This is a genomic window from Sphingomonas sp. DC4900, from assembly GCF_049896485.1.
Classification (GTDB): domain Bacteria; phylum Pseudomonadota; class Alphaproteobacteria; order Sphingomonadales; family Sphingomonadaceae; genus Sphingomonas; species Sphingomonas aquatilis.
Genome location: NZ_JAFCUK010000002.1, coordinates 1 through 55,871 on the forward strand (window position 1 = coordinate 1; position 55,871 = coordinate 55,871).

55 protein-coding genes, 2 tRNA genes and 1 other RNA gene (1 of these 58 running past the window's edge) are annotated in these 55,871 nt (G+C 66.9%); 29 read left to right on the top strand and 29 right to left on the bottom strand.

Annotated elements, in window-relative coordinates; genetic code table 11:
* Window positions 1–113: 113 nt before the first annotated feature.
* Entirely contained in the window at window positions 114–473 is a 360-nt protein-coding gene (locus tag ACP690_RS02495; RefSeq protein ID WP_426260029.1) for an SOS response-associated peptidase family protein, read from the top strand.
* An 830-nt stretch (window positions 474–1,303) separates the two neighbouring features.
* On the opposite strand, the gene ACP690_RS02500 is transcribed toward ACP690_RS02495, so the two are convergent.
* The 6 genes from ACP690_RS02500 to ACP690_RS02525 form a co-directional block, all read right to left on the bottom strand.
* Window positions 1,304–1,753 carry a hypothetical protein gene (locus ACP690_RS02500; RefSeq protein WP_426260030.1) on the bottom strand — a complete coding sequence of 150 codons (450 nt, stop codon included), beginning with the start codon at window positions 1,751–1,753 and terminating at the stop codon, window positions 1,304–1,306.
* A 125-nt stretch (window positions 1,754–1,878) separates the two neighbouring features.
* On the bottom strand, window positions 1,879–2,925 hold the full coding sequence (locus tag ACP690_RS02505; RefSeq protein WP_426260031.1) for a tyrosine-type recombinase/integrase: 1,047 nt from the start codon (window positions 2,923–2,925) through the stop codon (window positions 1,879–1,881).
* 205 nt (window positions 2,926–3,130) lie between these two features.
* Entirely contained in the window at window positions 3,131–3,505 is a 375-nt protein-coding gene (locus ACP690_RS02510) for a hypothetical protein (protein ID WP_426260032.1), read from the bottom strand.
* Window positions 3,506–3,628: 123 nt separating this feature from the next.
* The gene (locus ACP690_RS02515) at window positions 3,629–4,201 is read right to left on the bottom strand and encodes a DUF4230 domain-containing protein (RefSeq protein ID WP_426260033.1); all 573 of its coding nucleotides are present in this window, start codon (window positions 4,199–4,201) and stop codon (window positions 3,629–3,631) included.
* A 50-nt stretch (window positions 4,202–4,251) separates the two neighbouring features.
* Complete coding sequence (locus ACP690_RS02520) at window positions 4,252–4,671, bottom strand: hypothetical protein (protein WP_426260034.1); 420 nt, start codon at window positions 4,669–4,671, stop codon at window positions 4,252–4,254.
* Between the two features lie 32 nt (window positions 4,672–4,703).
* On the bottom strand, window positions 4,704–5,072 hold the full coding sequence (locus ACP690_RS02525) for a hypothetical protein (RefSeq protein ID WP_426260035.1): 369 nt from the start codon (window positions 5,070–5,072) through the stop codon (window positions 4,704–4,706).
* 585 nt (window positions 5,073–5,657) lie between these two features.
* Between ACP690_RS02525 and ACP690_RS02530 the strand changes: the two genes are divergently transcribed.
* From ACP690_RS02530 to ACP690_RS02540, 3 genes are read left to right on the top strand one after another with little or no spacing between them, the layout of a single operon-like run.
* Window positions 5,658–6,923 carry an AAA family ATPase gene (locus ACP690_RS02530; protein ID WP_426260036.1) on the top strand — a complete coding sequence of 422 codons (1,266 nt, stop codon included), beginning with the start codon at window positions 5,658–5,660 and terminating at the stop codon, window positions 6,921–6,923.
* A complete protein-coding gene (locus ACP690_RS02535; RefSeq protein WP_426260037.1) occupies window positions 6,923–7,912 on the top strand; it encodes a hypothetical protein in 990 nt (329 codons plus the stop codon). Before ACP690_RS02530 ends, ACP690_RS02535 begins: the two co-directional genes overlap by 1 nt.
* Window positions 7,905–9,572 (top strand): DUF262 domain-containing protein, encoded by a 1,668-nt coding sequence (locus tag ACP690_RS02540; protein ID WP_426260038.1) that lies wholly within the window; start codon window positions 7,905–7,907, stop codon window positions 9,570–9,572. The genes ACP690_RS02535 and ACP690_RS02540 overlap by 8 nt, the downstream gene beginning before the upstream one ends.
* A gap of 394 nt (window positions 9,573–9,966) precedes the next feature.
* On the opposite strand, the gene ACP690_RS02545 is transcribed toward ACP690_RS02540, so the two are convergent.
* A tRNA-Thr gene (locus ACP690_RS02545) sits at window positions 9,967–10,042 on the bottom strand.
* 191 nt (window positions 10,043–10,233) lie between these two features.
* Here ACP690_RS02545 and ACP690_RS02550 point away from each other — a divergent pair.
* Together ACP690_RS02550 and ACP690_RS02555 are read left to right on the top strand one after the other, a co-directional pair.
* Window positions 10,234–11,562 carry a PAS domain-containing protein gene (locus tag ACP690_RS02550; protein ID WP_426260039.1) on the top strand — a complete coding sequence of 443 codons (1,329 nt, stop codon included), beginning with the start codon at window positions 10,234–10,236 and terminating at the stop codon, window positions 11,560–11,562.
* 125 nt (window positions 11,563–11,687) lie between these two features.
* Window positions 11,688–16,292 (top strand): NAD-glutamate dehydrogenase, encoded by a 4,605-nt coding sequence (locus tag ACP690_RS02555; protein WP_426260040.1) that lies wholly within the window; start codon window positions 11,688–11,690, stop codon window positions 16,290–16,292.
* A 356-nt stretch (window positions 16,293–16,648) separates the two neighbouring features.
* Here the strand turns inward: ACP690_RS02555 and ACP690_RS02560 are convergent, their stop codons facing one another.
* From ACP690_RS02560 to ACP690_RS02595, 8 genes are all read right to left on the bottom strand, one after another.
* A complete protein-coding gene (locus ACP690_RS02560) occupies window positions 16,649–17,704 on the bottom strand; it encodes a PepSY-associated TM helix domain-containing protein (protein ID WP_426260041.1) in 1,056 nt (351 codons plus the stop codon).
* Between the two features lie 47 nt (window positions 17,705–17,751).
* Window positions 17,752–18,003 (bottom strand): ribbon-helix-helix domain-containing protein, encoded by a 252-nt coding sequence (locus tag ACP690_RS02565; protein WP_426260042.1) that lies wholly within the window; start codon window positions 18,001–18,003, stop codon window positions 17,752–17,754.
* The gene (locus ACP690_RS02570; protein WP_426260043.1) at window positions 17,996–18,679 is read right to left on the bottom strand and encodes a Fe2+-dependent dioxygenase; all 684 of its coding nucleotides are present in this window, start codon (window positions 18,677–18,679) and stop codon (window positions 17,996–17,998) included. Before ACP690_RS02570 ends, ACP690_RS02565 begins: the two co-directional genes overlap by 8 nt.
* Before the next feature lie 64 nt (window positions 18,680–18,743).
* Window positions 18,744–21,179 carry a TonB-dependent receptor gene (locus ACP690_RS02575; protein ID WP_426260044.1) on the bottom strand — a complete coding sequence of 812 codons (2,436 nt, stop codon included), beginning with the start codon at window positions 21,177–21,179 and terminating at the stop codon, window positions 18,744–18,746.
* 111 nt (window positions 21,180–21,290) lie between these two features.
* Complete coding sequence (locus ACP690_RS02580; protein ID WP_017977841.1) at window positions 21,291–22,610, bottom strand: pilus assembly protein TadG-related protein; 1,320 nt, start codon at window positions 22,608–22,610, stop codon at window positions 21,291–21,293.
* A 4-nt stretch (window positions 22,611–22,614) separates the two neighbouring features.
* Window positions 22,615–23,160, bottom strand: a complete 546-nt coding sequence (locus ACP690_RS02585) for a TadE/TadG family type IV pilus assembly protein (protein WP_426260045.1) — start codon at window positions 23,158–23,160, stop codon at window positions 22,615–22,617.
* 11 nt (window positions 23,161–23,171) lie between these two features.
* Complete coding sequence (locus tag ACP690_RS02590) at window positions 23,172–23,786, bottom strand: TadE/TadG family type IV pilus assembly protein (RefSeq protein ID WP_147036595.1); 615 nt, start codon at window positions 23,784–23,786, stop codon at window positions 23,172–23,174.
* Between the two features lie 95 nt (window positions 23,787–23,881).
* Window positions 23,882–24,421, bottom strand: a complete 540-nt coding sequence (locus tag ACP690_RS02595) for a J domain-containing protein (RefSeq protein WP_426260048.1) — start codon at window positions 24,419–24,421, stop codon at window positions 23,882–23,884.
* Between the two features lie 113 nt (window positions 24,422–24,534).
* Between ACP690_RS02595 and ACP690_RS02600 the strand changes: the two genes are divergently transcribed.
* The 6 genes from ACP690_RS02600 (at window position 24,535) to ACP690_RS02625 (ending at window position 27,800) form a co-directional block, all read left to right on the top strand.
* Window positions 24,535–24,825, top strand: a complete 291-nt coding sequence (locus ACP690_RS02600) for a BolA family protein (RefSeq protein ID WP_426260049.1) — start codon at window positions 24,535–24,537, stop codon at window positions 24,823–24,825.
* Window positions 24,826–24,838: 13 nt separating this feature from the next.
* Entirely contained in the window at window positions 24,839–25,564 is a 726-nt protein-coding gene (locus ACP690_RS02605) for a glutathione S-transferase family protein (RefSeq protein WP_017977836.1), read from the top strand.
* A 155-nt stretch (window positions 25,565–25,719) separates the two neighbouring features.
* Window positions 25,720–26,178: an NUDIX hydrolase gene (locus ACP690_RS02610; protein WP_116462496.1), complete on the top strand. Its 459-nt coding sequence runs from the start codon at window positions 25,720–25,722 to the stop codon at window positions 26,176–26,178.
* Window positions 26,171–27,070 carry a pirin family protein gene (locus ACP690_RS02615; protein ID WP_063687919.1) on the top strand — a complete coding sequence of 300 codons (900 nt, stop codon included), beginning with the start codon at window positions 26,171–26,173 and terminating at the stop codon, window positions 27,068–27,070. Before ACP690_RS02610 ends, ACP690_RS02615 begins: the two co-directional genes overlap by 8 nt.
* Before the next feature lie 50 nt (window positions 27,071–27,120).
* Window positions 27,121–27,615, top strand: a complete 495-nt coding sequence (locus ACP690_RS02620) for a nucleoside deaminase (protein ID WP_017977833.1) — start codon at window positions 27,121–27,123, stop codon at window positions 27,613–27,615.
* Window positions 27,612–27,800 carry a ComEA family DNA-binding protein gene (locus ACP690_RS02625; RefSeq protein ID WP_017977832.1) on the top strand — a complete coding sequence of 63 codons (189 nt, stop codon included), beginning with the start codon at window positions 27,612–27,614 and terminating at the stop codon, window positions 27,798–27,800. The genes ACP690_RS02620 and ACP690_RS02625 overlap by 4 nt, the downstream gene beginning before the upstream one ends.
* Window positions 27,801–28,166: 366 nt before the next feature.
* On the opposite strand, the gene ACP690_RS02630 is transcribed toward ACP690_RS02625, so the two are convergent.
* The 10 genes from ACP690_RS02630 to ACP690_RS02675 all read right to left on the bottom strand — a co-directional run bounded on the left by ACP690_RS02630 (window position 28,167) and on the right by ACP690_RS02675 (window position 34,518).
* Window positions 28,167–28,472, bottom strand: a complete 306-nt coding sequence (locus ACP690_RS02630; RefSeq protein ID WP_426260050.1) for a hypothetical protein — start codon at window positions 28,470–28,472, stop codon at window positions 28,167–28,169.
* A gap of 17 nt (window positions 28,473–28,489) precedes the next feature.
* Window positions 28,490–29,923, bottom strand: coding sequence for an HWE histidine kinase domain-containing protein (locus ACP690_RS02635; protein WP_426260051.1), 1,434 nt, complete (start codon window positions 29,921–29,923; stop codon window positions 28,490–28,492).
* Between the two features lie 193 nt (window positions 29,924–30,116).
* The gene (locus ACP690_RS02640) at window positions 30,117–30,281 is read right to left on the bottom strand and encodes a hypothetical protein (RefSeq protein ID WP_167509757.1); all 165 of its coding nucleotides are present in this window, start codon (window positions 30,279–30,281) and stop codon (window positions 30,117–30,119) included.
* Between the two features lie 335 nt (window positions 30,282–30,616).
* Window positions 30,617–30,760 (bottom strand): entericidin A/B family lipoprotein, encoded by a 144-nt coding sequence (locus tag ACP690_RS02645; protein WP_018250489.1) that lies wholly within the window; start codon window positions 30,758–30,760, stop codon window positions 30,617–30,619.
* A gap of 70 nt (window positions 30,761–30,830) precedes the next feature.
* A complete protein-coding gene (locus ACP690_RS02650; protein ID WP_017977827.1) occupies window positions 30,831–31,712 on the bottom strand; it encodes a hypothetical protein in 882 nt (293 codons plus the stop codon).
* A 33-nt stretch (window positions 31,713–31,745) separates the two neighbouring features.
* Window positions 31,746–31,913 (bottom strand): hypothetical protein, encoded by a 168-nt coding sequence (locus tag ACP690_RS02655; protein ID WP_167509756.1) that lies wholly within the window; start codon window positions 31,911–31,913, stop codon window positions 31,746–31,748.
* A complete protein-coding gene (locus ACP690_RS02660; protein WP_426260052.1) occupies window positions 31,910–33,421 on the bottom strand; it encodes a PAS domain S-box protein in 1,512 nt (503 codons plus the stop codon). The genes ACP690_RS02655 and ACP690_RS02660 overlap by 4 nt, the downstream gene beginning before the upstream one ends.
* 10 nt (window positions 33,422–33,431) lie before the next feature.
* Complete coding sequence (locus ACP690_RS02665; protein ID WP_017977824.1) at window positions 33,432–33,863, bottom strand: CsbD family protein; 432 nt, start codon at window positions 33,861–33,863, stop codon at window positions 33,432–33,434.
* 34 nt (window positions 33,864–33,897) lie between these two features.
* Window positions 33,898–34,227 (bottom strand): hypothetical protein, encoded by a 330-nt coding sequence (locus ACP690_RS02670; protein WP_426260053.1) that lies wholly within the window; start codon window positions 34,225–34,227, stop codon window positions 33,898–33,900.
* Between the two features lie 96 nt (window positions 34,228–34,323).
* Window positions 34,324–34,518 carry a hypothetical protein gene (locus ACP690_RS02675; protein WP_192929965.1) on the bottom strand — a complete coding sequence of 65 codons (195 nt, stop codon included), beginning with the start codon at window positions 34,516–34,518 and terminating at the stop codon, window positions 34,324–34,326.
* Between the two features lie 161 nt (window positions 34,519–34,679).
* On the opposite strand from ACP690_RS02675, the gene ACP690_RS02680 reads away from it, so the two are divergent.
* Both ACP690_RS02680 and ACP690_RS02685 read left to right on the top strand, forming a co-directional pair.
* The gene (locus tag ACP690_RS02680; protein WP_426260054.1) at window positions 34,680–35,564 is read left to right on the top strand and encodes an alpha/beta fold hydrolase; all 885 of its coding nucleotides are present in this window, start codon (window positions 34,680–34,682) and stop codon (window positions 35,562–35,564) included.
* Window positions 35,565–35,838: 274 nt separating this feature from the next.
* Window positions 35,839–36,321 carry an RcnB family protein gene (locus ACP690_RS02685; protein ID WP_426260055.1) on the top strand — a complete coding sequence of 161 codons (483 nt, stop codon included), beginning with the start codon at window positions 35,839–35,841 and terminating at the stop codon, window positions 36,319–36,321.
* 121 nt (window positions 36,322–36,442) lie between these two features.
* Here the strand turns inward: ACP690_RS02685 and ACP690_RS02690 are convergent, their stop codons facing one another.
* A complete protein-coding gene (locus ACP690_RS02690) occupies window positions 36,443–37,555 on the bottom strand; it encodes a DUF2332 domain-containing protein (RefSeq protein WP_426260056.1) in 1,113 nt (370 codons plus the stop codon).
* Between the two features lie 61 nt (window positions 37,556–37,616).
* On the opposite strand from ACP690_RS02690, the gene hisG reads away from it, so the two are divergent.
* The 14 genes from hisG (at window position 37,617) to ACP690_RS02760 (ending at window position 53,390) form a co-directional block, all read left to right on the top strand.
* Window positions 37,617–38,276 (top strand): ATP phosphoribosyltransferase, encoded by a 660-nt coding sequence (gene hisG / locus ACP690_RS02695; RefSeq protein WP_426260057.1) that lies wholly within the window; start codon window positions 37,617–37,619, stop codon window positions 38,274–38,276.
* Complete coding sequence (hisD, locus tag ACP690_RS02700) at window positions 38,273–39,568, top strand: histidinol dehydrogenase (protein WP_426260058.1); 1,296 nt, start codon at window positions 38,273–38,275, stop codon at window positions 39,566–39,568. Before hisG ends, hisD begins: the two co-directional genes overlap by 4 nt.
* Window positions 39,569–39,972: 404 nt before the next feature.
* Window positions 39,973–40,527, top strand: a complete 555-nt coding sequence (locus tag ACP690_RS02705; RefSeq protein ID WP_017977815.1) for a fasciclin domain-containing protein — start codon at window positions 39,973–39,975, stop codon at window positions 40,525–40,527.
* Window positions 40,528–40,622: 95 nt separating this feature from the next.
* The gene (nusB, locus tag ACP690_RS02710) at window positions 40,623–41,075 is read left to right on the top strand and encodes a transcription antitermination factor NusB (RefSeq protein ID WP_043060415.1); all 453 of its coding nucleotides are present in this window, start codon (window positions 40,623–40,625) and stop codon (window positions 41,073–41,075) included.
* A 178-nt stretch (window positions 41,076–41,253) separates the two neighbouring features.
* Window positions 41,254–42,153 (top strand): thiamine-phosphate kinase, encoded by a 900-nt coding sequence (gene thiL / locus ACP690_RS02715; RefSeq protein WP_426260059.1) that lies wholly within the window; start codon window positions 41,254–41,256, stop codon window positions 42,151–42,153.
* Window positions 42,154–42,763: 610 nt separating this feature from the next.
* Window positions 42,764–44,932: a sodium-translocating pyrophosphatase gene (locus ACP690_RS02720; RefSeq protein ID WP_426260060.1), complete on the top strand. Its 2,169-nt coding sequence runs from the start codon at window positions 42,764–42,766 to the stop codon at window positions 44,930–44,932.
* A gap of 242 nt (window positions 44,933–45,174) precedes the next feature.
* Window positions 45,175–47,121 carry an alpha/beta hydrolase family protein gene (locus ACP690_RS02725; RefSeq protein WP_426260061.1) on the top strand — a complete coding sequence of 649 codons (1,947 nt, stop codon included), beginning with the start codon at window positions 45,175–45,177 and terminating at the stop codon, window positions 47,119–47,121.
* Window positions 47,122–47,270: 149 nt separating this feature from the next.
* A complete protein-coding gene (locus ACP690_RS02730) occupies window positions 47,271–48,701 on the top strand; it encodes a sensor domain-containing diguanylate cyclase (protein ID WP_426260062.1) in 1,431 nt (476 codons plus the stop codon).
* A gap of 513 nt (window positions 48,702–49,214) precedes the next feature.
* Window positions 49,215–50,969 carry a methyl-accepting chemotaxis protein gene (locus tag ACP690_RS02735; RefSeq protein ID WP_426260063.1) on the top strand — a complete coding sequence of 585 codons (1,755 nt, stop codon included), beginning with the start codon at window positions 49,215–49,217 and terminating at the stop codon, window positions 50,967–50,969.
* A gap of 352 nt (window positions 50,970–51,321) precedes the next feature.
* Window positions 51,322–51,567, top strand: coding sequence for a translation initiation factor IF-1 (gene infA / locus ACP690_RS02740; RefSeq protein WP_017977808.1), 246 nt, complete (start codon window positions 51,322–51,324; stop codon window positions 51,565–51,567).
* 32 nt (window positions 51,568–51,599) lie between these two features.
* Complete coding sequence (locus ACP690_RS02745) at window positions 51,600–52,169, top strand: Maf family protein (protein WP_294211098.1); 570 nt, start codon at window positions 51,600–51,602, stop codon at window positions 52,167–52,169.
* Window positions 52,162–53,103 (top strand): ribonuclease, encoded by a 942-nt coding sequence (locus ACP690_RS02750; RefSeq protein WP_426260064.1) that lies wholly within the window; start codon window positions 52,162–52,164, stop codon window positions 53,101–53,103. Before ACP690_RS02745 ends, ACP690_RS02750 begins: the two co-directional genes overlap by 8 nt.
* Window positions 53,100–53,273 (top strand): DNA gyrase inhibitor YacG, encoded by a 174-nt coding sequence (locus ACP690_RS02755; RefSeq protein WP_426260065.1) that lies wholly within the window; start codon window positions 53,100–53,102, stop codon window positions 53,271–53,273. The genes ACP690_RS02750 and ACP690_RS02755 overlap by 4 nt, the downstream gene beginning before the upstream one ends.
* A 41-nt stretch (window positions 53,274–53,314) precedes the next feature.
* Window positions 53,315–53,390: transfer RNA gene (locus tag ACP690_RS02760), tRNA-Phe, on the top strand.
* A 16-nt stretch (window positions 53,391–53,406) separates the two neighbouring features.
* Here the strand turns inward: ACP690_RS02760 and ACP690_RS02765 are convergent.
* Together ACP690_RS02765 and ssrA are read right to left on the bottom strand one after the other, a co-directional pair.
* Window positions 53,407–54,279, bottom strand: a complete 873-nt coding sequence (locus ACP690_RS02765) for a pirin family protein (RefSeq protein ID WP_426260066.1) — start codon at window positions 54,277–54,279, stop codon at window positions 53,407–53,409.
* Window positions 54,280–54,413: 134 nt separating this feature from the next.
* Window positions 54,414–54,792, bottom strand: a transfer-messenger RNA (tmRNA) gene (ssrA, locus tag ACP690_RS02770).
* Window positions 54,793–54,834: 42 nt separating this feature from the next.
* On the opposite strand from ssrA, the gene ACP690_RS02775 reads away from it, so the two are divergent.
* Window positions 54,835–55,266 carry an RrF2 family transcriptional regulator gene (locus tag ACP690_RS02775; protein ID WP_426260067.1) on the top strand — a complete coding sequence of 144 codons (432 nt, stop codon included), beginning with the start codon at window positions 54,835–54,837 and terminating at the stop codon, window positions 55,264–55,266.
* 289 nt (window positions 55,267–55,555) lie between these two features.
* Here ACP690_RS02775 and mscL read toward each other — a convergent pair whose 3' ends face one another.
* Window positions 55,556–55,871 carry the 3' portion of a large conductance mechanosensitive channel protein MscL gene (gene mscL / locus ACP690_RS02780; RefSeq protein ID WP_017977802.1) on the bottom strand. The gene runs 125 nt beyond the window's last position, so 316 of the gene's 441 nt are visible here — the last part of the coding sequence; the start codon falls outside the window, past its right edge; its stop codon occupies window positions 55,556–55,558.

The window sequence follows — 55,871 nt, forward strand, 5'->3', positions numbered from 1 at the left end:
ACGCCCGCCCTACGCCGCAACCAGCACGAACAGTGCGCCCGTCATACCCGTTACGCTGCTCGACGAAGGGGGTCCCTTTTGCACGCCGATAGGGGGTCCTTTTTGGACGCCGATTGACACTGAAGAACCCTGCGCGCCGTTGCCTTATGCCGGTCACGAGCTTCCAGGAGTGGAGCGTCGATCCTGACCCGGTGACTGGCAAGAAGAGACCGCATTGGTTCTCGCTGCCGTCGCGACCCATCTTTGCGTTCGCGGGCGTGTGGCGGCCGACTGAGACGGGACCAGCCTATGCGTTTCTGACGACGGGCTACGACGGCGATCCAGCGACGCATCTGGTCGGAGCGGTCCATCCAAAGGCGATGCCGGTGATCTTACACGACGAGGACCACGATCGCTGGTTGCAAGCTCCAGTCGAGGGGGCACTGACGCTTGCCTCGCCCTATCCCTCCCAGCTGCTCGCCGTGAACGCCTGATCGCGTCGCGGCGGTATCAAATAAAGCCTACAAAACGAAGCAGCGACCAAAGGCTGGAGAGGGCACCCGCCAGCACCAAAGCGCCGGGGAGTGCAACCTCGATGTCAAACAGGGGCGGACGGCGAAACCTCATCCGATCGGCTTGGCGCCCGGCGTCCCGCATTTCGCGAACTTTCCGTTGGCGACCTTACAGCGCGTCACTTTCACGGGTGCCTTCGCGGGGCACTTGATGAACTTGCCGGTCTTCGGGTCTTTGCACGGCGCGGCGGCAACAGGACTGGCTGCGAGAAGGCTAACGGCGGCGGCGGCGAGAAGTAGCTGACGTATCAAACATCCTCCTGCCCATGATGGGCTGTCGGAGGCTATGTCGCTGCCGGCGTCGGTTCAACCCCCAACGCGCGGGAGTCACCGGCCCCTCACCGCGAGCCTATCAAAACAGCGTTTCGCCGAAGGCAGGAGCGCCACGACGGGCGTTCGGATGCCGGAGTGCCGGGCGGCGGCGGCGGGCCTGTACGGGCCTAAGGCGGGGAAGTGCCCGAAAATCACAAAAGCGGGAGCCGCCTTCGCTTGGTCGAACCCGTTGAATTAGCGTAGGCCGCCCCCCCCCGCTGTTTATCCCCTAGGTGATAGAGCCTTGAGCATTGTCCCCCCTCCCTCCTTTCCCTGAAGGTTATATCCTTAGGAAAGGAAGGAGGTGAAATTTAAAGGTCAATTACTTAGGCATGGGATCAGCCGAAAAGACGGTATCCACCGTCAGTGCCCTTCCTCCAATAAGCCTTCGAACGTTCGCACAGTGCATGTCGGTGCGGCACACCTCCCGCGTATTGAAATCAGCGTTTCCTGTAACTTTCCTCACGCGCTTCCTTTATCTTTTTCTTAGACTGATTCCACAATGGAGCGTGAAGCTTAAGCATGGCCTTCTTCAAGGCCACTAATATTTCAATGTTCTCGGCAGATCGCGGCATTTTTATGACGTGAGCTTGCAAGTCATTACGATGCTCTTTTAGCATCGCACGCCCCTTCCCTTTATCTCCAGAAGCGTTCTTCACATAAGCTCTCGCAAGTCCGCCACTTAGACCGTCTCCGCGCATATTCGCCGCCTTGCCGATATACATGTATTGCTCGCCGTCCTTAGCTGCGAACAGCCCGATCTCGTGACGAAGCTTTGGCGAAGGCGTCGAAAATCCGTCAGGTACGACTTCCCATCGCTTCTCCCATTCCGCCAAAGACAGGCCGCCGATTAGTGTCGGTTCTGAATTCTGACTGTCGTTACCTGTCATGTGGTCATCCCTCGTGGCTCGGTCGTCAGGCGGCAGCTTCAGGAAATCAAAAAAATATTCTAGGCAAAATTTGCCCCCCCCTCGCCCGCCGGCCGCAAGGCCAGCAGGGAGGGCGGGATCAAAAGTTAGGCGTGTGCCGACGATTGCTTGGCCGCCCCCGCCTCGACCGCGGCGAGCAGCGTCGAGTTGGAAAGATGGCTGTTGCGTTGTGTGCTTTGAATAGAGCTGTGACCTAGGACTTTGCCCACAGCAAATATGTCAACACCACTATTAATCATAAAACTAGCTGCACTGTGTCTAAGATCATGAATCCTAAGGTCTGACAATCCTGCTGCTTCTCGTGCAGCCTGCCAACCGTGCTTTACTGTTGTGAGATGTTTCGAGGAGTTGCGGGAATTTGGAAACAGGAATTCGCCTTTCCGCGGAAGCGCTCCGATGACCTCCAGCGCCGCACCTGCCAAAGGGACATACCTGGATCGTCCTGTCTTCGACGTCGGCAGACATAAAGATCGCCGATCAAGATCGACGTTCTCCCACCGGGCAGACAGCAGCTCGGACACACGCATGCCCGTAAGCAGCAGCAACCGCACGATCGCGGCCAGCTGCTTATTCCGCGACGACGACGCCGCTTCGATCAGCCGCGCCGCTTCGTCCGCGGTGACATACCGCTCGCGAGCGTTGTTAAGCGGCTTCCTTGGTACGTCGCGACAGGGATTGCGGTCGCAGCCAGGAATACCCCACCGCCGTCCAAGTTCGAACGACCGGCTCATGATCGCCCGGATTTTCTCGATGGTCCCGGCGGAAAGGCCTTCGGACCGCTTGGCCGCCAGCCACTGGGCGACCGCCCGGCCGTCGATATCGGTCAGTCGCGTCTTGCCCCAGCGCGTGACGATATGGTTGCGCATGTAGGCTTCGGTCGTGCTGTAGCTGCGTTGGTGCAGCTCGGCTTCCGCCATGTGCTGCGCGGCAAGCTCGGCATAAAGCGGCACGGCCCGACGCTCCGCCTTCGCCGCCGCGGGGTCGCCACCCATGACAACCTCCGACCTGAGACGCTCGGCCTTACGCTTAATCTGCGCGAACGAGGCATCACCGAACGCGGCAAGCTTGATCTGTCTCTGCCTGCCGTTTGATCGTAACGCAAATAGAATGTCTTGCCGCCGGTCGAACGGCATTCAAGTACCAAACCCGTTACCGTCGTATCATAATAGTCGGTCTTGCGTTTGCCCTCTGCGCACCCGGCGGTGAGGCAGAAGGCGTGGCTCAGCTCTGCCTTAGGCATAGCTATCTCCCTTCAAAGGCTATGTGTTCGTCATGAGGGGGCGGCCCCCCCCCCCCGCGGGGCGCCGCGGATTGGTCAAGGTCTGTGCAGGGTTAGGCTCAGGCGAGGGCGCGCCTCATCAGCAGCGACAGCATCGGATCGACGTCGATGCGGTCGGGGACGAACAGGACGATGCCGAACCCATCATCGGAAAGGATCATGACCGCCTCGTTCCATCCGCCGGGGTGCTGCTCGACGTATTCAAACGACGGTGAGAAATCAGCCTCGCCCAGACGGCTGCCATCGACGAGGTTGCTGGCGATCGCGATGCCCGCCTCGGCCTCCACCGCAGCAAGATTGTCGCCGGGGCACACGACGATGATGTGTGCCAACTCGGCGAAATCGTAATCGGTGTCTTCAGCGAGCTGATCGCGCCGCTGCGTCAGCAATAGGCGAAGGGCGGGGTCGAGCACGTTGCCCAGCGCCCGCTCCATGTCTGCGGAACTACGTATTGAAATCATGTCGGGTCTCCAGAGACGACAAAGGCGCCCGCGGATCGTCTCCGGGGCGCCTCTGGCGGGTTGATGATGGTTGTGCCGGCCTGTGCCGGCGGTGAGTCAGCGGAAGGTGGCGACCACCTTCACGTCGGGCCGCCCTGCTAAACGGAGCGGTATTTCGCAGTACGCTTGGATGTTCTCTTGGGCCCGGCGCCGGGCCTCGTTGAGCAGGCCGGGCTGCTGCGCCTGCGCCACCATCGCGCGGCGGGCGCTTTTATAGTTGAGCCTGCGCAACGCCTCGACCGTGCCTTCTCCATAGGTCAGGACGCCACCGTTGACCGTGCTGGCGTTTTCCGGCTGGAACACGATGTCGCCCACCGTGATCGCCGGCAACCGAACGGAGACGATCTTCGCCGTGTCGCTGTAGCTGACGTCGACGAGGCTGAGGCTGGATAGGTCGAGGTAGTAGTTGACCACCGCCGGCACGTTCAGCTCCTGGGTGCCGCTGAGCAGCCAGAAGCGCGTGCGCTCAGCCGAGACGCGGGCGTTGCCCTTGTAGCTGAACACGAGGAGTCTGTTTTGATCGCGCAGGCTCTCGACGGTGGTGGCGAGCACCTTCGTCGTCTCGACGGTGAAGAAGCCGGTGTGCTTCGCCTCCGTGTCGACCGGGCGGCGGTCGGTGAGCGCGTACACTCCGCCCGCCACGGCGAGGTGCGACACGATCAGGACGGGCGCGGACGCCCTCACACCCCAACCGGCACGCAGTCGAGGAAGGTCGTCGTGAACCTCTCGGTCTTGGGATCGACGGTGCAGGTCATTACGACCTCCTTCCCTTTTTCCAGCTTGGCCACGAAATCGTCCTGTTTCTTGCCGACGTTCAGTTCGCCGAGCGTCGGTGGCGTATCGCCGGGACTGACCAAGACGGACGTTGAGCCGTCGGCGTTACGGCCCGCGGAAAAGAATGCTCCGCCAACCGTGACGCGCTTTCCGCCCCACTCCCGACGCGCCTGGATGCCGTTGCCGCTGTAGGCGGCGTTGATGGTGGCAAGCAGTTCCTTCGGCGATGGGGCAGGGGCGGCGGCATTCCCTTGTTCGCCTTCGCTTGAGTTCGATCCGCAGGCCGCCAGAAATGCGGCGAGGACCAAGCCCAACAGTGCGTACATTTTCATATCTGTTCTCCGAAAGGGTGTGGGGGTCAGCCTTTGAACCGGGCCTCTACGAAGGCGCGGCAGGCCGTGCGGGCGGTGACGATGTTGCGGCCGGTCGAGACGCGGACGGTTTGCTCGTTGATCGGCTCGATCTCCCGACCCCGACGTTTGGCCTCGTCGTAGGCGCGGGCGGTGCCGAGTTGACGGCAAGCGGTGATGAGTGCCGACGTCTCGGGGACGAACTGGTAGCGGCTGTAACGGGCCTCAACGGTGAAACCGCCGGGCACGTCTTTGACCGTGAAGTTTGCGTTCTTGTCCTCGACCTCGGTCAGCGGCCGGGAAACGTCCGCAGGGTGGGTGCAGGCGGAAAGCGCCAGCGTTGCGCTCAGGACGAGCGCAAGCGTCTTCGTAATCATGGTGTTCTCCCGTTGATGATGGCTGGATGTGCTGCGGACGCGCATCGTCGCGCCGAGCGAGCATGTCGCGTCGACGTGCTGTGTGTCTTCCGCATGTGCGTCGTCGCCCCTCGTTATGGAGCGACCTTCGGCTCAGACCCTCGCGCCGCTCCTATGTACCTCTCGGAGCGACGGCCGAAGCCGGATGTTGGAAACCTGCCAAACAGTCAGGCGCATGCGCCTTTATCGGCCGAAACCGACTGGACATGCGCGCATGCCACCCGGCCCCGAATTTCTTCGCGACCGAGTCTATTTGGTGAGGTTTCCACGCCCCGCCCCCTGGCTTTCACGGGAGGCGCGGCGATCATGGAAGGCTGGCGGGCGGATCGCAAGAGCCGTTTGCGGGCGCGAGGGTCGGGTGCTTAGCGAACCTTCATATATGATACCCCATCTCCCGCGCGCTGCATTTGACAGCAGTGGCGGCCATGCCCAATGTCCGCCATCGACCGGCAAGCTTGACGGATCATACGTACCCGCAGCAACACACGCGGCATAGCTTCACCCGAGCATAAGGCGCTGGGGCGACAAGGATTAGGAAGCCCGAGAGTGCCAGATCAAGGAGCCCTTCTCGCACTCGAGTTTGCCAAGTATCGAGTTTTCGATCAACGACAGCGGATCGACCTGAAGCCACTGACGCTCCTTTTTGGTCACAACAGCGCCGGAAAAAGCGCTGCGCTTCGCTTGCTTCCGATTCTCGCGGCGTCAGCCCAGCGGAAACGACCTGCGATTGGATCGGCCGTACTCGACTATACATCTCCCGCGCTCCGGGACGCCTTATTCCAAGATCTCATTTACAACGGGCAGGTAGCGAGCGCGCTTCAATTCGGGCTTGAGTGGGCCGATATGCGGTATGAGCTTAACTTGCGCGACTTGGGTGCCGGCGGAGAACTGATTGGTGGCTTTGAAGCAATCGTTGGGGGCAATAAGTTTACGGGCGGTCCATCGGAGAACGATGCGCATCAGTTCTTTGAAGTTGAGTCTTCGCTAGGACGTTCGCATTGGAGTTTCGCCGGTCTGAGACCGACCGGTGCTGACGCGGAAGATGACTTGACTGCGGTTACCGCCTTGGGAGCACGTCTCGATCAGTTTGCGTCTTCCGTGCACTGGCTTGGGGCCGTCCGAGCGGCAGTTCCGCGGCTCTTTGAGTTGCGCCCAGGATCGGATGGCAAGATTAAGTCAGACGGTACCGGAGTCGCGGAAGCGATCCGTATCAGTGCGGCCGCTGACGACGGGGCCGCAGAAGCGGTCTCAAGTTGGCTTGAAAAGACCTGCCAATGCAAATTGAGCTATGCGGCCAGCGAAGAAACGCTCGCGTTCAATCGCCGATTCTTCCCATTTAACGTGATAAACGGAAGTGGGCGTCACATCGCTGTGCGCGACGTCGGCGAGGGCGTGGCTCAAGCCCTCCCGGTGGTGATGCTTTGCCATCAGGCAAGATTGGAGCAGCTTGGCGCCAACCCGATCCTAGCCTTCGAGCAGCCGGAACTTCATCTTCATCCGGCAGCATCTGTGCATCTCGCGGATGAGATTATTTCCTGTATTGCGGCCGGATCGGCTGCCAGTCATATCATCGAGACACATGCGGAGAGCATGCTGCTTTCCGTCCAGATTGCTATCGTTCAGCAGCGCATCCGCCCCGAGGATGTGGTGGTCTATTGGGTCTCCGCTGACGAGACGGGCACATCGTTGCGGCCGATCACCTTCGATGCAGAAGGGTTTGCGGCAGGCGGGTGGCCGCAAGGCGTCTTCCGCGAGACGCTAGAACAAGCTCGCCGCCTCTCCGAGCTTCGCATAGGGCCTGAGCAATCCTGATGCGGATACTTGTCAGTGACGCATTGTTCGCCGAGGCGGCGCAATGGCCCGACTTGGAGGGGCTGCTAGACCGCGCCCGCTTGAACCGTTGCTACCTTGACGCTCGCAATCCCAACTCAGCGACGACTAATCCGTGGCTGGACCAAGTCGACCAGCGCCGCCGCCAGGAATGGCTGAACGCATCGAGTTGGGCGACGAGGGATGGGGCGATATACCGACTTCGCACCTTCATCGCTGACGTGGAGTCAAACCCCGACGCGAAGCCCCTACCCAAAATCACCTTGCGGGAAGGAATTGAGCTAGCTGATCGTCCGGTTACGCTTTGGGTGGAGAATGGGAGGAACGATCGAAAGTTCTTCCTCGCACTGATGCCGGCTGAGCAGCGCGCCATGTTCCAAGAACTGGAACGGCGTCATATCTTCAAAGTCGACAGTCGTGGCGGCCTGGGCGAACTGCGCGTATCGTTGGCTGAACTTCACGAGCGCGGCTCGTTGGACTCTCGATCGAACCGCGCACTTTTCGACAGCGATGCTGAGGTCCCCGGCCACCGCAGTCGTGATGCACTGTCGATGATTGCATTTTGCGAGTCTGCGGGGCTTGCGTATCATTGCCTCGTCCGACGAGCGATCGAGAACTACATTCCGCGAAAAGCTCTGTGGAACTGGACAACCCTTCACGGGCCAAAAAGGCGAGTCGAGCGGAGCTCGAAAGTGGATGCTTACGATCGCATGAATTCCGATCAGCGGCGCCACTTCCGGATGAAGGATGGGTGGGATGCCAACCCCAGCCACCAAGTCGCTGCGCTCTTCCAGGACGTCTCGGATGTGGACCGGCAAACCTTGCGCGGCGGTATCGATGGCGACATCGCCTCGGTCTATGATAGCTTCATGGGCGCAATTTATGACTGGGCAAGCAAGGAGGGCATCGACCCGGAGGTCCAGGCCACGATTAACGAAATAGCAGACTGGATTCGGGTTCCCTATGCGTGACACTTTCTCGGCGGATCCTACCGTTGTTTTCTTAACATCGGTACTTGAAGACATAGCACAGGGCCGAATTCGTATCCCGCGGTTCCAGCGCCCGCTTGTCTGGCGGTGGCCTCAACGCAAAGAGTTTTTTGAAAGCATCTTCGCCGGCCTGCCAATAGGGGCGCTCATGATTTGGGCAACATCCAACAAACAGATCGGCTGCTATGAGAGCCTCGGGCCACATCCGCTCCCGACATCGCCGGTTACGGGTGATGGACGTTATTTGATGGACGGCGTGCAGCGGATTTCGACTTTGTACGGAGCGCTGCGTGCGAAGCAGAGCTGGACCGACTTCGATGAGGAGCGCGACGTGGAGTTGCGCGACTTCGTCGTCTATGCGGACCTTGACGCGGACGATGAGACCGAGCGTTTCAAGCGCTCGGTCGACATTGAACCGGATCAAATCCTGAATGATCCGAGCCGCTATCTGCCGCTGAATATTATTCTGCAAAGTCGCGAACTTTTGCGGTTCCAGCGCGAACTCGCCGACGGTGATGATCGCCGCGTCGACCGCGCCGACGAGGTGGCCTCGGCATTTCGACAATACAAGCTGCCGATTATCACGTTGAATAGCGCCAGCCTTGAAGTCGTGACTAAGAGCTTTGAACGCATCAACAGCCGCGGCGCTGATATGAGCGAATTGCACATGCTGAACGCTTTGACTTATTCGTCGAGCTTCGATCTACTGCGGCGAGATCAGGAACTACGCAAGGAGGTGCTGGCGCCGTATGGCTGGCACAAAATCGACTCTGACATCGTGCTGCGCTGTCTCAAGCTCAACCTTGGCGCCGATATCTACAAAACCAATCCCGACGAGGTAAGCCGGAGCCTGAGCAATGATCCCGGCATTCTTGACCGCACGTTTGATGGCCTCGGACAAACTGCAAGATTTTTCCGCGAAGCATTCGCAATTACGAGCCCGGCGCTTGTACCGTATCGAGTTCAAGTCGTGGCGATCGCAGCTGCGCTTCTCGGCAAACGGCAAGAAGATTTTGCCAATAAATTAAAAGATTGGGTGTGGCTTTCTACTTATTCTGAGTTGTTCGGTGGCACCGGTCGACAATCCGAGAACGCAATCGCTGATCTCCGCGAATTCGTGAAGACCGGTTCGTTCGAATGGTCGCTGCGCGAACCACCTGCGGTCCGTAACATTGCCGAGGTGAAAAGCGACTTGCGCGCCGCACGTGTGAAGGCGCTGATGCTGGCGTTAGCTGTACGAGCGAACACGATCGAAGCTAGCGGAGGCGACACCTTGCTCGGTGATTTCGGCAGCGAGGCGTTCCAGTTTCTCTCGCTGCCTCTGGTCGAGCGTGGGGACCAAGGCGCTCGATTCCTACTAGAACCAGGGTCGGCGACCGAGTTCAAGCAGCGTCTCATGACGCGCGATCTCGATGAAGATAGTCGCCGCCGCCACCTCATCTCTGATGAAGCCTGGCAGCTAATTGATCCCGTCAATATGCGCCTGTTCACTAGACACCGCGCAAACGATCTCTTTGCGTTCGAGCATAGCCAGATTGTCAATCCGGTCGCGCGTCGGCTGGGGATTTCGGCACCGCGGGTTTTGCGCGCAAACGAGACGGACATCGCCGCCCAGCGCGAGGGCGACGTCGGCGACATCTAGTGGCGCTAGGGGGCTCGGTTCAGCAAAAAACAGTTGACTTGGAAGAGGCTTCGATTTGCCCCTCGATCATCGACAAGAGCGCGGAAGGCGGAGAATGAGACTTCGTGCGGCGCGCGACCGAGCGGTTGCGCCGCCCGGTGAGTTCGTTTCTGTCGTGCCCGCCCAAGACGCTTAGATTAGTCGGTCATGCGCCCCCAAGCTACAAGGGCAACGCACGGCAACTCCTGCGCCAAAAAGGTAACTCTCAAACCATCAATGCGAGGGTCGGTGCGTCAGCACCGCCGACGCCACTGCCTAGGCAACGCGCCCCAGCCAGAACCCACGGGCTTGTTCGAGCCAACGCCCCTCCCGCAGGAGCGCCGCCGCTTCGCTCGTGAAAGTGCTATAAAGAAGATGGTGCCGCTTACAGGACTCGAACCTGTGACCCCCGCATTACGAATGCGATGCTCTACCAGCTGAGCTAAAGCGGCCCGGGGTGGACCGGCCCGCTGAGGGGCCGTTCGGGGGTGCGCCTAACAGGTCGGATCGCGGCTGACAAGCGGCCTTTGTGTCGGAACATGCCAATTGTTCGCCTCGCGGCTTTACGCTCCGTTTACCACGGACGGTGCAGAAGCAGCCTAGGACCAGGACCGTCATGTCCTGATGCGAGAAGGGTTTGGGCATGGATACGGCGCGCGGCTTCGATGACGGGCGAGTCGGGGATGGCGAGGGCCTGCGCGCCGATGGCGGCGGCCATGACGTGCTCGACGCGGCGCTGGCGAGCCCGCCGGACGATGGTGGCGACATCGACGGGGGCGGCGTGGACGATGCCGCTTTCTCGCTCGGCGGCGACGAGCGGCGCATGCACGTACGCGCCTATAACCACTGGGTGTCGCTGCTGAAGGGTCGCCCCTGCCCCGGCATCGACGACCTCGATCCCGCCAATATCGCTGACTTCGGCCCGCACAGCGTGCTGATCGATTTCACCCGCGGCATCGACGACCCAACCATCGCCTATCTGGGGCGCACGCTGCGCGAGGAATGCGGGCTGGACGCGCATGTCGTGCGCGTCGCGGACGTGCCGGGCCGGTCGCTGCTGTCGCGCCTGACCGACCATTATCTGCAAATCATCGCGAATCGCGCGCCGATCGGGTTCGAGGCGGAGTTCGTCGGCATCCGCGGGCGCACGACCCTGTATCGCGGCATCCTGATGCCCTTCACCTCCGACGACAGCACGATCGACTTCATCTACGGCGTCATCAACTGGAAGGAGCTGGCCGACGCCGATACGCAGGCGACGCTCGCCGCCGAGCTGGACGCCGCGGTGCGCAGCGCCCCGCGCGCGCTCGCCGCGACGCCGGTGTGGGCGGACGGGCCGAGCGGCGGGTTCGAGACCGCAGAGGAACCGATCGCCGAGTCCGCGACCGACGCATCGCTGCGCGACCGGCTGGCGATGGCGCGCGAAAGCGCGGCAGCGGTGCGCGCCGCCGATGCGCGCGGGCGCGCCGCGCTGTATCGCGCGCTGGGCCGCGCCCATGACTTTGCGCTGGCGTGCGAGCGGGATGCCGAGGGCTATGCTGCGCTCTTGTCGCAGGCCGGGCTGACGGTGCAGCCGCGCGCGCCGCTGACCGCGATCGTCAAGCTCGTGTTCGGATCGGATTACGACAAGACGCGCCTTGCCGAATATGCCGCCGTGCTGGCCTACGCCCACCGCACCGAGGTGCCCGCAGGCGGCCTCACCACCGTGCTGGAAACCGCGCAGGGCGGCATCAAGGCGGTGGTCGCTGCCGAGCGCGCCACGCGTCGCCCCGACGAGCGCGTCGACCTGTTCGATCGCGCCGCCGCCGAACTGCGCGCGCTGCCCGTGCTTGGCCGCGTCGCCTTGCCCGCGGTGGCGGACGAATTCGTCGTGCTGCTGGCGCGCGCCGGCGAGGATGGCCTGGTCGACGTCATCAAATGCGTCGACGACAAGGCGCTGCTGGAAAGCGTGCTGCGCAAGGCGGCGGCCTGAGCACGGGCGCCGTTCGGCGACGACCGGAAGGCGCCCGACCAGCGCAACACTTTATTGCGCTAACACGTAATTTTCGCACTGCAGCAAAGCTTGAAGCCCGGAAGAGACGGGCGTAGGCGGCTGCCATGGCCGACCAGAACCAGAGCATGGCCGAGGCGCTTGCCGCCCGGCTGACCAAGGGCGCGCTACCGGGGGAGCTGACCGGCTTCGGCGATGCCGAGCGGGCCGCCGCCGCGGCGTTCGTCGCGGAGACCGCCGCGCGCCGTGAGCCCGGCAAGCCCGCGATCCGGCTGGAGCCGATCGCGTCGGACGACGTGCGCCGCCGCATGCGCCTCGCCATCGTCAACGACGACATGCCCTTCCTGGTCGATTCGATCGCCGCCGCGATCGGCGCGCAGGATCTCGACATCGACCGCCTGATCCACCCCGTCGTCCGGGTGACACGCGATGCATCGGGGGCGCTGACCGACATCGGCGGCGCCGGCACGCCCGAATCGATGATCTATATCGAACTGGAACGCGCCGATGCGCGCGACCGGCGCGGCCTGGTCGAGGATCTGACCGCCGTGCTCGCCGACGTGCGCGCTGCCGTCACCGACTGGCCGGCGCTGCAACGCGCGATGGCGCGCGACGAAGCCGCGCTGCCGCAGGGCGAGGGCGCCGCGCTGCTGCAATGGTTCCTCGACGGCCAGTTCACGTTGCTCGGCCACCAGATCTGGCGGCGCGACGGCAGCGCGGGCGAAGCGCTCGGCATCGTCCGCCATCCGCACGAAACGCCGGTGCTCGCCGAGGCGAACCGCGCGCTCGCGATCCGCTGGTTCGAAGAGGGCAATGACGCGCCGCTGCTGCTGAAATCCAGCCTGATCTCGACCGTCCACCGCGCCGTGCCGCTCGACCTGGTGCTGGTGCCGGTGATGGAGGCGGGCGAGGTCGTCGGCCTGTCGATCCACGCCGGCCTGTGGACCAGCGCCGCGCTCAGCGCCAAGCCGCGCGACATCCCCGTGCTGCGGGCGCGCCTGTCGGCGCTGGAGGCGAAGTTCGGCTTCGATCCCAAGGGCCATACCGGCAAGGCGCTGACGCATGCGCTGACCGCCCTTCCCCACGACCTCGTCGTCGCCTTCGCCCCCGATGCGCTGGAAGAGGTGGTGCTGACCGCGATGAGCCTCGCCGACCGGCCCCGCCCCGCGCTGGTGCTGGTGAAGTCGGCGCTCGGGCGGCATCTGTTCGCCTTCGCCTGGCTGCCGCGCGACGACCTCACCACCGCGCGCCGCGTCGCGATCGGCCAGATGCTGGCCGACGCGTCGAACGGCAATGTCCTCAACTGGTCGATCAGCCTCGACGACGGCGTCGTCGCGCTGCTGCGCTACACGATCGACCTGCGCGGGTCGGGCCGTATGCCCGAGACCGAACCGCTCGCCGAGCGCTTGCGCAAGATGGTGCGTGGCTGGATGTCGGATGTCGAGGCGGCACTGGCCGAACAGGTGCCCGCACAGCGCGCCGCGCGGCTGGCGTTGCGCTGGGCCAACACCTTCCCCGCCAATTACCGCAACGTCAGCAGCCCGGCCGAAGCGGCGCAGGACATCCTGCGGGTTGCGGGGCTGGAAAGCGCCGACGACCGCTCCGTGCGCATCTTCCCGGTCGTCGCGGGCGAGGATCGCCAGCTCAAGATCTACAAGCTGCACGGCGCGCTCGCGCTGTCGGACGCGGTGCCGGTGTTGGAGAATTTCGGCTTCCGCGTGATCGGCGAACTGCCGACGCGGTTGCAGGACGAAGCGGACACCTTCGTCCACGACTTCGTCGTCGAAACCGATGCGAATGACGACGCGAACGATGCTGCGGTGCTGGAAGGCGCGATCGCCGCCGTGCTGGAAGGCGCGGCGGAAAACGATGCCTTCAACCGCCTGATCATCGACGTCGGCCTGTCGCCGCAGTCGGTCGTGCTGCTGCGCGCCTGGTTCCGCTATCTGCGCCAGGCGGGCCTGCCCTATGGCCTGACCACCGTCGTCGACGCGCTGCGCCGTGCGCCCAAGCTGACCAAGGCGCTGATCGCGCGCTTCGCGGCCGCGCATGATCCCAAGGGCAGCGGCGACCTGGCCGCCAGCGACGAAGCGATCGCGCGCGGCCTCGACGCGGTATCGGCGATCGACGACGACCGTATCCTGCGCGCCTATCGCGACCTGATCGGCGCCTGCCTGCGCACCAACGCCTTCGCCCCCGCGGCGAACGAGGCGCTGGCGTTCAAGTTCGACAGCCACCTGATCCCCGGCCTGCCCGCCCCCGTGCCGTGGCGCGAGATCTGGGTCTATTCGCCCCGCGTCGAGGGCATCCACCTGCGCGCCGGCCCGGTCGCACGCGGGGGCTTACGCTGGTCGGATCGGCGTGACGACTTCCGCACCGAAATCCTCGGGCTGATGAAGGCGCAGCGCGTCAAGAATGCCGTGATCGTGCCGACCGGCGCCAAGGGCGGCTTCTACCCCAAGCAGCTCCCCTCCCCCGCGGTCGATCGCGACGCGTGGCTGGCGGAAGGCACCGAAAGCTACCGGATCTTCATCCGCTCGCTGCTGTCGATCACCGACAATATCGTCGACGGCCGCGTCGTGCATCCGGCGGACGTTGCGGTGCTGGACGGCGAGGACCCCTATTTCGTCGTTGCCGCCGACAAGGGCACCGCGACGTTCAGCGACGTCGCCAATGCGCTGGCGCTGGAGCGCGACTTCTGGCTGGGCGACGCCTTCGCGTCGGGCGGCAGCGTTGGCTACGACCACAAGGCGATGGGCATCACCGCCAAGGGCGCGTGGGTGTCGGTGCAGCGCCACTTCGCCGAGCGCGGCGTCGACGTGCAGACCCAGCCGATCACCGTCGTCGGCTGCGGCGACATGTCGGGCGACGTCTTCGGCAACGGCATGCTGCTCAGCAAGGCGCTGAAGATCGTCGCGGCGTTCGATCACCGCCACATCTTCATCGACCCCAATCCCGATCCCGCCGCGAGCTGGGACGAGCGCGCGCGCATGTTCGCTCTGCCCCGCTCCAGCTGGGCGGATTACGACGCCGGCCTCATCAGCGAAGGCGGCGGCGTGTGGGCGCGCAGCGAGAAGGTCATTCCGCTGTCGCCGCAGGCACAGGCCGCGCTCGGCATCACCGCGACTCAGCTCGACCCCGCGTCGCTCATCTCCGCGATCCTGAAGGCGCCTGCGGACCTGCTGTGGTTCGGCGGCATCGGCACGTACGTGAAGGCGGCGCGCGAGAATAACGCCGCGGTCGGCGATCCCGCCAACGACCGTCTGCGCGTCGATGCCGAGCAATTGCGCGTCACCGCGATCGGCGAGGGCGCAAACCTGGGCGTCACCCAGGCGGCGCGCATTGCCTTCTCGGAACGCGGCGGCCGGATCAACACTGACTTCATCGACAATTCGGCGGGCGTCGATTGTTCGGACAATGAGGTGAACATCAAGATCGCGCTCAATCGCGAGATGAACGAAGGCCGCCTCGGCTACGAGGAGCGCAACGCGCTGCTCGCCAGCATGACCGACGACGTCGCGCATCTGGTGCTGGAGGACAACCGCCTCCAGACGCTCGCGCTGTCGATCGCCGAGGCCGACGGCGCGAGCGCCATCCCCAGCTACGTCCGCGTCATCGAAATCTTCGAAGGCGCCGGGCGGCTCGACCGCGCGGTCGAGGGGCTGGCCGGCAACGACGACCTGCTGCGCCGCGGGCAGGAGGGCCATGGCCTCACCCGCCCCGAACTCGCCGTGCTGCTCGCCACCGCCAAGCTGTCGTTGCAGGACGGGATCGAGCAGGCACCGCTGGCGCTCGCCCCCGAACTGGCGCCCGACCTGCACGCCGCCTTCCCGCCAGCGATGCAGCGCGACTTTGCGCAGGCGATCGACGAGCATCGCCTGCGTGGCGAGATCGTCGCGACCAAGCTCGCCAACCGCATCGTCAATCGCCTGGGCGTGCTGCGCCCGTTCGAGCTGGCCGAAGAGGAAGGCGCCGCGGTCGCCGACATCGCCGCGATGTTCGTGGTGGCGGAGCGCGTCTTCGGCCTCGACAGCCTGTGGGCGGAGATCGAGCGCGCCGACATCACCGAAGGCGCGCGCATCGCTTTGTTCAACGAGGTGGCGGTGGCGACGCGTTCGCACATCGCCGACCTGCTGCGCGCCAATGCCCCGGGTACGCTGCCCGGTGCGGTAATCGAGCGGCTGGGCCAGGGCATCGCCGCGCTGGAACGTCAGACACAGTCGCTGCTGCTTGAGGAAGCGAGCGCGCAGAGCGCGCGCATCGCGGCCGAGCTGGAAGCCGCAGGGGCACCCGCCGAGCTGGCACGCCGCGTCGTCCGCCTGTTCGACATGGACGGCGTCGTCGGCCTCGCCGCGCTGGGCCAGCGGCTCGGGATCGACGAGATTGAGCTGACGCGGGCCTATACCCACCTCGGCCAGGACCTGGGCCTCGACTGGGCGCAGGCGGCGGCGGCGCGCATCGTCTCTGGCGATCCGTGGGAGCGCCTGCTGCTCGCCGGCCTGGCGCGCGATTTCCAGCAGCAGCGGCTGGAGTTCCTCGGCCGCACCGGCGACGGCGATCCGCGTAGCGCGGTGCAGGCGTGGCTGGCCGCGAACGGCGCGCGCGTTGCGCAGTTCAAGGCACTGGTCGACCGCGCCCGCCATGCCGCGCAGCCCAATGCGGCCATGCTCGCGCAGATCGCCGGCCAGGCACGCGTGCTGCTGGGGCGGTAAAAAAATCCTCCCCCGCCAGGGGGAGGGGGACCGCGCCGCATCGCGGCGTGGTGGAGGGGGAGGTAAGCGGTACGCGCTGTTACGTCGGACGCCGCTTACCTCCCCCTCCGTCACCGCTGCGCGGCGCCACCTCCCCCTTGCGGGGGAGGACCAGGCATCAGTCTAGCCGTCCGACAGGCGCCTCCAGCACGCGCCATATTCCACAACGCCAGCCCCACCCACTCCGTCACCCCGGACTTGGTCCGGGGTCCACCGGGCCGCAAGGGAGCGGCAAGAGCCTCCAGCCATCCCCCCAGCCGCAGAGTGGACCCCGGACCAAGTCCGGGGTGACGGGGTACTGAGTGGCAGGTCGCCCCCTACCCCCGCGCCGCCACCTTCGCGCGCCAGCCCCGCGCGCGCCACCACATGATCACGCCGGTCACCGCAAGTCCCACCGGCAGCAACCCGCCGAGGAAAATCACCATTTGCCAGACGATCCCCATATCGTCGCCATCGTGAATCCGCCGCATCCAGCGTGCCGCGCCACCCGGCTTGCGCGCCGCCGCAGCCACCGCCACGCCGCCGTCGTCCGCCACCTTGATCCGGCGCCCGTCTGCCAGGCTGACCGTCCAGTCCGCCGACCGCTCGGTCGGCCAACCGACGCTGCGCAGCGGCCCCTTCGCGACCCCCGCGGCGCGCGCGACGACGGTGTCCACCGACTGCGCCGGCTCGGCCACCGGCGGCGCGAAGGCGGGGCGCCCGCCCCCCTCCCGTCCGCCGAACACGCCGGGAAAGCTGATCCACACGCCCGTCAGCGACAGGACGAACAGCGGCAGCGCGATCCAAAAGCCCATCTGGTAATGCAGGTTGCTGTCGGTATTGCGATGCCGGCGCCAGCGAAACCCCTTCGTCCAGCGCCCGACGCTCGGCCACCACAGCCACAGCCCGGTCATGCTCGACAACAGCATCGCGACACCGATCCAGCCTACGATCGTCCGCCCGATCCCCGGCACCTGCAAACTACCGTGCAGCACATGCAGGAAGCGCATCACGCCACCGCTGCGCGGCGCCACCGCCAGCACGCGCGCAGTGGGCGGGTCGAGATAGACCGTCGTGCGCGCTGGCGGTCCGCGTCGCGGCGCCTGCGCACCTACGGCGCTGACCGTGACGGGGCCGTCCCCCTCCGGCAGGCTGAGGTCGCTGACCCGCTCGCCCGGCGCCAGCACGCGCTGCGCCGCCGCCACATAGGTTTCGGGGGCCAGCAACGCGGTGCCGCTGGTGGAATAGCGTTCGGCATGGATCAGCCGGTCGAGCGGCTCGCGCCAGACGAGCGCCGCACCCGACAGCGACAGGGGAATGATGAGGATGGCGAGCGTCAGCCCGATCCATTTATGGACCTGAAACCAGGTCTTTCGCCATTTGACCGCGTTCATCGCTGCATATCCCCGACTATGCCCCGGCGGTCGCATGGCGGCGGGCGTCAGGTCAACGTCCGCGCGAACAGCCAGCTTCGTAACGCACTGGCAAGGTTGGGCGGATCGTCCGCGGCGATACGCAGCACGTCGATCTCGGCGACCAGCGCGGACAGCGGCAGGCCGCAGTCCTGCGCCGCCTCTTCCAGCGCGCGCCAGAACACGGGCTCCAGGCTGATCGACGTCTGGTGACCGGCGATCGTGATCGACCGCTTCACCGGGCCGATGAAGCCGCAGGCGGGTGCTGCAATGTCAGGCATCGGCCCAGCGCCGCAGCAGATTGTGATAGATGCCGGTCAGTTTGACGACCGCGGGATCGCCCTGGCCGTTGCTGGCCGCGACCGACTGGATCGCCTCGTCCAGTTCAAACAGCGTGCGCCGCTCGCCATCGTCGCGCACCATTGATTGCAGCCACAGAAAGCTCGCGGTGCGCACGCCCCGCGTCACCGGCGTCACGCGATGCAGGCTGGAGGCGGGATAGAGGACCAGATGCCCGGCGGGCAGCTTCACGGTCTGCGGGCCGAAGCGATCCTCGATCACCAGCTCGCCGCCATCGTAACTGTCGGGATCGTCGAGGAACAATGTCGCCGACAGGTCGGACCGGATGCGGAAATCGGTGCCGCGTTGCAGGCGGATGGCATTGTCGACGTGCAGCCCGAAATCCTCGCCGCCCTCATAGCGGTTGAACAGCGGCGGAAACACCTTGAGCGGCAGCGCGGCAGCGAAGAACAACGGCGACCGCCCCAGCGCATCGAGCACGAACGCCGCGCCAGCGCGCGCCGCCTCCGATCCTTCGGCCAGCTGCCGGTTGCGCTTGGCGAGCACCGCCTGCGGGCCCGAGGTGACGTTGCCGTCCACCCATTCGCCTGCGTCGATCAGCCCCCGCAGCCGCGCCACGCCCGCCGCATCCAGAATATCGGGGATGGCAATCAGCATGACTGGTGGTTCCTCAGGTCTCTTCCCCGCCGGGGGCTGATGTGGCGGGGAAGAGTAGCAAAGATCAGAAGCTGCGGAACAGGCTGAGCACCGTCTGGCGCCGATCGCCGGGCATCGCCCAGCCGCCGGTCACGACGCCGCTGGTCGCGTTGATATTGTTGCGGACGTTGGTCAGATACTTTTCGTCCGTCAGGTTCTGGATGTTGAGCTGCGCGGTCCAGCCGTTGCCGAAGCTGTAGGCCAGATAGGCACGGTGGATCAGATAGTCGGGCGCGCGCAGCTGCACGCCGTTGGTCAGCACCGGGACATAGGTGGTGAACGACCCCTGATAGGTCAGGCCATAGCCCAACTCGAGCCCGAACGGCAGCTTGTACGTGGTGAACAGGCTGCCCGAATGCGTCGGCGTCTGCACCAGCGGGCTGCCACGCTGCGGGTCGGGGTTGGCGACCGAATTGTTGCAACCGGTGCTGCCCGGATTGGCGAGGCAGTAATTCGACACCGACTGCAACACCGTGCTGTCGAGATAGGTGTAATTGGCGAAGATCGTCCACGCCTTGGTGATATTGCCCGATGCGCCCAGCGCGATGCCGTCGACGCGGCTCTTGCCGCCCAGCACCTGCACCGTCGGCAGCGCGGGGTCGTTCGAGGGCACGCGATAATTGGTGCGCTCGTTACGGAACACCGCCGCGGTCAGCTCCAGCCGGCGATTGAACAGCCCCGCCTTCACGCCCGCCTCGTAATTGCGCGCGGTTTCGGGCGCGACGCCGCAGGTGTTGGTGACAATATTGTTCGATACGCTGACGCAGCCCGCGCGCACGCTCGGCGACGAGGGCGTCTTGGCGTTGCCGTAGCCGGCATAGACGCTGACGTCGCGCACCGGGTGGAACACCGCGCCGACGCGGTACGAGAACAGCCGTTCGTTGTTGATCTGCGGCGTCTGCAACGCGGCAACCGGCTGCGTCACGCCCGGCGCCAGCGTCCGGAGCGGCAGCGCGCGGAAATCGCTGCGCTGCATTTCCCAGCGCACGCCGCCGTTCAGTTCGAAGAAGCGGTTCAGCTCCAGCGTGTCGAAGGCATAGACCGCGACATTGGTCTGGGTCGACCGCGACTGCGCCGTGGTGACGTAGTTGATCGGCCCGCGATAGACGCTGTCGGGATTGCTGATCGACAACGTCGGCAGCGGCGACACCGCCGATCCGTCCGCGTTGCGCAGCAGCGATCCGCTGGTGATCCGGTAATCCTCGACGATCGCGGACATGCCGATGTTGGCGACGTTGCGCAGGCCACCCTTTTCCCCATGCTCCAGCCGCAGGTCGGTCTGGTTGGCGAGTAGCTGGTTCTCCTGGTCGCGCACCAGCCCGCGCGGGCCGGACGGGATCCACTGACCGGGCTGCAACCCTGTCGGACACGCGAGCCCCTGCGGATTGGTCGCGCTGGTCGCAACCGGCTGGCGGCCCGTACCGACGAGGCAGAAGGTGCCCTGCGGCGCGCTCGTCACGCTATACTGGCCGACGCGCTGCCAGCGGGTCAGGTTGCGGATCGAGACATGCGCATCCGCCTGATGGCGGAAGGTCGCGGTAAAGCGATCCACCGTAATCTGCTGGCGATCGAGGTTGCTGTACCCGTAATAGTCGCTGCGATCCGCGCCGGTGATCAGGCCGCCGACCAGCGCGTTGTTGAAATAGGGCACGCCGTACAGCGGCGTGTTGTCGTCGCGCTGGTGGACATAGGCGAGCGTCAGGCTGGTCGGCCCACCGATCCCGATCGTCACCGCGGGTGCGACGCCCCAGCGTTCGTACTTCTCGACGTCACGGCCCGGCACGTCGTTATGATGGTACACCGCGTTCAGGCGCACCGCGACATCGTCGCCGATGCGATGGTTCGCATCCACCGTGCCCCGCCAGTAATTGTCGGTGCCGACCGATCCCTGCACGATCGTCAGGTCTTCGGCGCGCGGTTCCTTGGTGACGAGGTTGATCGTGCCGCCGACGCTGCCCGATCCGTTGAAGACCGAATTGGCGCCGTTATAGACTTCGATCTGCTGCAGATTGAACGGATCGGTGCGGCTGTATTGCGCGGTATCGCGGATACCGTCGATCGTGATGTCGGTATTGGCCGAATAGCCGCGCAGGTTGATGCTGTCGCCATAGCCGCCGCCGCCCTCGCCCGCACCGAAGGTGATGCCGGGGATCGTCTGCAACGCATCGCGCAGCGTCTGGAGGTTCTGCTTGCGCAGCACCTGGTCGGAGATGACGGTGATCGTCTGCGGCGTGTCGATCAGCGCCGACGTCGCCTTGGGGCTTTCGACCACCGCAGGCGCCACCTGTCCCTTGCCGTTGACGATGATGTCGTCGCGCTCGCCCTCGCGCCGGGCATCCTGCGCCTGCGGGTCGGCGGCGACGTCCGTCTTCGTGGTCGCCGCAACCGGATCAGCGGCAAAGGCCGGCGCGGACGCAAGGAAGCCGATGCACGACAGCGCCAGAAACGGTGGTTTGGTCATTAAGAACGGTCCCCTTTATGGGGCGTTCGTTAATGCGAGTTATTATCACCGTCAACGCTAATGCGAGCTACTCGCATATATTTACACGGTATACGCCGCGGTGGCACACCCTCATTGCGTGATCCGCGCCGTCGCCACCGCGTTCTGGAACAATGCCGACAAGGCGGCCGCAATGTCCCCGTCAGTGGTCACCTTCGTGTACAGACCGGTCGAGGCGCAGGCCTGCAGCGCGGGTTCGACCTTGTACAGATTGGGTGCGACGTTGACCTGCGACCAATTGTCGTTGTCGAGCGATTCGCGCAGATATTCGGTGTACAGCACCGCGATGCGGATGCCGCGTGCCTTGATCGCGTCGCATTTGGCGGTGTCGATCGCGATTTCGGGCTTGCCGCCGGAACGCGCTTCGTCGCGCATGCCGTCGGTGATCATGAACATCACCGCCTTGGGCGCCTCGCCGTTCAGCCCCGATCCCGGATCGGTCATCATCGCGTTGATGTTGTCCATGGCATCGCTGGTGCCGCTGTCCTGGTCGTTGAAGCCGACCTCGGTGCTTTTGCACGCGGAGGTCGGGCAGCCATTGCTGTAGAATTTCGATGGGCCGATCAGGCCGGTCGCATCGATGATCTTCTGGACGGTGCCGGTCAGGCTCTGGAGCGTCGAAAAGCCGCCCTTCCCCCGGAACCCCGCCATCGCGAACTGATAGGCCGCGCCGTTGCGACTGGCGGTCGTCGTCGCCGTGCTGATCAGGCTGCGCACGGCGGTCGCCTCTTCATCGACCCGCAAGGTCAGATTGTACGACCGGGCGACGTTGTACAGGCTCGTCTGATTGCCGTTGGCGTCGGTGCCGGTCAGGTCGTTGACCGAATGGCAGGCGAATTTGCAGCCCTTGCTATTGCTCTGGGCGATCTTCAACAGGCCTGCGCTCGTCGTCGGCAGCGCCATCGATCCCGACACGTCGAGCAGCATGTAGAAATTCATGTTCGGCGCGATGGCGTTGGTCGTCGACGACGCACCACTGATGTTGAGCACCCGAAGGCCCAGCACGCGCGCAAAGACGTTCCCCGACGTCGCGGTATAGGTGACCGACGCGGTGCGCCGCCCGGTGCTGTCCTTCACCGCGGTCGCGGTCACATTGGTCAGCTGCACCGCGCCGGGACCGAGCACCGACTGCGCCTGGATCAGGAACATCTGCCGCGCCTGATCGGCGGCAGTCTTGTCGTCCAGCGGCATGGCGATCTTGCTGACCGCCACCAGCGCCGCCGCATCGGCGACCCCGTTCAGCTTGGTCTGCGACTTCATCGCGCGCGCGTAATCGATGCCCATGCCGACCGCGAAGGTCATCGGCATCACGGCAAAGCCGAACATCATCAGCACGTTGCCGCGGCGGTCGCGGCGGACGTCACGCAGGCGGGAGAGCAGGGAAAAGGTCATGGGATCAACAATCCACACAGGTGACGGCAGAGGAATTGCGCGGCAGCATGATCAGCGAATCGCCCAGCTTGATCGGCCCGATGAAGCCGAAGTTGGTCGGCGGCTGATAGGCATAGGTCACGCGGGCGATCAGGAACGACACGCCGCGCACCCGCATCTGGGTGGGGATCGTCGCCACGGTGCCCTTCACGTCGGGAATCCCGTTCAGGGCCCGGCTCCAGTCGACGCGCGCCTGGTAATTGTTGTCGATCGTGACATGCGTCAGCCGGATCGTCGCGCGGGCGGCGGGATAGGGCGCCATCACCTGCGTCGCGGCGGCCAGACTGTTGTCGATCTCGCGCTGCGTGGTCGAGCCGGTCGCGTTCTGGGCGATCAGGTCGGCGACGCCGCGCGTCGCGATCGTCACCTTACGATTGCACGAAATGCCGTCCTGCAACTGGACGCTGCCCAGGTACAGGATCAGCAGGATCGGCAGGATCATCGCGAATTCGATCAGCGCCAGCCCGCGTCGATCGCGCCGCAATGCCCGCAGCGGGCGCGGCCATCTCATGCGGCGCCCGGTCATTGATAGGTCTCCGATTTCGCGACCGACGTCGCCATCAGCAGCCGCCGGCCCTTGCCGATGTTGCTGAAATCGAACAGCGGCGACGTCTGGATCGGCCACACGTACATGAAGCGGACGGCGACGATCGATCCCTGGTTCCCCAGGTCGTAGGCGAAGACGTTGGCGATGCGGCCGTCGGGGCCCATGGTGATCGCCGGCGGCGAATTGTCGAGCAGCGTCCAGTCGACCGCGCTCTTCACTTCCACGTACAGGCGCGAACACGGCAGGAAGGCCGGCAGCGATGCGCAGCCCGCCTGACGGAACCGTTCGGCGAGTTGCGCCCGCGTCATGCCCGACATGGTGCCTTTATCGTCGGCGGCCTGCGTCCGGCCGGTCACGATCCCGCGTGCGGCGCGCTCGACCGCGGTTTCCAGCGTTTCCTGGACGAAATAGGCCAGGCTCGTCACGGCCACCGCCAGCATCAGCGCGACGAACGGCACCGCGACGATCGCGAATTCGACGATCGTCGCACCCCGCGCATCGCGCAACAGGCGCGCGGCGCCGCGATGCGCCGCGGGCGCGCGATGCGCCGGGCGCCGGGCACGGGCGCGTGGGATGGTCGGAGGCCTCATGCGGCCATCCTACCGGACAAAAGTAAACAAAAATCCAAACTGGTCCGCTTCGGGCTTTCCAGCGAAATGGATTTATAGGCCGGCCGCGTCGGCGGTCACAGGAAGGCGGGCGCCTGCCGCAGCTGCTGATAGGCCGCGATCACCTTTTGCAGCATCGCTTCGTGGCTGCGATCGCCGCCGTTGCGATCGGGGTGATAGGTGCGGACGAGTTCCGAATAGCGCTTGCGCAGCGCGGTCCGATCGGCGTCCGGGGCCAGCCCCAGCACCTTCAGGCTCGCCCGGTCCTGGCCCGACAGCGGCTTGCCGTCGCTGCGCTCGGGCGCGACCTCGCGGCGATAGCGGGCGCCGATCGCGTCGAGCGGATCGCGGAAATCGGCCCAGCGCGGCCCCTGGTCGCCCGTGCCCGCGCGCGCGAACGCCCGCGTTTCGCTTTCCCAGCCCGCCAGCGGCCGCTGCGCGCGATGGATCTCGTCTGCGGTCATCCCGTCGAAGTAATTGTACCGGCTGTTGAACGCGCGGACATGCTCCAGGCACATCCAGCGGAACGCGCCCGGCCCGCCGCCGCCATCGCTCGCGCCTTCCAGCGGCGGCGCGCGGAATTCGCCCGGCTCGTCGCAGCCCGGCTCGGCGCACATCCGGCCATTCGCTTCCACCCGGCCATGAAACCGCGTGTGCGGCCGGTCTTTCCTGTCACTTCCGCGCGCCACGAACGCTCCCTAATCTGCGCAAGTCTGGCTATATAGGCGCGATGACCGACACCGCCACCGCCGCCCGTCCCCTCGCCGACATCATCGCGGAGCGCTTGCGCGACGCGCTGCAACCGACCCATCTTGAGGTCGTCAACGACAGCCATCATCACGCCGGCCATATGGGGGACGACGGCACCGGGGAGTCGCATTTCAGCGTGTCCGTCGAAAGCCCGCTGTTCGCCGGCGAAACCCGCGTCGCACGCCAGCGCCGCGTGAACAAAGCGCTCGCCGATCTGTTGTCGTCGCGCATCCATGCCCTCGCGATCAAGGCACGCGCGCCGGGCGAGTGAACGGGAGAGCCTGATGCCCTATCGCTTGTGGTATTGGCCGACGATCCAGGGGCGCGGCGAGTTCGTGCGCCTGGCGCTGGAGGCGGCCGGCATCGACTATCTCGACTGCGCCCGGCTGGAGGGTGTCGAGGCGATGATGGCCGATATGGAAACGCGGGCGAAGGCCGGCCGCGGCCCGTTTGCCCCGCCCTATCTCGCGCTCGACAATCACGCGGTGGCGCAGGTCGCCAACATCCTGCAATTCCTCGGCCAGCAGCACGATCTGGCGCCGTCGAACCTTGCCGACCGGCAGTGGATCAACCAGCTGCAATTGACCATCGCCGATTGCATCGCGGAGGTTCACAGCGTCCATCATCCCGTCGCCATGATGGCCTATTACGACGATCAGAAGGACGAGGCCGCGCGCGCCGCCGACCAGTTCCGCCGGGAACGCCTGCCCAAATATCTCGACCATTTCGAGGCCGCGGCCCGGCATGGTCCGACCGAATGGCTGGTCGACCATCGCTGGACCTATGCCGACACCTCGCTGTTCCAGCTGGTCGAGGGGCTGCGCTACATGTTCCCGCAGCGGATGGCGGCTCTGGAATCGCGCTATCCTGCATTGCTCCGCCTGCGTGATGCGGTGGCGGACCTGCCCGGCATCCGCGCCTATCTGAAAAGCGATCGGCGCCTGCCTTTCACGACCGAGGGGATCTTCCGCCACTATCCCGAACTCGACTGCGGATCGCGCCTGCACTGAACCGCAGCGTTTCCGGATTGCGGGCTGTCGCGATCGCGCCGGACCGGTAAGACACGCCCCAGCCCGCTGGCCTCCAGCCGTGCCCCGCAAGGCTGGCGCCCAAGGCCTACAGCCGTCGGCCGGCTGACACCGAACGGGGAGAGGAAGGAAGCCCGATGTCGTCGCCCGTGACCCGCGTCCCCCGCCCCGCCGCCCGCATCCTGCTGGTCGATGGCGCCGGCCGCGTGCTGCTGATGCGCTTCACCCCCGGCGACCGCCCGCCCCTGTGGTGCACGCCCGGCGGCGCGGTCGATCCCGGCGAAACCTACCCGCAGGCGGCCCGCCGCGAACTGTGGGAAGAGGTGGGGCTGGACATCGACTGCGGGCCGGAGGTCGCGCAGCGCACCTGCGAATTCCTGACCTTCGAAGGCGTCGAGGTGATCGCCGACGAACGCTATTTCCGCGTCGATATCGATCGCCACGACGTGCAGGCCGGCGCGCTGACCGCGCTCGAACAGCGCGTGCTGGCGGGATCGCGCTGGTTCGCATTGTCCGAACTCGCCGATTGGCCGGAAGTCATCTACCCTGCTGATCTCGAACAGCTTCTTCGCGAAACGGAGCCTGCCCGTGCTTGACGATTTCGTCCTCCAGACAATCACACCCGTCACCCACGACCTGGGCGGGTTCAAGGTCCACCGCACGCTGCCAGGCCGCGCCCGCACGATGGTGGGGCCGTTCCTGTTCTTCGACCAGATGGGCCCGGCACAGCTTGCCGCGGGCGGCGGCATCGACGTGCGCCCGCACCCGCACATCAACCTCGCGACCGTCACCTATCTGTTCGACGGCGCGATCGAACATCGCGATTCGCTCGGCACGCAGCTGCGGATCGAACCCGGCGCGGTGAACCTGATGACCGCCGGCCATGGCATCGTCCATTCGGAACGCTCCCCCGGCGACGAACGCGCGCACGGTCCGGTGCTGTCCGGCATCCAGACCTGGCTCGCCTTGCCCGACGCCCAGGAGGAAATGGCGCCCGATTTCGAACATGTCGCGCGCGATGCGCTGCCCACGCTGGAGGCGAACGGCGCCCGCGCGCGCATCATCATGGGCGAATTGTGGGGCCAGCGTGCGCCGACCACCACCTATGCCGGCACGATCTACGCCGACATCCTGCTCGATCCCGGTGCCGCCGTCCCCATCGACGCCGCGGCGGACGAGCGCGCCATCTATCTCGCCTTCGGTGAGGCGACGCTGGAGGGCGTGCCGCTGGAACCGATGAAACTCTACGTCCTGCGCCCCGGCATCGCCGCGACGCTGCGTTCGGAGACCGGCGGCCGGGCGATGCTGGCGGGCGGCGACGCCTTCACGACCCCGCGCCACGTCTGGTGGAACTTCGTCTCGTCGCGCCGCGAACGGATCGAGGAGGCGCGCCGCGCCTGGACCGCCGGCGAATTTCCGCTCGTCCCCGGCGACGACAAGGAATGGATTCCGATCCCCCAGGTGCCCAACACGGTCAGCTATCCCTGAGGCGTCTTTCGGCGCGTCCGTGCGTTAGGCCCTTCGAAAGCGGGGCGAATATGTGCGCAGGTGACGACGAATATTGGATGCGGATGGCGATCGACGTCGCGCGATCGAAGGGGTCCGATCCGTCGACCTCGCCGCTCGGCTGCGTGATCGTGCGCGACGGCAAGGTGCTCGCCGCCGAACGCAACCAGACGCACGAGCTGCCCGACGCGACCGCGCATGCCGAAATGATGGCGATCCGCCGCGCCTGCGAAGGGATCGGCGAACTCGAACTGCGCGGCGCGACGCTCTATTCGACGCTGCAACCCTGCGGCATGTGTACGATGGCGTCGATCTGGTCGAAGGTCGGCCGCGTCGTCTTCGGCGCCGGCCGCGACGACGTCCATCCGATGTATTTCGAAGCGCGCCACGTCGACACGCTCGCCTTCATCGCCGACGCCTATCGCGACGATATCGAGATCGAAGGCGGCTGCCTCGCCGACGAATGCGCCGAACTGTACTATGGCCCCGATGCCGATCTGCCGAAAGAGGAGCAGGCGAACCTGTGAGCGTCAACGTCAACACCGCCACCGCGGACGAGCTCGACGCCGTTCCCGCACTCGCCGGCCACGGCTTCGAAATCGTCCGCTACCGCGAAGACCGCGGCGGCTTCACCGCGCTTCGCCAATTGGACGAAGTGCCGGGCCTCGCCGGCAAGGTCGACCCCGACGACGACACGCTGACGCTGGAGTAAAGGACACCCCCTCCGTCATCCCGGCGCACGCCGGGATCCATGGGGGGCGACGTCCTCAGCGTGGGCGTGCGACCTCAGACACGCACGCGTCCATGGATTCCGACATGCGCCGGGATGACGAATGGAGGGCGCGCCAACCAAAGCGCCCGTCACGCTGCCCCCAAGCAACCCCGTCGGCCAACACACAAACCCCCGCCCCCCTCCGTCATTCCCGCGAAGGCGGGAATCCAGACGCGCTACCGTCGCGGCTCCATCGCATTCGATAGCGGTTATGGATCCCCGCCTCCGCGGGGATGACGGTCAGGCTTAAAGGGCACGCCAACCAACACCCGCCAGCCAACCGACACCCGCGAGCCAAAAAACGCCCTACGCCCCCAACCCCGCAAACCACGCCGCATACGGCGTGTTGCGCGCCATATGCCGGTTGAGGTCCGGCGCGCCGTCATCCCACCACACCGGTCCGCGCTCGCCGAGCGCCACCTTCGCCGCATCCACCGCGGCATGCGCCTGCGTCTCCGCATCCGCGTCACCCGCCCGTTTCGCCGCGGCCACCGCCCGCCGCGCCGCCATCAGCTGCGCTACCAGCCGTTGCCGCTCGTCCTCCGCCAGCGCAGGGTTGGCGCGTCGCCACAGCCGTCCGCGCACCACGATATAGCGCAGGTCCGGCGTCACCGGCGGGGCCGTCCCACTCAGACCGGGGCCTCGATCGCGAAGCGCACGCCCTCGGGCGCATAGGTGATGCCGGCCTCCCCCTCGACATGCTGGGCGAAGACGCGCTGGATCATGCGCGTGCCGAAGCCGGTGTGCATCGGCGCGGTCACCGGCGGGCCGCCCTGTTCGTCCCAGCTGAACGCGAAGCGCCGCGCGCCGACCGCGCCGACCAGCGCCCAGCGGATCGCGACCTGCCCCTCGGGCACCGACAGCGCGCCATATTTGATCGCGTTGGTCGCCAGTTCGTGCAGCGCCATCGACAGCGCCAGCGTGATCTCGGGGCTCAGGCGGATGTCCGGCCCCTCGATCGTGAAGCGCCGGCCGTTGCTGTCGAGGAACGGCGCCAGCACGCGCTCGACGATCTCGCCGATCGCCGCACCCTCCACCTCGTCGCGCACCAGCAGCTCGTGCGCCGCGCCCAGGCTCGCGATCCGTCCCGCCACCGCCGCCCGTGCCTCGCCGAGCGAGGGCGCGTCACGCAACGTTTGGCTGACCACCGCCCCGACGGTCGCCAGCGTGTTCTTCACCCGGTGCGTCAGCTCGCGCGCCAGCACCGCGCGATGCTCCTCGGCGAATTTGCGCGCGGTGATGTTGCTGGTGAAGCCCGACATTTCCAGCGGCGTCCCATCGGCGCGCCGCTGCACCGCACCGCGCGCATGGATCCAGCGCTGCTCGCCCGCCGGCGTCAGGATGCGATATTCGATGTCATAGGGGGCGTCGTTGACGATCGTATCCCTGATCGCGGCGAGCACGCGCGCGGCATCGTCCGGGTGCAGGCTTTCGGCCAGGTCCTGCTCGCCGAAGTGCGCCCCCGGCGGAAACCCGAAATTGTCCAAGCAGGACGCCGATGCGGTCAGCATGTTGCTCGGCAGCGCCAGCGTCCAGGTGCCGAGGCCACCCGCATTGAGCGCCATCGCCAGCCGTGCCTCGCGCTCGGCGAGCAACGCCTCGCGCTTTTCCAATTCGGCATTCAGCGAGTCGCGATCCTGCTGCAATTGCTGCAGCCGGTGCCGTTCGATCGTCACGTCCAGCTGCGATGCGACGAAATAACGCAGCTCGCCCGCGGCATCGAACACCGGCGCCACCATCAGCCGGTTCCAAAAGGGCGTGCCGTTGCGCCGGTGGTTGAGCAGGTCGACTTCGATCCGCTCGCGCCGTCGGATCGCGGTGCGCAGCCGCTCGACATCCGCAGAATCGGTCAGCGGCCCCTGCATGAACCGACAGTTGCGGCCCAGCACTTCGGCCGCCTCAAAGCCCGTCAGCGCGGTAAACGCGTCGTTCACATAGATGAGCGGATTGTCGGGCAGCGTGGGATCGCTGACCACGATCGCGGTGATCGAATGCTGGACCACCGCCAGGAACGGGTCGCTGGGGTCGAGCCCGCGCAGGAACGCGTCAATCGCCGCGCGCACGGCGGGCGGCGCGACGAATGGCGTGTGCGGAACGGGGGGCAGCGGCTGTCGGTCCAAAGCAGGAACAGTCTTAGGCTAAAGCGGATGCCCGGACAAGAGACGCTACCGTTACGGATGCAATCGGATTGGCGTCAAAAGGCATCGGCGGCGAACCATCATGTCGTTGATCCGCCGCGATTTAATGGCGGGCTCGTTATGCGCCGTTGGTTGCCTTGAACGCGGCGGTCCGGGCGATGCGATCCGCCATCGCCAGCCATGCCTCTTCCGACCGGCGATAGCGATCGCGCACCTGCGACAGCTGGGTCGCTGCGGCCTCGCGCGCGCAGGACGCCGCCTGCTCCCGATAATAGCTTTCCATGGCGTCAGGCCCCTTTCTGCATGGTCGATCGAGATGGTCGATACGCCACGCGACAGCGCCGGCGCGCCCGGCGGCACAGACCATCGCAATGGCTTAAGAAAACGAAGGACCCGCATTCGCGCATCCGGTTCGGATGGCGCTGCTCAGGCCGTGCAAGGGGCCTTGCGATGGGGAGACTGTTGGTCAGGGCAGGTCCGGCAGGTCAAACGATGCGGGCGCAATCGGATGAGACCCGCCCGTTTGACCTACAACGCGCGATCCGCTCGGCGGTTCCCATGCCATGACGGGCCCGTGATGCGAAGCGGGGCGGACCCTTCGGCCCGCCCCGCCCGGCGTCACTTCTTCTTTTCGCCCGAGGCGTCGGAGATGGCGGAGCCGGCCGACTTCAGGTCCTTGCCCGCGCCGTTGACCGTGTTGCACGCCGACAGCGACAGCACGGTGGCGAGCGCCAGCGCGGCGCCGATGGTCTTGGTGGTCATCATCGTGTCCTTTCCAGACAGTCGGTAAAAGGATGCGGCGGGCCCGAATACGCCGGCCCGCCGCGCACACTCAGCGCAGCTTGCGGCGGGTCGCCGCAGTTGCACCGAAACCGGCCGCGCCAGCGCCGATCAGCAGCGCGAGCACGAGCATGAACGAGGTGCCGGCGGCAGCGCCCGCCGCCTTGTCGGTCGCGACCTTCGCGGTTTCGACCGTCTTGTCCTTGGCCTGGACGAACTGCTGCTTGGCGCGCGTCACCTGGGCCTGCGCCTGTTCGCGGCTGATCTTGCGCTGCGCGGCGACGATGTCGACGACGCGGGCTTCCGCCTGCTGACCGTCGGCGCCGCCACGGGCCATCGCCGGCAGTTCCTTGGCGATCGCAGTCTGCGCCTGCTCGGGCGTCATCTGCGCGGGATCGTTCGGCGCGTCCGACAGATAGGCCGCAGCCTCGCTGCGCACGTCCTGCTTGTCGATGCCCGCGACCGAGGCTGCGGCCGGTGCCGCCGCGCCCACCGTGCTGCCCGCCGCGCCGGCGACCGCACCCACCGTGCGGAACGCGCCGCCGATGATGCCGCCGACGACCGAGGTCAGCAGGTACAGCGTCAGGATCAGCGTAACGCCCCACACGACCAGGCCGTGGACCAGCGCGTCGAACCGGTCATGCACGCCCGCGACGCGGGCCGCGGCATAGCCGCCCGCGCCCAGCGCGATGACGGTGGTGATCAGCCAGAAGATGCCCGCGCCGATGCCGAAGCCCGCAGCGCCCGGCGTCGTGCCCTCGACCGGATCGACCATGGTCAGGCCGATGCCCGCGCCCAGGATGCCCAGCACCAGCTGCACCGCCACGGCGATGACGACGCCGGCGAACACCGCGCCCCAGGACAATCGGGTCGGCGTCTTCGCCGTGCGCAGGTCATCGCCCGGCACCGGGCCGGTATAAGCATGGGTAGCCATAATCACTCCTGTTGGAAAAATGCGTGTCCGGGATCAGTCCCGGGATTCCTTGGTCCGGCGGGTCGCCGCAGCGGTGCCCGCGTCCTTCTCGGCACGACCACGCTCGCGCGCCGCATCGTCGCCGATCAACTTGCCGATCGCTTCCTGCACGGACCCCTTGGTCGCGCGCTTGGCGGCATCGGCTTTCGGGGTCTTGCTCATGCCGCCGCCTCCGTTTCGATGACGACGCCTTCGCCGTCGAAGCCGCGCGCGCGGGCCCAGGCGACTGCGGCGATGCGCCGGTTGACGCCGATCTTGGCGTAGATGCGCGCGACATGGTTGCGCACCGTGTTGCCCGATACGTCGAGCGCCCGCGCGATCCGCTTGTCGTCATAGCCGCGGCAGATCAGCGCCAGCACGTCGCGTTCGCGCCGCGTCAGATCGTCCAGGCCCGGCCCGTCCGCCTGCCGCTCGGGCGCGCGCAGCCGGGCGAGCTTGTCCATGATCGACCGGCTGAACCAGCTGGTGTCCTTCATCACCGCCTCGATCGCCTCGACCAGCTCCAGCTCGGTCGCCTTGCGCTGCGTGATGTCCTGGAACGCCCACAGCACGCAGGCGTCGTCGCCCAGCCGGATCGCCTCGGTCGACACCAGACAGTCGATCCCTGCGCCGTCCTTGGCATGGATGCGCGCCTCATGGCCGCGCAGCGCATGGCCGTCCTCGATCAGCGCCTCGATCTCTTCGCGCATCGTGGAATGTTCCCACAATTCCACCTCGCCCAGCGGGCGGCCGATGATCTCGGTCGAGGCATAGCCGGTCATCTGCGTGAAGCTGGCATTCACCTCGCACAGCAGATGTCCGTCGCGCGCGCCGATCGCCATCGGCACCGGCGCCATCTGGAAGGTGCGGGTGAACCGCTCCTCGCTGTGGCGCAGCGCGCCCTCCGCCTTCCGGCGCGGTTCGAGGTCGGCGAAGGTGAACAGCATGCACGGCTGGTCGCCCATGTCGATCGGTTGCCCGGCGACGATCACCAGCTTGGTGCCGCCGCCCGGCAGCTCCAGCTCCGCCTCCATCTGCGGGATCGTCCGCCCTTCGGCGAGCCGTTCCTTGGCCAGATCGCGGCGTTCCGCCTCGCGCAGCACGTCGATGTCGTACACCGTCTTGCACAGCACCTGGTCGCGCTGATGCCCGGTCATCTCCAGGAACCCCTGGTTGACCTTGACGAAGCGCAGGTCGCTCAATCGGCAGATCACCGCCGGCGCCGGATTGGCGTTGAACGACTGTTCGAAGCGATCCTCCGCCTCGTAGCGCGCCGACACGTCCTGGATGATCAGCACCAGGCACGCCGGCTCGCCATCGTCCGCGTCGTTGAGCACCAGGCTGCGCACCTGATGCACCCAGCGCGGGGCATCCTCGCCCGCCACAGTTACCTCGACGACCACTTCGGAAAAGCTGTCGCCCGCGACGACGCGTTCGATCGGGTAATCGTCCGCTTCCAGCCGGTGATTGTTGCGATAGCGCAGCTGGAAGCGGGATCGATATTCGTCGACGGTCGCGCCCAGCTCTCCGACCGATCCGACGCCGTGCATCGCCAGCGCGGCGTCGTTCGCCCAGAGCAGGCTCTGGTCGGGATCGATCAGGATCACCCCCTCGTCGAGACCGACGATGATCTGGCGCAGATGGCGCAGATCGACGGTATCACGCAGGGATTTGAGCAGGGCGGCCGTCATCGCGTGCCCCTCAGGCGCGACGCCCGTGGATCAGCCAGCCGAGCGCATAGCCGCCCACCAGCGCGGCCACCGCCCACAGAGCCGGCGTGTCCTGCACGGTCTTCGCCGCCGCCTTGCCATGTTCGCGCGCGGCATCCGCAGCGACCTTGCCGTGCTTGCCCGCGGCATCCTTGGCGCGCGCGGCGGTGTCGCCCGCCACGTCGGCGATCCGCTCGCCCGCGTCCTTCAGCCGGTCGCGCGCTTCGTCGAGCAACTCGGGTGCGCTGTCCACCGCCTCGCCGATGATCGACTTGGCGCGACCATAGGTATGCTGGGCACCGCCGGCGACCTGATCGACGACGCCATCGACCTGCCAGTCGCGGCTGTTCACCGTATCGCCGACCGCCTTTTCGACCTTGCCGGTCGCATAGCGCACGCCGCCGTGGAATTCGTCCTTGTTCATGGAATATCTCCTTTGCGGATAGGAAAGTGCAGGATCAGGGCAGGACGCCGCAGCCCGCCGCGGCCTTGCCGACCGACAGAGCGATCTTCGGGTCCTTCAGCTCGCCTGCGACGCGGATCAGGTCGCCCATCGTCAGCACGCCCGGATTGGGATCATTCTGCTTGTAGGCGGCAGCGGCACGGCCCAGCTGCTGCAGCTGGCCGAGCGTCAGGTCGCTTTGCAGCCGACCGCCGACGCAATCGGCGCGGCCTTCGTCCAGCCCATAACGCTGCAGCCCGGTCGAAATTCGCGTCGCGGGTGCAGCACAGGCGGCCAACGCCACCGCACCGCAAAACACCGTCGCTATCGTCCGGGTGTGACCCATGGCCGATCCTTGCCCTTGCCGGCCCCACAGCAGGGCCGGTTCGGGCGCATCAACCCATGTTAGGCTGGTCCGTTCCTGGTATCTTTGCGCAAATACCTAGTCAGGAAGCACTATTTCCAGCAGCCCGACTTGCTCGCGATACAGCTGTTCCAGCCGCAGATGGATCGCGCGCGATCCCATATCCGCTGCTTTTTCAGCACCTTGCCGATGCTCCTCCGCCCGGCGCCGCAAATAGGCCAGCTCCTCGGGGCCGGACCGGAAAACGGGTGTCTCTGAAGGCGTATCGGTCATGGGGCGGCACGCTAACGTGCTGTTCCACCGTGCCTATCGGCCAGGATGCACCCATGACATGGTAGATCGGTATGCCATTGCGCACGGGCATGACGGCATGACCAAAGGCCGCTAGGCTCGCTGCACGACGACCCGCACAGGGCTTGCGACAGGAGAGAGTGATGACCGACATGCCGCTGACCCGTATCGCGCTGCCCACCGGCGTGGAGCTCGACGTCGCGATCGCCGGCGATCCCACACATCCGCCGGTCATCCTGCTGCACGGCTTTCCCGAATCGCACCGCACATGGCGCGGCGTGATCCCCGATCTCGCCCGCGACCATTATGTCGTCGCGCCCGACCAGCGCGGCTTCGCCCGCTCCTCCAAGCCGCAGGGGGTGGAGGCCTATGCCGCCGAGCATATCCTCGCCGATCTGATCGCGCTCGCCGACCATCTCGGCATCGATCGCTTCACTTTGGTCGGCCACGACTGGGGCGGCGCGATCGCGTGGATGGCGGCGCTGACCCGGCCCGATCGCGTCGCGCGCCTCGTCATCGTCAACGCGCCGCATCCCCTGCTCTTCCAGCGCGCGCTGTTCGACGAGCCCGAGCAGCGCAAGGCCAGCCAGTACATCACCCGCTTCCGCGACACGGGCATCGACCAGGGCCTCGTCGGCGCGGGCCTCGAAAAATTTCTCGGCTCCACCTTCGCCCATCACGTGACGCACGCCATCGCCGGCGCGGACAAGGCCGCCTATCTGGACGAATGGTCGCAGCCGGGCGCGATGACCGCGATGCTCAACTGGTATCGCGCGTCTAAGGTGATCGTCCCCGCGATGGACGAAGCCCCGCCCCGCCCCGCCTTCTTCGACGCCCCCTTCCCGCCGGTGACGCAGGATACTCTGGTCATCTGGGGCATGCGCGATTCGGCGCTGCTGCCCGTGCTGGTCGATGGCCTGCCGCCCTATGTCCCGCAGCTCACGATCGAGAAGATCGACGCCGGCCATTTCGTGCCCTGGGAAAAGCCAGAGGCGGTGGTCGCGGCGATGCGGCGCTGGAATATCTGACGCCCCCACACCCACCCCCGTTCGCCCTGAGCCTGTCGAAGGGCGGGTCGCCACACACACCGCCATCTCCCGTGGCACCCGTGCTTCGACAGGCTCAGCACGAACGGGGTGGATGGGGCAGCAATGCGTTGATGCGAAACCGAAATAAAGGACAGTTACCTTTCCCCAAGATGACCAATGCATTCCTCACGCGTTAAGCGACGCGCGGTCACAAGACCGTTCTGCGTTACGCCCCAACCAAAGCGGGCGGTACGCGAACCGAGGAGTGAAACACATGCGTAAGATCATGATCGCGGCCCTCGCCGCCGCCACCATCCTGCCCGCCGGCGTTGCCAATGCGCAGAGCGCCCGCGAAGTCCGCCAGAGCGAACGCGAGCTGCGTCAGAGCCAGCGCGATCTCGCCGAAGCGCGCCGCTACGGCGACCGCCGCGACATCCGCGATGCGCGCCGCGAAGTGCGCGAGAATCGCCAGGAGCTGCGCGAGGATTGGCGCGACTATCGCCGCACGCACGGCGACGTCTATCGCCGCGGCACTTACGCCGGCCCGCGCGGCTATCGCTATCGCCCGGTGACCACCGGCTATCGCTTCGCGCCGAGCTATTACGGCCGCCAATATTGGATCAACGACTACGCGACCTATCGCCTGCCGCGCCCGGGCTACGGCTATCAGCGCTGGGTCCGCTACGGCAACGACGTCGTGCTGGTCGACACCCGCTCGGGCCGCGTCCTCCAGGTCTATAACCGCTTCTTCTACTAAGCGGGCATAACCCTCTCTCCGTCATCCCGGCCTTGAGCCGGGATCCCGCTTCCTCTTGGTCAGCCAAAAGCGGGACCCCGGATCAGGTCCGGGGTGACGGTGCAGCAAGCACCGGGGCGGCTCACGCCGTCCCGGTATCCGCCTCATACGCCCCGCGCCGCATCACATAGTCGCGTGTCTCATAAGGCGGCGACAGCCCTTCGACCCAGGCGCCATGCGCATGGGTCAGCGCCACCAGCTCCATCGGCGTGCTCCCCGGCCAGCCGCGCACGCGCACTTCATGCCGGTGCAGATCGCGATTGGGCTCCATCATCACCCAGCCGAGCGGCCGCTCCGCCGTGGCACGCGCGCCCGCTGCCGCCATCGCGTCGCCGATCCGCGCGCGTGTCGCGGGCGGCAGATATTGCCACACCACCGAATGCATCAGCACGCGCGTGACGCCCGCCTCCTGCGGTTCGGCGAGCCGCGCCTCCACCCAGTCCGCCGCATCGCCCTGCACCAAATCAACGCCATGCGCGCGCACCAGATCGATCGCCCGTGCCAGCCGTTCCTGCCGATCGGTCGCCTCCACCCACACATAGGCCTGCAACCGCCGCGCCTGGCGTTCATCGGACAGATCGACCGGCGCAATATCGACGCCCCTTACCCGCTCCACCGCGATCGGCACCGCCGGCGGCGGCGGCCCGCGCCAGTCGGGCGTGAGCATCAACGCCGCCTCCGCCGGCCCCACCCGCGTGCCGCCCAGGTCGAAACCATAATGCCCGATCATCAGGTTCAATCCCGCGCTCGACCCGATCTCGAGCAGCTCGACGTGCGGGCCGTAGCGCGCGGCGATATGCAGCAGCCCGGTCATCAGCCCCGCCGACCGCCCCGCCTCATTGGTCTGCGGCGGCCCGTCGAGCCACGGCCGGATCGCCGCATCGTGCCGCGCCAGCGTCGCCCGCAACACGTCGGCAATCGTCGCCGGATCGGTCGTCTCGCCCGCGAACACCCGTGACAGATCGGCGTCCGCGCCCGCGCGATGCAGCGCATGCAGCCCGCCGACGAGGCGCAGCACCAGCGCATCTGCCACCGGCTCGCCCGGCCAGTCGAGCACCGTCCGCCCCGTCGCCGTCGACCGATCCAGCGCCACGGGCAGCGCCTCGACGAGCCGCGTCGTCACCGGCGCGTCCATCGCCTTGCAATAGCCCGCCTGCACCTCGAACGACTTGAGATTCTCTGCCTCACTCGCCATCGACTCGCCTCCTGCCGGCGCCGTGTTGCGCCTGCTCCCCACCGCCAGTAAAGCCCCGCGCGTGCCGACACCTTTAGTCATCGCCGTGCCCAAGGGGCGCATCCTCTCCGAGGCCCTTCCCCTGCTCGCCCGCGCCGGTATCCATCCCGAAGCCGCGTTCGGCGACGAAAACAGCCGCGCGCTGCGCTTCGCCACCGATGTGCCGCATATCGAGCTGATCCGCGTCCGCGCCTTCGACGTCGCGACCTTCGTCGCGCACGGCGCCGCGCAGCTCGGCATCGTAGGGTCGGACGTGCTGGCCGAATTCGACTATTCCGAACTCTACGCCCCCGTCGATCTCGGCATCGGCCATTGCCGCATCTCGGTCGCCGAACCCGCCGCCATGGCCGCGACCGACGATCCGCGCGGCTGGAGCCATGTGCGCGTCGCGACCAAATATCCGCACATCACCGCTGCCCATTTCGCCAATCGCGGTGTGCAGGCCGAATGCGTCAAGCTGAACGGCGCGATGGAATTGGCGCCGACCCTGGGTCTCGCCCCGCGCATCGTCGACCTCGTCTCCTCGGGCCGCACGCTCAAGGAAAACGGCCTCGTCGAAGTGGAGGTGATCGCCGAAGTCACCAGCCGCCTGATCGTTAACCGCGCCGCGATGAAGACCCGCGCCGAAGTCGTGCCGCTGGTCGAGGCATTCCGTCGCGCCGTGGCGGAGTCCGCTCGATGATCCACCTCGACACCCGCGACGCCGGTTTCGCCGACGCCTTCACCTTTTTGGTCGACGGTCGCCGCGAAGCCGCCGCCGACGTCGCACGCGACGTCGCGACGATCATCCGCGCCGTCCGCGACGATGGCGAAGCAGCGATCCGCGCCTTCACGCAAAAGCTCGACCGCCACGACCTCAGCGAAACCGGCTGGCGCATCGAACCCGCCACCTGCGCCGCCGCCTATGACGCGCTCGACCCGCAGCTGCGCGACGCGCTCGACCTCGCCGCGACCCGCATCCGCGCCTATCACGAACGCCAGAAGCCGACCGACACCGATTATGTCGATGAGGCCGGCGTCCGGCTCGGCGCGCGCTGGCGCGGCGTCGATGCCGCGGGCATCTACGTCCCCGGCGGCCGCGCGGCTTACCCTTCGTCGCTGCTGATGAACGCCATCCCCGCCAAGGTCGCCGGCGTCGAGCGGCTGGTGATGGTCACCCCCACCCCCGATGGCGAGATCAACCCGCTCGTCCTCGCCGCCGCGCACCTGGCCGGCGTCGATGAAGTATGGCGCATCGGCGGCGCGCAGGCGATCGCCGCGCTCGCTTATGGCGCAGGCCGCATCGCGCCGGTCGATGTCGTCACCGGCCCCGGCAACGCCTGGGTCGCGGAGGCCAAGCGCCAGGTCTATGGCGTCGTCGGCATCGACATGGTCGCCGGCCCCAGCGAGATCGTCGTCGTCGCCGACGCCAAGAACGATCCGCAATGGACCGCCGCCGACCTGTTGAGCCAGGCCGAGCACGACACCACGACGCAGTCGATCCTGTTCACCGACGACGCCGACTATGCGCAGGCGGTCGCGCGGGCGGTGGACGAGGAACTGGCCATCCTTCCCACCGCCGCGGTCGCGCGCGCCGCATGGGACGCCAACGGCGCGATCATCGTCGTCGAGTCGCTGGAGGCCGCCTGCCCGCTTGTCAACCGCCTCGCCCCCGAACACCTCCAGCTCGCCGTCGATAACCCGCAGGCGCTGTTCGATAAGGTGCGCCACGCCGGCAGCGTCTTCCTCGGCCGCCACACGCCCGAAGCGATCGGCGATTATGTCGCCGGCCCCAACCACGTCCTCCCCACCGGCCGCCGCGCCCGCTTCGCCAGCGGCCTGTCGGTCCTCGACTTCATGAAGCGCACCAGCTTCCTCGGACTCGACGAAGCCGCACTCGCCAAGCTCGGCCCCGCGACCGTCGCCCTCGCCCATGCCGAAGGCCTCCCCGCCCATGCGCGGTCCGTGGCCCTGCGGTTGCGGCTTAACCGGTAGAGCGGGGGGACGCCCTGCTCACCGATGTGGTCAACGACGCCGTCGAGTGGATCGACGATCGCTTCGGGCGGAGAGCAGCTTGGTGCGCCGCGGTCATCGGAGTGCTGATGTTGACGGTCGGCACCCTGACCGTCGGCTACCTCCTGTCCGGCTAAGCCCAATCGACATTCGCATTAAATCAATTCCTCCCCGCCAGGAGGCAGCATCCGGCATCGTCTGCGAATTTGATCGCGAGCTCAAACGATTAAGCCCTACGACGGCATCAGCCACGCCCAGCAACAAAAATTAATATACATCAATTTCAGCGGCTTAAATTTAAGTTGCTGAAACAACGCATCTTTGTGCCGCCACGGACGTATCTCCGCCGCACCCGCCCCAGGGTGACCAGACAAAGGATGCCTCAGATGACCCGCTTCCAGTTCCGCGGCGCGATCGCCGCCGTCGCCCTGCTCGCCGCCGGTCCGGCGATGTCCGCCGCCAAGAACCCGATGGTCGGCGGCGCCGCGATGTACCCGACCAAGACGATCGTCGAAAACGCCTCGACCGCCAACAACCTGACCACGCTGGTGGCCGCGGTGAAGGCCGCCGGCCTCGTCGACACGCTGTCGGGCCCCGGCCCCTTCACCGTCTTCGCGCCGACCGACGCCGCGTTCAAGAAGCTGCCCGCCGGCACCGTCGACACGCTGGTGAAGCCCGAGAACAAGGCGCAGCTGACCAACATCCTCACCTATCACGTCGTCGCCGGCACGATGACGTCGAAGCAGATCGCCGCCGCGATCAAGGCCGGCGGTGGCAAGGCGACGCTCACCACCGTGCAGGGCGAACCGCTGACCGCGACGATGATGGGCGGCCGCCTCACGCTCACCGACGCCAAGGGCGGCATGAGCCACGTCAGCACCAAGGACGTGATGCAGTCGAACGGCGTCGTCCACGTCATCGACACCGTGTTGATGCCGTAAAGGATTGGCGGGGCCGGCCCATGCCGGGTCGGCCCCACATCCGCCCGCACACCAAGGGGTGACGGACGCCCCGCACGCCACTACATGCCCGCACGATGTCCCGTACCACCAACCGTACCCAGGCGCGCGCCGCCGCCCGTCTCGCCGCCGTTCAGGCGCTCTACCAGCATGAGATGGAGGGCACGCCGGTGCCCGCATTGCTCCACGAATTCCACAACCACCGCCTCGGCGCGACGATCGAGGATGCGGAATATGCCGAGGCCGACGTCGATTTCTTCGACGATCTGGTAAAGGGCACCACCGCGCGCGCGGGCGAGATCGACCTCGCGATCGAAAAGAAGCTCGCCAGCGGCTGGACGCTCGCTCGCCTCGACAAGCCGATGAAGGCGCTGCTGCGCGCCGGCACCTACGAACTGATGGCACGCAAGGACGTGCCGGTCGGCGCGACGATCAGCGAATATGTCGACGTCGCCCACGCCTTTTACGAACGCCGCGAATCGGGCTTCGTCAACGGCCTGCTCGACGCCATCGCCAAGGACGTCCGCTAACCCAAAGTCCTCCCCCGCCAGGGGGAGGTGGCACCGCGCAGCGGTGACGGAGGGGGAGGACACGGCAAGCCCGATCATCGCGCGGCACCGCCGCCCTCCCCCTCCACCCTTCGGCTGACGCCGAACGGTCCCCCTCCCCCTTGCGGGGGAGGACCGATGCAGGCTCTTTCTCCCACCCATGACCGAAGCCGACTTCCTCGCCGCCCTGCGCGCCCTCCCGCTCCACCCCGCCGCGCGCAGGCTGCGCGACGACAGTGCCCGCCTGACGCGCGCGCCCCTCGTCGTCACCACCGACACCTTGGTCGAGGGCGTCCACTTCCTCCCCACCGACACCCCCCAGGACGTCGCGTGGAAGCTCGTCGCGACCAACCTGTCCGACATTGCGGGCAAGGGCGGCAAGCCCGACGGCATCCTCCTGAACTACCCCCTCACCGACGACGCGTGGGATCGCGCCTTCCTCGAAGGCCTCGCTGCGGTACTGACCGCGTGCGACGCGCAGATCCTCGGCGGTGACACCGTCCGCCTGCCGCCCGGCGCGCCGCGTGTTCTCACCGTCACCGCCTTCGGCTGCGACACACCCGCCCCCCCACGCGGCGGCGCCGGCGAGAATGACGCGCTCTGGGTGACGGGCACGATCGGCGACGCCGGCGCCGGCCTCGCCATCGCGCAAGGCCAGCCCGGCCCCGCCGCCCTCGCGGCCCGCTACCGCCGCCCGACGCCGCGCCTCGCGGAAGGCCGCATCCTCGCGCGCCTCGCGCATGCGATGATGGACGTCAGCGACGGCCTGCTCATCGACGCCACGCGCATGGGCGCGGCGAGCAACCTCGCCGTGATCCTCGACCTCGCCGCCATTCCCCTGTCGCAAGCCTATCGCACCCACGCCGGCGAAGACCGCGCAGCCCGCCTGACGGCCGCCAGCGCCGGGGACGACTATGAACTCCTCTTCGCCATGCCCGCCAACGTCGTGCCCCCCGTGGACGCCACCCGCATCGGCCGCTTCGCCCGAGGCGAAGGCCTACACCTGTTCGACGGCGGAGAGCCAATCCCGCTCCCTGCTCGCCTGGGTTTCCAACACTAACCCCACCCACCCCGTCATTCCCGCCCCGCGAGGCTCGAAACGCCAACCCCACCCATCCCGTCACCCCGGACTCGTTCCGGGGTCCACCGGGCCGCAAGGGAACGGCAAGAGGCTCCAGCCTCCCCCTCGCCGCGCAGTGGACCCCGGACCAAGTCCGGGGTGACGAAACGCAAGCGGGAGCGACACCCACACCCACACCCACACCGTCATTCCCGCGCAGGCGGGAATCCATAACCTCTAACCTTCCGGCTCAAGCGAGACGCGCGCGTCTGGATTCCCGCCTGCGCGGGAATGACGAAAAGGAGCACCCCGCCCCGCGAGGCTCGAAACGCCAACCCCACCCACCCCGTCACCCCGGACTTGGTCCGGGGTCCACCGGGCCGCAAGGGAACGGCAAGAGCCTCCAGCCTCCCCCCTCGCCGCGAAGTGGACCCCGGACCAAGTCCGGGGTGACGGCGCGCAAGCGCAAGTGGCACCCGCCCCCCACACACACAACCCACCGCAACCCACAACCGCTTGCACTCCCCCCGTCCGCGCCATAGCCTCACCCGCAGCGCGCCAGACCGGGGGACATCGGCCGGCGACGTCAACAGGAGAAGGATTTGCGCGAATGACCACGGTCGCCCTCGCCATCCTCTGCGGCGTCATCGCCGTGGTCTATGGCTTCGTCACCAGCCAACAGGTGCTCCGCGCCTCTCCGGGCGACGCCCGGATGCAGGACATCGCCGCCGCCATCCAAGAAGGCGCCAAGGCCTATCTCGGCCGCCAGTACACCACCATCGCGATCGTTGGCGTCATTGTCGCCGCGATCCTGTTTCTCACGCTCAACGCGGTCTCCACCATCGGCTTCGTCGTCGGCGCGGTGCTGTCGGGCGTCGCGGGCTATGTCGGCATGAACATCTCGGTCCGCGCCAACGTCCGCACCGCCGAAGCCGCACGCACCTCGCTGCAGGGCGGGCTTACCATGGCGTTCCGCTCGGGCGCGGTCACCGGCATGCTCGTCGCGGGGCTCGGCCTGCTCGCGATCAGCACCTTCTTCTGGTATCTCACCGGCCCCGCTGGCCACGCCCCCAATGACCGCGTCATTGTCGAGGCGCTGACCGCGCTCGCGTTCGGCGCGTCGCTCATCTCGATCTTCGCGCGCCTCGGCGGCGGCATCTTCACCAAGGCGGCGGACGTCGGCGCCGATCTCGTCGGCAAGGTCGAAGCCGGCATTCCGGAGGACGATCCCCGCAATCCCGCGGTCATCGCCGACAACGTGGGTGACAACGTCGGCGACTGCGCGGGCATGGCCGCCGATCTGTTCGAAACCTATGTCGTCACGCTCGGCGTCACGATGATCTCGATCGCCCTGCTCATCCGCGCCGACGCCGCCGAGTTGATGCGCCTGATGAGCCTCCCGCTCATTGTCGGCGGCGTTTGCATCGTCACCTCGATCATCGGCACCTACATGGTCCGCCTCGGCAAGGGCAGCATCATGGGCGCGCTCTACAAGGGCTTCTGGACCAGCGCGCTGCTCTCCATCCCCGCCATCTACCTCGTCGCGCGCTACGTCCTCGGCGACCTCAACCGCACGATCGGCAGCGCCGGCTTCCTCGACGCGGTGTCCGACGACCTCACCACCGGCTTCGACGCCCCCCGCGCCGCCGCCGCGACCGCGCAGGCGTTCACGGGGATGGACCTGTTCTGGTGCATGGTCATCGGCCTCGCCGTCACCGGCCTGATCGTCTGGATCACCGAATATTACACCGGCACCAACTATCGCCCGGTGAAATCGATCGCCGCCGCCAGCCAGACCGGCCACGGCACCAATGTCATCCAAGGCCTCGCGATCAGCCTGGAGGCGACCGCGCTGCCGACGATCGTCATCGTCATCGCGGTCATCGCCACCTACCAGCTCGCCGGCATCATCGGCATCGCCTTCGCCGCCACCGCGATGCTCGCGCTCGCCGGCATGGTCGTGGCCCTCGACGCCTACGGCCCCGTCACCGACAACGCCGGCGGCATCGCCGAGATGGCGGGACTGCCCGACGACGTCCGCACCCGCACCGACGCGCTGGACGCGGTGGGCAACACCACCAAGGCGGTGACCAAGGGCTATGCGATCGGCTCCGCCGGTCTCGCCGCGCTCGTCCTGTTCGGCGCCTACACCACTGACCTCGCCACCTACTTCCCCGACGTCAGCGTAGATTTCAGCCTGTCCAACCCCTACGTCATCGTCGGGCTGCTGCTCGGCGCGCTATTGCCTTATCTGTTCGGCGCGTTCGGCATGACCGCGGTCGGCCGCGCGGCCGGCGCCGTGGTGGAGGAAGTCCGCGGCCAGTTCCGCGACAATCCCGGCATCATGGAAGGCACCAGCCGCCCGAACTACGGCCGCACCGTCGACCTCGTCACCCGCGCCGCGATCAAGGAAATGATCGTGCCCAGCCTGCTCCCGGTCCTCTCACCGGTCGCGCTCTACTTCATCATCCGCACCGTCGCCGGCCAGGCCCAGGGCTTCGCGTCGCTGGGCGCGATGCTGCTCGGCGTCATCGTCTCCGGCCTGTTCGTCGCCTTGTCGATGACCAGCGGCGGCGGCGCGTGGGACAATGCCAAAAAGTATATCGAAGACGGCAATTACGGCGGCAAAGGCTCCGAAGCCCACAAGGCCGCCGTCACGGGCGACACCGTCGGCGATCCGTACAAGGACACCGCCGGCCCCGCGGTCAACCCGATGATCAAGATCACGAATATCGTCGCGCTGCTCCTGCTGGCAGCCCTGGCCGGCAGCGGAGGCTGAGGCAGAGCCTCAGCAAGCGCGACCGGCCGGCGGACGGGCGGGAGCGCCTCCCGCCCGATCCGTCCGACGTCACGGGGAGTGGACGGTGAACGATGCCCCGCATCGTTCAGATCATGCCGGGGGCATGATTGACCTTCCACTTCTCCCGTGACGTCCGCCCTGACTTGCCACCAATTGACGCCGCACTAACCTGCGTTAGTCTCCCGTCACTGGCCTTGGGGAAGGCCGCCGGGGGGATTTCCATGCTTCGTACCTGCGCGCTGTCGCTCGCCACCGCTCTGTTCGCCACCACCGCCATCGCGCAGACGCCGCCCGCCACGACGCCCGCCGCACCCCCCGCCGCAGACGCCCCCATCCCCGCCGCGGTTTTCGCCCAGCTGCCCAGGTTCGAATCCCCCCGCCTGTCGCCCGACGGCACGCGCATCGCCGCGAAGATGGCGATCGACGGCGTCCAGAGCCTCGTCGTCATGCCGCTGTTCGACGGCAAGCCCGCCGCGTTGAAGGTCGGCGAGAATATGGACATCAACTGGTGGCGCTGGGTCGGCGATAAGTGGCTCGTCGCCGGCATCGGCAGCCAGTCGCACCTCGGCGGGGAGGACATCTACATCACCCGCATGGTCGGCCTCAGCGCCGATCTGAAGACGCTCAACCGGATCGACTGGAGCAATTCGGGCATCCGCGCCGACGACCTGCTCTGGTCGGCCAAGAACGGCAGCCCGCGCATCCTGTTCGCCCGCTCGACCGGGATCGACACGATGGCGGATATCTATCCGTCCGTGTGGGACGCCGACGTCTCGACCGGCAAGGTCCGTCGCGTCGCCGCCAGCCAGCCCGACGTATGGGACTGGTATGCCGACGGCGCCGGCACGCTGCGCATGGGCATCCGCTACATCGACGACACCGGCCGCGGCGCACTGCTGTATCGCGGCTCCAACGCCGAATCCTTCCGCACCATCGCACGCAGCGATTCGCGCAAGGAGCAGAGCTTCATCGTCCCCACCACCTTCCGCGCCGACGGCACCGCGCTTGCGACCAGCGACAGCGGCGGCCGCGACGCGCTGTACGAAGTCTCGCTGCCCGATCTGACGCTGGGCAAGAAGGTGTACGACCATCCCGGCTACGACATCGACGGCGTCGTCGAAAACCGCGACGGCAACGACGTGCTGGGGATCAGCGTCACCGACACGTTCGACCATATCGTCTGGCTCGATCCCGCTCTGAAGCGGATCCAGGCCGCCGCCGACGCCGCGGTCGGCAATCGCCGCGCGCGCATCGTCTCGCGCAGCGCCAGCGGTTCGCAGATGCTGGTCGAGGTCGGCAGCCCGTCGCAGGCCGGCGCGCTCTATTACTGGGATCTCGGCAGCGACCGCATGCAGCGCTACGCGTTTCAGAACGACACGCTCGCCGGGCGCAGCCTGTCGCCGGTCAAGACCGTCCATTACACCGCACGCGACGGCACGAAGATCGAGGCGATCCTGACGCTCCCCCGCCATCGCCCGAACGCGAAGAACCTGCCGCTGGTCGTCCTGCCCCACGGCGGCCCGATCGCGCGCGACAGCGAAGGCTGGGACTGGTGGGTCCAATATCTCGCCGAACAGGGCTATGCCGTCATCCAGCCCAATTACCGCGGCTCGTCCGGCTATGGCACCGCCTTCGTCAAGGCGGGCGAGGGCGAATGGGGCCTCAAGATGCAGGACGATCTCAACGATGCGATCACCTTCCTGGCGAAGGAGGGCATCGCTGATCCCAAGCGCGTCTGCATCGCCGGCGCGTCGTATGGCGGCTATGCCGCGCTCCGCGCCGCCCAGCGCGACGGCGCGCTCTATCGCTGCGCCATCTCCTATGCCGGCGTATCGGACCTTGCCGGCATCAAGAAATACGATGCGCAATTCCTCAACGGCAAGACGCTGGGCCGCTACTGGACCAAGCGCGCGACCGACCTGCACGCCGTCTCCCCCCGCTTCGGCGCCGATCAGGTAACGATCCCCGTCCTGCTGCTGCACGGCAAGGCCGACAAGCGCGTGCCGGTCAAACAATCCCGCCAGATGGCCGATGCGCTGAAATCCGCCGGCAAGCCCTATCAATATATCGAGCAGCCGCTGGGCGATCACCATTTCACCCGCAGCCAGGACCGGCTGGAATTCCTCACCGCAATGGGCGCGTTCCTGGCGAAGTATAATCCGGCGTGAGGGGGATTGCCGCACCCGGCCATCGCCCCGCGTATGACGAGGGTCGATTAACCCGCGGCGGGTGATTTGTCGTCGTCTTCCCACGGCTTCGCTCGCGCGACGCGGCAAATATTAACCCCGTTTTGACTGATCTCGATCAATTTGGGTGGATGGGAGAGACAGTCCGCACCGCGCGCCCATCGGGGACGCCATCCCGCACCATCTGGCTGGTCGCGGCATCGCTCTATTTCCTGTTCGCCGCCTCGACCATCCACCTCACCAGCGACGGCCGCACGATCGCGACGGTATGGCCCGCCAATGCCGTCCTCGTCGCGCTGCTGCTGCTCGATCGGCGCCCGCGCTGGTGGACGGTGCTCAGCGCCGGCCTCGTCGGCAATGTCGCCGCCAACTGGCTGACGCGGGGCAGCATCGCCGGCCCGCTGCTGTATGCGATCTCGAACGGGCTGGAGGTGGTGGTCGCCACCATCCTCATCCGCCGCGGCTCGGGGTCGATCGACCTGCTCCGCTCCACCGGCGCGCTGCTACGCTTCATCCTTGCCGCCGGCCTGATCGCGCCCGCGCTCAGCGGCGCGGCGGGCGCCGCCACCGCGACCCTCGTCTACGACCAGGCGTTCGTCGCCTCGTTCAAGACGTGGTTCCTCAGCGACGGCCTCGGCCTGCTCGTCTTCACGCCGGTGTTCATGGCCATCCTCGGCGGCCAGCTGACCGACTGTATCCGCAGCAAGTCGCCGATGCAGCGGCTGGAATCGCTCGCCTATCTCGGGTTGGTCGTCGCCACTGCCTATCTCGTCTTCTACGTGGCGGTGCTGCCCGCGCTGTTCCTGCTGTACGCGCCGGTCATGCTCGTCACCTTCCGCGTCGGGCCGCTCGGCACCAAGATGGCGGTCATGGCCATTGCGGTGATCGGCGCGTGCGCCACCGCGTCGGGCCATGGTCCGGTCGTGATGACGACCGGCGACCCGGTGCTCCAGGCGCATTTGTTTCAGTCCTTCCTCGCCATCATGCTGATCACCTGCCTGCCCGTCGCGGCGGAGATCGCCGCGCGCACCCGCCTGTCGCGCAAGCTGGAGGAACAGGCCGCCGAAGCGCATGCCGAGGCGATCACCGACACGCTCACCGGGCTGCTCAACCGCCGCGGCTTCGAACGCCGCGCCGGCGCACTGCTCGATCGCGCCGACTCGCCCTTGTGCTGCGTCGCGATCGACATCGATCATTTCAAGGGCATCAACGATTCCTGGGGCCATCCCTTCGGCGATCACGTGCTGCGCCACCTCGCCGCGACGCTGCGCGCCAACACCCGCCCCGACGATCTGATCGGTCGACTGGGCGGCGACGAGTTCGTGATGATCCTGCAGGTCGGCGATCACGACACGGGCGAGGCGATCTGCGCGCGCATCCAGGCCGCATTGCGCCAGCAGCCGATCGCCGCCGACGCCGCGACGCACGTCCTGCTCAGCATCAGCTGCGGCATCGCCGGCATCACGCCCCCCGATCGCCTGCGCGACGTCATCGCCCGCGCCGACGATGCGCTGTACCGGGCGAAGGCCGGCGGGCGTAACGGCTTCCGCTCGGCGGGGTGAGCGGGGCGGGCCTGCCGGGTCCGTCGCCGATTACCCGCCGCCAGGACCGGCTGCAATGCCTCACCGCGATGGACGCATTGCTGGCAAACTGTAATTCGGGCTGAAGCGCCGCGCCGGGGACGACGCCGCGACGCGTCCGATGCGCCCGAATCGACCACCGATTCGCCCGGCCCCCGGCCCGCCGGACGCAATGATTCGGTAAGCCCGCGATTACATCAGACAGATCGATGCAGGGCGCCCAAAATTCCCGAGCCGGCCATTGGTTTCACAACGCACCGCTATTTTTCCGCCGCACGCGAAAATCGTCGCCTGCGGGCCGTTTTCCGACGCGCTGCAAAGCGGCGTTAACGATTGGACCGTTATCGACATGTCGTGGCGGTAACGATGACGGCAAATATCCGTGAAGGTCGATTCCCGGCCGTCACAGGATAGATCGTCGGCCCGCCGCAGACATGAGCCATTCCTGTCCATCTTCCGTCGTGATGCGCGACGATCATCAACGGATGCACCCCCATGCGTTTCTTCGACAACCTGTCCATGCCGCGAAAACTGATACTCTGTCTCGGCTTGATTCTTGCCCTCACCTTGCTGGCCAATTTCGTTATCTATACGAAACAGAACCAAGTCCGCGAAACGACGGCGATCAACGAACATACGTACAAGGTCATCGCCGCGTCGAACAAGCTGGTCGAAGCGATGGTGAACCAGGAAACCGGCTTCCGCGGCTACCTGCTGACCGCCGATCGCGCCTTCCTCGCGCCATATACGCAGGGCAGCGCCGACTTCGACAAGGCCATCGACGAAGCGCGCGGGCTGACCTCGGACAACCCGCAGCAGCAGACCCGGCTGGCGCAGGTGGAGGCCCTCGCCCGGCGCTGGCGCAGCGAGGTCGCCGAACGCAACATCGCGCTGATGGGCGCGCCGGCGACGCAGGCTGCGGCGCGTGCCAGCATGCTCGACGGCACCGGCAAGGCGCTGATGGACGAGCTGCGCACCCGCGTCGGCAGCGTGATCGGCACGGAACGATCCCTGCTCGCCACGCGCTCCGCATCGCAGGCGGCGGCCTTTTCCACGATCACCCAGACGATCCTCGGCAGTATGATCCTAGGCGTGGTCCTGTCGATCGGCATGGGCCTGCTGATGACGCGCGCCATCGCCCGGCCGCTGGAACGCGTGACCGCCAAGCTCGGCATGCTCGCCGATCCGATCGCCACCGATCGTCATGACGAGATCGGCCGGATGGAAGGCAGCGTCGCCGGTGTCGAGGCGGCGTTCGGCGACTTCTCGCGCGTCGTTGGCGAACTCTCGCAGGGCAATCTGTCGGCCCGGCTGGAACGCGACTACGGCGGGCTCAGCAGCGCCTTCGGCAGCGCGATCGGTGCGATGGTCGATCGGCTGCGCAGCGTGATCGGCGATGCCATCGGCGCGGCGCAGAACGTCGCCTCGGCCAGCCAGCAACTGTCGTCGTCCTCGGATCAGGTCAGCCAGGGCGCGACCGAACAGGCCGCCGCGACCGAAGAGGCATCGGCCTCGATGGAAGAGATGGCGGCGAACATCAAACAGAACGCCGACAATGCGGCGCAGACGCAGAAGATGGCGCACCAGTCGTCGCAGGCGGCCGAGGCGAGCGGCACCGCCGTCGCCCAGGCGGTCGAGGCGATCCGCTCCATCGTCGATCGCATCGCCATCGTGCAGGAAATCGCGCGCCAGACCGATCTGCTCGCGCTCAACGCCGCGGTCGAGGCCGCGCGCGCCGGCGAACACGGCCGCGGCTTCGCAGTGGTCGCCGCAGAGGTCCGCAAGCTTGCCGAACGCAGCCAGGTCGCCGCGGGCGAGATCGGCGGCATGTCCACCGAAACGATGGCCGCCGCCGCGCAGGCAGGCGACATGCTGGCAAAGCTCGTCCCCGACATCCGCCGCACCACCGAGTTGGTGAACGAGATCAGCGCCGCCTGCCGCGAACAGGATATCGGCGCTGCGCAGGTCAATCAGGCGCTGCAACAGCTCGATCAGGTGATGCAGCAGAATGCGGCGGCGGCCGAGGAGATATCGGCAACGTCGCAGGAAATGGCCGGTCGCGCCGAGGAACTCGAAGGCAGCATCGCCTATTTCAAGCTCGACGACGACGCGACACCGGCGCCCCGCACGCCCGTCCGCGCCGCCGCGGCTTCCAAGGCCCGAAAGCCCGGCGCCGTCCGTACGAAGGGCCTCGCGCTGACCTTGGGCAAAGCCGATGCCGAGGACGCCCACTTCCACCGCGCTGCCTGACGCGGCGCCCCTCCGCTGCCGGTGATCATCCACCGGCAGCGGACCCGTTTTTCCCCTGTCCTACACGCCCCGAATATGCATCATCCCCGGAACGCTCTTTGATACGTCCGGCCCCACCCCCTGCGCTCCCTGCGCATGAGGGGATCTCCGGCACATGACGTACCGTCCACTTCATCCACTTCCGAGGGCGCCGCTACGACTTGCGAATCGCCCCCGCCGCCCCCATCTTGCATCCTGCAAGGCCTTGCGACTCGCTGCCCCCTGTTGGACCGGCGCCGCCCGTCCGCCTTGCTTCCCTTTTTCGGCGACTTGCGCTAAGGGCGCGCCCGAACACGCGAACAGAGGTTGATTTTTGGCCAAGGAAGAACTGCTCGAGATGCGCGGCCGCGTGGTGGAATTGCTCCCCAACGCGATGTTCCGTGTACAGCTCGAAAACGACCACGAAATTCTCGGCCATACTGCCGGCAAGATGCGCAAGAACCGCATCCGCGTGCTGGTCGGTGACGAGGTGCTGGTCGAACTGACCCCGTACGACCTGACCAAGGGGCGGATCACCTACCGCTTCATGCCCGGCCGCGGCGGCCCCGGCCCGCAATAAGCGGCGGCGGCACCCGCGTGCCGCCCGACCTTATGCCACTGGTTCTCGCCTCTTCCTCGCCGCGCCGGCGCGATCTGCTGGCGCGTCTCGGCGTCGTGCCCGATCGCATCGCCGCGCCCGCGATCGACGAAACCCCGCGCCCCCGCGAACTACCCCGCGTCTATGCTCAGCGCCTCGCCGTCGAAAAGGCGCTGGCGGTGGAGCGCGCACCGGACGAGACGGTCATCGCCGGCGACACCACGATCGCGCTCGGCCGCGCGATCCTGCCGCCCGCCGAGACCGAGGCGATCCAGCGCGACCTGCTGCTCCGCCTGTCGGGCCGTCGCCACCACGCGCTGTCGGCGATCTGCGTGATCGGCCCAGACGGCACGCAGCGCACGCGCCTGTCCGACACGATCGTCGCCTTCCGCCCGCTCTCCCCCGCCGAGATCGACGCCTATATCGCGTGCGGCGAAGGCCTTGGAAAGGCCGGCGGTTACGCCATCCAGGGCCGCGCCGAAGCCTTCGTCCGCTTCCTCCACGGCAGCCATTCGGGCGTCATCGGCCTGCCGCTGACCGAAACCCGCGCCCTCCTCCGCGCCGCCGGTCTGCCCCTTGCCTGAATGGGTCTATGAAGCCGGCATCGGCGAAGCCCGCGCCGCGCTGATCGAGGACGATCGCATCGTCGAAGCCGCGATCGAACTGCCGAACACGCTCCGCCTCGGCACCGTCGCCAGGGCCCAGCTGGTCGAGCTGACCGCCGGCGGCATGGGCCGCCTGTCGATCGCCGGCGAGGACGCGGTCCTCCCCCGCATCCCCAAAGGGCTGACCAAGGGCGCGACCCTCACCGTCGAGATCGTCCGCGAAGCCATCCCCGAACCCGGCCGCCCCAAGCCGCCGCGCGCCGTGGCGACCGACGCTACGCCCGCCGACGGCCCGGACCTGCTCGCCCGCCTCCACGCCACCGGCCATCCCGTCCGCACGCTCCGCCCCCACGAATCCGACGCGCTGGAAGCAGCCGGCTGGTCCGAACTGCTCGAAGAGGCGATGGACGGTGCGATCGCCTTCCCGCTCGGCGCGCTGCGCCTGTCGCCCACCCCGGCGATGACGCTGTTCGACGTCGACGGCCCGCCCCCGCTCGAAGCGCTCGCCGTCGCCGCGGCGAAGGCGGTCGCCGCAGCGATACGCCGTCACGGCATCGGCGGTTCGATCGGCATCGATTTTCCGACGCTGGAGGGGAAGGCGGCACGCCAGGCGGTCGCCGAAGCGCTCGACGCCGCGCTGGTGCCGCCGTTCGAACGCACTGCGGTCAACGGTTTCGGTTTCCTGCAGATCGTCCGTCCCCGCCCCCGCGCCTCGCTGCCCGAACTGCTCCGCACCGATCCGGTCGGCGCCGCGACCCGGGCGCTGCTGCGCCGGCTGGAGCGCGAGCCCCCCGGCAGCCCGCTGCATCACCGCCTGCCCGCCCCCGTCCACGCCCGCCTCACCGGCCGCACCGACTGGCTGGCCGAGCTTGCACGCCGCACCGGCGTTACCCATCTGTTCGACAGCCTATGACCGTCACGACCTGCCCGATCTGCGACAAAGCCGTCGATCCGCTCCACACGCCCTTCTGCTCGCGCGGCTGCCGCGATCGCGACCTGCTGCAATGGCTGGGCGAAGGATATCGCATCCCGGTGCAAAATGATGCGCATGAGGGGCTGGACAGCACCGGCGGGGACCATTAGAGGCGCGACTTCCGAACGCGAAGCCTTCGCGTGACGGCCCTGCCCGGGTAGCTCAGTTGGTAGAGCATGCGACTGAAAATCGCAGTGTCGGCGGTTCGAATCCGTCCCCGGGCACCACTTCCCACATCGATGATCACACCGCCGGCAGCGGCCCCGTGCCGTTGAACAGCCCCGCCTGATAATCGCGGATCGCCTGGCCGATCTCCTCACGGGTGTTCATCACGAACGGCCCATGCGCCACCACCGGCTCGCCGATCGGATCGGCATGGCCGTACAGCAGCACGGCATCGTCGCTCGCGGTCAGGTCCACCGAATCACCGTCGTCGCGCACCGTCGCCAGATGCCAGTGCGGCACGCTCCGCCCGCCGATCGCCACGGTGCCGGCAACGACATACAGGAACACCGACCGTCCCTTGGGCGCCGGCAGCGTCACCGCCGCACCGCCACGCAGCCGCACGGTCGACAGCATCACCCCGGTCAGCGACCGGATCGGTCCCTCCGCGTCGCCGAACCGCCCCGACACCAATGCGACGCTGCCCGCGTCGTCCGGCAGCGGAACCACGGGGATCGCATCGGCCTGCAAGCCGGTATAGGCCGGCGCGGTCATCTTCAGCCGGCCGGGCAGGTTCACCCACAATTGCAGGATCTCCATCGGCCCGCCGTCGCGCTTGAACGCGGGCGGCGAGATTTCGGCGTGGATCAGCCCCGACCCCGCCGTCATCCACTGCACGCCGCCCGCTTCGATGATGCTGGCATGGCCGCCGGTATCGTGATGCGCCAGGCTGCCGTCGAGGATGAACGTTACCGTCTCGAACCCGCGATGCGGATGCGGCCCGAACGGCAGGCCGCTGTTGCCGGGGGCGTAGATCTGCGGGCCATGATGGTTGAGGAACAGGAACGGATCGACCTGCTCCAGCCCCGGACCCGGCACCGGCCGCCGCGTGACCAGATCGCCGATATCGTCGCGATGGGCGGGGTGGATGGCGGCAAGCGTGCGGGCGGTCATGCGAAAGGCTCCTTCCCGCTCAAGATGGCGGCGATGCCGCGCAGCGACAACGCCCGCAGCGGGAACGCTGCGTTTCGTACGACCATCGATACGGACAGTGGGGAGCTTCTGTTGCCCGGTGCTCCCCGTACCGCTGGAATCCCCTTCTGTTGCCCGGTGGGGTCCAACCGCGCTATTTTGGAGTAACCTTAGGCCGTGAGGCCCTCAGTTACGCCGCAATCGCGAGTGCTTCGTTATCGTTGGCACTTGTGTAATGGGCCGTTGCGGTGGTCCCATTCCGAGCGAAAGACAGCGCTTTTCAACACACGTCGATCCTAGTTCGGCCCCGTCATCGACGCTGTGCCAATCGCCAGCACGCATGAAGCGTGCCGCCGAGCGGCTCAGCGTCGGTGGTGGAGCCGCCGGGTACTGCCCCCGGGTCCGCTGCGCCTATTTAACGCCACCGTTTATCGCCATAGCCGGCTGGAAGCCGGCCCAGTCGATATAGGGGCAGCGTCACGTCCCTGCAATCCACGCCTTTCGTTAGCCACAATATCCGGCCATAGCGGCGCCATCATGTTGACCCAGCGTTCCCGTTACGCGTTGCGCGCGATGCTGTTTCTCGCCGAAGCACCCGCCGCCAGCCCGCCGATCCCGATGGGCAAGATCGCCGTCGCCGCCAATGTGCCGCGCAAGTTCCTGGAACTGATCCTGGCCGATCTGCGCGATGCCGGCTTCATCCAGAGCACGCGCGGCAAGATGGGCGGCTACGTCCTCGCGCGGCCCGCGCACCTCATTTCGCTGGGCGACGTGATCCGCGTGATCGAAGGACCGCTCGCGCTCGTCCCCTGCGTCAGCCGTACCGCCTACCGTCCGTGCAAGGATTGCAAGAGCGAGGCCGATTGCGCCATCCGCCACGCGATGATGCGCGTCCGCGACGAAACCGCCCGCATCCTCGACGGCACCAGCCTCGCCGACGCCACCGCCGACAAACTCGTCGCGGCGTAAAGCCCCCCATCCCCGTCATCCCGGCCTTGAGCCGGGATCCCGCTTCTTCTTCCCACCGATATCGGGACCCCGGATCACGTCCGGGGTGACGATGGTGGCAAGGCCCATTACGGCTGGGTCGCCGACCAGCGCGTCACGCCATGCCCCCATTCCTCCCCCGCCAGGGGGAGGTGGCAGCGAAGCTGACGGAGGGGGAGGTCAACGACTTCCGTCGCGCTCGCGGCAACACCCCCTCCACCATTCGCCGGGCGAACGGTCCCCCTCCCCCGCCAAAGCGAGGGAGGATCTATCACACCCGCGGCCGCGCTTTCAGCTCGTCGCGAATCTCACGCAGCAGCGCGACGTCGGCTGGCTCGGGCGCCGGGGCGGCGGGCGCCTCGGGCTTGGCGATCACGCGGTTGACGCTGCGCACCAGCAGGAAAATGATGAAGGCGAGGATCAGGAAGTTCGCCGCCTGCGTCACGAACTCGCCATAGCCCAGCAGCGGCACCCCCGCCTTCTTCAGCGCGGCATAATCCGTCGGCGATCCGGTATAGGTCGCGGGGATCGCACCCAACCGAATGAAATAGCTCGAAAAATCCAATCCTCCAAAGATCTTCCCCACC

What these genes read in the sequence shown, in the direction of transcription:
- ACP690_RS02640 (WP_167509757.1), bottom strand. Translation starts at nt 30,281, where the DNA reads ATGGAAAGCTATTATCGGGAGCAGGCGGCGTCCTGCGCGCGCGAGGCC.
- ACP690_RS02655 (WP_167509756.1), bottom strand. Translation starts at nt 31,913, where the DNA reads ATGAGCAAGACCCCGAAAGCCGATGCCGCCAAGCGCGCGACCAAGGGG.
- ACP690_RS02595 (WP_426260048.1), bottom strand. Translation starts at nt 24,421, where the DNA reads ATGTGCGCCGAGCCGGGCTGCGACGAGCCGGGCGAATTCCGCGCGCCG.
- ACP690_RS02675 (WP_192929965.1), bottom strand. Translation starts at nt 34,518, where the DNA reads ATGACCGATACGCCTTCAGAGACACCCGTTTTCCGGTCCGGCCCCGAG.
- ACP690_RS02600 (WP_426260049.1), top strand. Translation starts at nt 24,535, where the DNA reads ATGACCGACACCGCCACCGCCGCCCGTCCCCTCGCCGACATCATCGCG.
- hisD (WP_426260058.1), top strand. Translation starts at nt 38,273, where the DNA reads ATGATCCACCTCGACACCCGCGACGCCGGTTTCGCCGACGCCTTCACC.
- ACP690_RS02610 (WP_116462496.1), top strand. Translation starts at nt 25,720, where the DNA reads ATGTCGTCGCCCGTGACCCGCGTCCCCCGCCCCGCCGCCCGCATCCTG.
- ACP690_RS02550 (WP_426260039.1), top strand. Translation starts at nt 10,234, where the DNA reads ATGGATACGGCGCGCGGCTTCGATGACGGGCGAGTCGGGGATGGCGAG.
- thiL (WP_426260059.1), top strand. Translation starts at nt 41,254, where the DNA reads ATGACCGAAGCCGACTTCCTCGCCGCCCTGCGCGCCCTCCCGCTCCAC.
- ACP690_RS02650 (WP_017977827.1), bottom strand. Translation starts at nt 31,712, where the DNA reads ATGGCTACCCATGCTTATACCGGCCCGGTGCCGGGCGATGACCTGCGC.
- nusB (WP_043060415.1), top strand. Translation starts at nt 40,623, where the DNA reads ATGTCCCGTACCACCAACCGTACCCAGGCGCGCGCCGCCGCCCGTCTC.
- ACP690_RS02665 (WP_017977824.1), bottom strand. Translation starts at nt 33,863, where the DNA reads ATGAACAAGGACGAATTCCACGGCGGCGTGCGCTATGCGACCGGCAAG.
- ACP690_RS02535 (WP_426260037.1), top strand. Translation starts at nt 6,923, where the DNA reads ATGCGGATACTTGTCAGTGACGCATTGTTCGCCGAGGCGGCGCAATGG.
- ACP690_RS02500 (WP_426260030.1), bottom strand. Translation starts at nt 1,753, where the DNA reads ATGACAGGTAACGACAGTCAGAATTCAGAACCGACACTAATCGGCGGC.
- ACP690_RS02730 (WP_426260062.1), top strand. Translation starts at nt 47,271, where the DNA reads ATGGGAGAGACAGTCCGCACCGCGCGCCCATCGGGGACGCCATCCCGC.
- ACP690_RS02570 (WP_426260043.1), bottom strand. Translation starts at nt 18,679, where the DNA reads ATGCTGATTGCCATCCCCGATATTCTGGATGCGGCGGGCGTGGCGCGG.
- ACP690_RS02510 (WP_426260032.1), bottom strand. Translation starts at nt 3,505, where the DNA reads ATGGAGCGGGCGCTGGGCAACGTGCTCGACCCCGCCCTTCGCCTATTG.
- ACP690_RS02525 (WP_426260035.1), bottom strand. Translation starts at nt 5,072, where the DNA reads ATGATTACGAAGACGCTTGCGCTCGTCCTGAGCGCAACGCTGGCGCTT.
- ACP690_RS02585 (WP_426260045.1), bottom strand. Translation starts at nt 23,160, where the DNA reads ATGAGATGGCCGCGCCCGCTGCGGGCATTGCGGCGCGATCGACGCGGG.
- ACP690_RS02775 (WP_426260067.1), top strand. Translation starts at nt 54,835, where the DNA reads ATGTTGACCCAGCGTTCCCGTTACGCGTTGCGCGCGATGCTGTTTCTC.
- ACP690_RS02660 (WP_426260052.1), bottom strand. Translation starts at nt 33,421, where the DNA reads ATGACGGCCGCCCTGCTCAAATCCCTGCGTGATACCGTCGATCTGCGC.
- ACP690_RS02620 (WP_017977833.1), top strand. Translation starts at nt 27,121, where the DNA reads ATGTGCGCAGGTGACGACGAATATTGGATGCGGATGGCGATCGACGTC.
- ACP690_RS02745 (WP_294211098.1), top strand. Translation starts at nt 51,600, where the DNA reads ATGCCACTGGTTCTCGCCTCTTCCTCGCCGCGCCGGCGCGATCTGCTG.
- ACP690_RS02580 (WP_017977841.1), bottom strand. Translation starts at nt 22,610, where the DNA reads ATGACCTTTTCCCTGCTCTCCCGCCTGCGTGACGTCCGCCGCGACCGC.
- ACP690_RS02720 (WP_426260060.1), top strand. Translation starts at nt 42,764, where the DNA reads ATGACCACGGTCGCCCTCGCCATCCTCTGCGGCGTCATCGCCGTGGTC.
- ACP690_RS02540 (WP_426260038.1), top strand. Translation starts at nt 7,905, where the DNA reads ATGCGTGACACTTTCTCGGCGGATCCTACCGTTGTTTTCTTAACATCG.
- ACP690_RS02575 (WP_426260044.1), bottom strand. Translation starts at nt 21,179, where the DNA reads ATGACCAAACCACCGTTTCTGGCGCTGTCGTGCATCGGCTTCCTTGCG.
- ACP690_RS02690 (WP_426260056.1), bottom strand. Translation starts at nt 37,555, where the DNA reads ATGGCGAGTGAGGCAGAGAATCTCAAGTCGTTCGAGGTGCAGGCGGGC.
- ACP690_RS02670 (WP_426260053.1), bottom strand. Translation starts at nt 34,227, where the DNA reads ATGGGTCACACCCGGACGATAGCGACGGTGTTTTGCGGTGCGGTGGCG.
- ACP690_RS02555 (WP_426260040.1), top strand. Translation starts at nt 11,688, where the DNA reads ATGGCCGACCAGAACCAGAGCATGGCCGAGGCGCTTGCCGCCCGGCTG.
- ACP690_RS02560 (WP_426260041.1), bottom strand. Translation starts at nt 17,704, where the DNA reads ATGAACGCGGTCAAATGGCGAAAGACCTGGTTTCAGGTCCATAAATGG.
- ACP690_RS02520 (WP_426260034.1), bottom strand. Translation starts at nt 4,671, where the DNA reads ATGTACGCACTGTTGGGCTTGGTCCTCGCCGCATTTCTGGCGGCCTGC.
- ACP690_RS02725 (WP_426260061.1), top strand. Translation starts at nt 45,175, where the DNA reads ATGCTTCGTACCTGCGCGCTGTCGCTCGCCACCGCTCTGTTCGCCACC.
- ACP690_RS02685 (WP_426260055.1), top strand. Translation starts at nt 35,839, where the DNA reads ATGCGTAAGATCATGATCGCGGCCCTCGCCGCCGCCACCATCCTGCCC.
- ACP690_RS02765 (WP_426260066.1), bottom strand. Translation starts at nt 54,279, where the DNA reads ATGACCGCCCGCACGCTTGCCGCCATCCACCCCGCCCATCGCGACGAT.
- ACP690_RS02705 (WP_017977815.1), top strand. Translation starts at nt 39,973, where the DNA reads ATGACCCGCTTCCAGTTCCGCGGCGCGATCGCCGCCGTCGCCCTGCTC.
- ACP690_RS02680 (WP_426260054.1), top strand. Translation starts at nt 34,680, where the DNA reads ATGACCGACATGCCGCTGACCCGTATCGCGCTGCCCACCGGCGTGGAG.
- ACP690_RS02735 (WP_426260063.1), top strand. Translation starts at nt 49,215, where the DNA reads ATGCGTTTCTTCGACAACCTGTCCATGCCGCGAAAACTGATACTCTGT.
- ACP690_RS02590 (WP_147036595.1), bottom strand. Translation starts at nt 23,786, where the DNA reads ATGAGGCCTCCGACCATCCCACGCGCCCGTGCCCGGCGCCCGGCGCAT.
- ACP690_RS02755 (WP_426260065.1), top strand. Translation starts at nt 53,100, where the DNA reads ATGACCGTCACGACCTGCCCGATCTGCGACAAAGCCGTCGATCCGCTC.
- ACP690_RS02605 (WP_017977836.1), top strand. Translation starts at nt 24,839, where the DNA reads ATGCCCTATCGCTTGTGGTATTGGCCGACGATCCAGGGGCGCGGCGAG.
- ACP690_RS02565 (WP_426260042.1), bottom strand. Translation starts at nt 18,003, where the DNA reads ATGCCTGACATTGCAGCACCCGCCTGCGGCTTCATCGGCCCGGTGAAG.
- ACP690_RS02505 (WP_426260031.1), bottom strand. Translation starts at nt 2,925, where the DNA reads ATGCCGTTCGACCGGCGGCAAGACATTCTATTTGCGTTACGATCAAAC.
- ACP690_RS02645 (WP_018250489.1), bottom strand. Translation starts at nt 30,760, where the DNA reads ATGACCACCAAGACCATCGGCGCCGCGCTGGCGCTCGCCACCGTGCTG.